34 protein-coding genes and 1 pseudogene (1 of these 35 running past the window's edge) are annotated in these 57,671 nt (G+C 34.5%); 16 read left to right on the top strand and 19 right to left on the bottom strand.

Features of this window, described 5'->3' with window-relative positions; all coding sequences use genetic code 11:
• Positions 1-1,501, bottom strand: partial view of a sulfatase family protein gene (locus ABD682_RS08835; RefSeq protein WP_344740869.1) — the 5' portion only. 68 nt of this gene lie to the left of the window's left edge; the window shows 1,501 of its 1,569 coding nt (coding positions 1-1,501); it begins with the start codon at positions 1,499-1,501; its stop codon lies beyond the left edge, outside the window.
• Positions 1,502-1,768: 267 nt separating this feature from the next.
• Here ABD682_RS08835 and ABD682_RS08830 point away from each other — a divergent pair, with 267 nt between their 5' ends.
• Positions 1,769-2,398, top strand: a complete 630-nt coding sequence (locus ABD682_RS08830; protein ID WP_344740868.1) for an SDR family oxidoreductase — start codon at positions 1,769-1,771, stop codon at positions 2,396-2,398.
• Between the two features lie 207 nt (positions 2,399-2,605).
• Here ABD682_RS08830 and ABD682_RS08825 read toward each other — a convergent pair whose 3' ends face one another.
• The 5 genes from ABD682_RS08825 to ABD682_RS08805 are packed head-to-tail and all read right to left on the bottom strand — an operon-like array spanning position 2,606 to position 8,489.
• Positions 2,606-3,004: a response regulator gene (locus tag ABD682_RS08825; protein ID WP_344740867.1), complete on the bottom strand. Its 399-nt coding sequence runs from the start codon at positions 3,002-3,004 to the stop codon at positions 2,606-2,608.
• 14 nt (positions 3,005-3,018) lie between these two features.
• Entirely contained in the window at positions 3,019-4,035 is a 1,017-nt protein-coding gene (locus ABD682_RS08820) for a response regulator (protein ID WP_344740866.1), read from the bottom strand.
• A 10-nt stretch (positions 4,036-4,045) separates the two neighbouring features.
• Positions 4,046-4,474, bottom strand: a complete 429-nt coding sequence (locus ABD682_RS08815; RefSeq protein WP_344740865.1) for a response regulator — start codon at positions 4,472-4,474, stop codon at positions 4,046-4,048.
• A 4-nt stretch (positions 4,475-4,478) separates the two neighbouring features.
• The gene (locus tag ABD682_RS08810) at positions 4,479-7,253 is read right to left on the bottom strand and encodes a PAS domain-containing sensor histidine kinase (protein ID WP_344740864.1); all 2,775 of its coding nucleotides are present in this window, start codon (positions 7,251-7,253) and stop codon (positions 4,479-4,481) included.
• A gap of 30 nt (positions 7,254-7,283) precedes the next feature.
• A complete protein-coding gene (locus tag ABD682_RS08805) occupies positions 7,284-8,489 on the bottom strand; it encodes a sensor histidine kinase (protein ID WP_344740863.1) in 1,206 nt (401 codons plus the stop codon).
• A gap of 397 nt (positions 8,490-8,886) precedes the next feature.
• Between ABD682_RS08805 and ABD682_RS08800 the strand changes: the two genes are divergently transcribed.
• Positions 8,887-11,589, top strand: a complete 2,703-nt coding sequence (locus ABD682_RS08800; RefSeq protein WP_344740861.1) for a PAS domain-containing protein — start codon at positions 8,887-8,889, stop codon at positions 11,587-11,589.
• A 242-nt stretch (positions 11,590-11,831) separates the two neighbouring features.
• The gene (locus ABD682_RS08795; protein ID WP_344740860.1) at positions 11,832-12,293 is read left to right on the top strand and encodes a response regulator; all 462 of its coding nucleotides are present in this window, start codon (positions 11,832-11,834) and stop codon (positions 12,291-12,293) included.
• A gap of 795 nt (positions 12,294-13,088) precedes the next feature.
• Here ABD682_RS08795 and ABD682_RS08790 read toward each other — a convergent pair.
• Positions 13,089-16,517, bottom strand: coding sequence for a DUF4450 domain-containing protein (locus tag ABD682_RS08790; protein ID WP_344740859.1), 3,429 nt, complete (start codon positions 16,515-16,517; stop codon positions 13,089-13,091).
• A gap of 11 nt (positions 16,518-16,528) precedes the next feature.
• Positions 16,529-18,001, bottom strand: coding sequence for a glycoside hydrolase family 28 protein (locus ABD682_RS08785; protein WP_344740858.1), 1,473 nt, complete (start codon positions 17,999-18,001; stop codon positions 16,529-16,531).
• Positions 18,002-18,213: 212 nt separating this feature from the next.
• Here ABD682_RS08785 and ABD682_RS08780 point away from each other — a divergent pair.
• Positions 18,214-18,482 (top strand): annotated as a pseudogene (locus ABD682_RS08780) (sugar isomerase); the annotation flags it as partial.
• Between the two features lie 41 nt (positions 18,483-18,523).
• On the opposite strand, the gene ABD682_RS08775 reads toward ABD682_RS08780, so the two are convergent.
• From ABD682_RS08775 to ABD682_RS08745, 7 genes are all read right to left on the bottom strand, one after another.
• A complete protein-coding gene (locus tag ABD682_RS08775; protein ID WP_344740857.1) occupies positions 18,524-19,600 on the bottom strand; it encodes a hypothetical protein in 1,077 nt (358 codons plus the stop codon).
• A gap of 81 nt (positions 19,601-19,681) precedes the next feature.
• A complete protein-coding gene (locus ABD682_RS08770; RefSeq protein WP_344740855.1) occupies positions 19,682-19,915 on the bottom strand; it encodes a hypothetical protein in 234 nt (77 codons plus the stop codon).
• Positions 19,916-20,344: 429 nt separating this feature from the next.
• Positions 20,345-21,835 carry a sulfatase family protein gene (locus tag ABD682_RS08765; RefSeq protein ID WP_344740852.1) on the bottom strand — a complete coding sequence of 497 codons (1,491 nt, stop codon included), beginning with the start codon at positions 21,833-21,835 and terminating at the stop codon, positions 20,345-20,347.
• A gap of 86 nt (positions 21,836-21,921) precedes the next feature.
• Positions 21,922-22,236 (bottom strand): L-rhamnose mutarotase, encoded by a 315-nt coding sequence (rhaM, locus tag ABD682_RS08760; protein ID WP_344740851.1) that lies wholly within the window; start codon positions 22,234-22,236, stop codon positions 21,922-21,924.
• Between the two features lie 8 nt (positions 22,237-22,244).
• Positions 22,245-24,020: an alpha-L-rhamnosidase-related protein gene (locus ABD682_RS08755; RefSeq protein ID WP_344740850.1), complete on the bottom strand. Its 1,776-nt coding sequence runs from the start codon at positions 24,018-24,020 to the stop codon at positions 22,245-22,247.
• Between the two features lie 78 nt (positions 24,021-24,098).
• Positions 24,099-27,368, bottom strand: coding sequence for a glycosyl hydrolase (locus tag ABD682_RS08750; RefSeq protein ID WP_344740849.1), 3,270 nt, complete (start codon positions 27,366-27,368; stop codon positions 24,099-24,101).
• Between the two features lie 25 nt (positions 27,369-27,393).
• Complete coding sequence (locus tag ABD682_RS08745; protein ID WP_344740848.1) at positions 27,394-28,791, bottom strand: sulfatase family protein; 1,398 nt, start codon at positions 28,789-28,791, stop codon at positions 27,394-27,396.
• A gap of 244 nt (positions 28,792-29,035) precedes the next feature.
• On the opposite strand from ABD682_RS08745, the gene ABD682_RS08740 reads away from it, so the two are divergent.
• From ABD682_RS08740 to ABD682_RS08730, 3 genes are all read left to right on the top strand, one after another.
• Positions 29,036-32,089: a SusC/RagA family TonB-linked outer membrane protein gene (locus ABD682_RS08740; RefSeq protein WP_344740846.1), complete on the top strand. Its 3,054-nt coding sequence runs from the start codon at positions 29,036-29,038 to the stop codon at positions 32,087-32,089.
• Positions 32,090-32,101: 12 nt separating this feature from the next.
• Positions 32,102-33,604 carry a RagB/SusD family nutrient uptake outer membrane protein gene (locus ABD682_RS08735; RefSeq protein WP_344740844.1) on the top strand — a complete coding sequence of 501 codons (1,503 nt, stop codon included), beginning with the start codon at positions 32,102-32,104 and terminating at the stop codon, positions 33,602-33,604.
• Between the two features lie 229 nt (positions 33,605-33,833).
• The gene (locus tag ABD682_RS08730) at positions 33,834-35,228 is read left to right on the top strand and encodes a sulfatase-like hydrolase/transferase (protein WP_344740842.1); all 1,395 of its coding nucleotides are present in this window, start codon (positions 33,834-33,836) and stop codon (positions 35,226-35,228) included.
• 148 nt (positions 35,229-35,376) lie between these two features.
• On the opposite strand, the gene ABD682_RS08725 is transcribed toward ABD682_RS08730, so the two are convergent.
• The 3 genes from ABD682_RS08725 to ABD682_RS08715 form a co-directional block, all read right to left on the bottom strand.
• Positions 35,377-37,095, bottom strand: coding sequence for a sulfatase (locus tag ABD682_RS08725; protein WP_344740840.1), 1,719 nt, complete (start codon positions 37,093-37,095; stop codon positions 35,377-35,379).
• A gap of 28 nt (positions 37,096-37,123) precedes the next feature.
• Positions 37,124-38,554 (bottom strand): sulfatase family protein, encoded by a 1,431-nt coding sequence (locus tag ABD682_RS08720; RefSeq protein ID WP_344740839.1) that lies wholly within the window; start codon positions 38,552-38,554, stop codon positions 37,124-37,126.
• Positions 38,555-38,757: 203 nt separating this feature from the next.
• The gene (locus ABD682_RS08715) at positions 38,758-42,612 is read right to left on the bottom strand and encodes a DUF5722 domain-containing protein (RefSeq protein ID WP_344740838.1); all 3,855 of its coding nucleotides are present in this window, start codon (positions 42,610-42,612) and stop codon (positions 38,758-38,760) included.
• 621 nt (positions 42,613-43,233) lie between these two features.
• Here ABD682_RS08715 and ABD682_RS08710 point away from each other — a divergent pair.
• Together ABD682_RS08710 and ABD682_RS08705 are read left to right on the top strand one after the other, a co-directional pair.
• Positions 43,234-43,419: a hypothetical protein gene (locus ABD682_RS08710; RefSeq protein ID WP_344740837.1), complete on the top strand. Its 186-nt coding sequence runs from the start codon at positions 43,234-43,236 to the stop codon at positions 43,417-43,419.
• 84 nt (positions 43,420-43,503) lie between these two features.
• Complete coding sequence (locus ABD682_RS08705) at positions 43,504-44,463, top strand: sialate O-acetylesterase (RefSeq protein ID WP_344740836.1); 960 nt, start codon at positions 43,504-43,506, stop codon at positions 44,461-44,463.
• A gap of 99 nt (positions 44,464-44,562) precedes the next feature.
• Here the strand turns inward: ABD682_RS08705 and ABD682_RS08700 are convergent, their stop codons facing one another.
• Positions 44,563-45,609 carry a GntR family transcriptional regulator gene (locus ABD682_RS08700; protein ID WP_344740835.1) on the bottom strand — a complete coding sequence of 349 codons (1,047 nt, stop codon included), beginning with the start codon at positions 45,607-45,609 and terminating at the stop codon, positions 44,563-44,565.
• Positions 45,610-45,738: 129 nt separating this feature from the next.
• Between ABD682_RS08700 and ABD682_RS08695 the strand changes: the two genes are divergently transcribed.
• From ABD682_RS08695 to ABD682_RS08665, 7 genes are all read left to right on the top strand, one after another.
• Positions 45,739-46,674, top strand: coding sequence for an AraC family transcriptional regulator (locus ABD682_RS08695; RefSeq protein ID WP_344740834.1), 936 nt, complete (start codon positions 45,739-45,741; stop codon positions 46,672-46,674).
• Positions 46,675-47,015: 341 nt separating this feature from the next.
• A complete protein-coding gene (locus tag ABD682_RS08690; protein WP_344740832.1) occupies positions 47,016-49,121 on the top strand; it encodes a bifunctional aldolase/short-chain dehydrogenase in 2,106 nt (701 codons plus the stop codon).
• Positions 49,122-49,207: 86 nt separating this feature from the next.
• Entirely contained in the window at positions 49,208-50,488 is a 1,281-nt protein-coding gene (locus ABD682_RS08685) for a sugar isomerase (RefSeq protein ID WP_344740831.1), read from the top strand.
• Positions 50,489-50,492: 4 nt separating this feature from the next.
• Positions 50,493-51,863: an FGGY-family carbohydrate kinase gene (locus ABD682_RS08680; RefSeq protein ID WP_344740829.1), complete on the top strand. Its 1,371-nt coding sequence runs from the start codon at positions 50,493-50,495 to the stop codon at positions 51,861-51,863.
• A 2-nt stretch (positions 51,864-51,865) separates the two neighbouring features.
• Positions 51,866-53,017: an alpha-hydroxy acid oxidase gene (locus tag ABD682_RS08675; RefSeq protein ID WP_344740827.1), complete on the top strand. Its 1,152-nt coding sequence runs from the start codon at positions 51,866-51,868 to the stop codon at positions 53,015-53,017.
• A 10-nt stretch (positions 53,018-53,027) separates the two neighbouring features.
• A complete protein-coding gene (locus ABD682_RS08670) occupies positions 53,028-54,443 on the top strand; it encodes a purine-cytosine permease family protein (RefSeq protein ID WP_344740826.1) in 1,416 nt (471 codons plus the stop codon).
• Between the two features lie 238 nt (positions 54,444-54,681).
• Complete coding sequence (locus ABD682_RS08665; protein ID WP_344740824.1) at positions 54,682-56,952, top strand: GH92 family glycosyl hydrolase; 2,271 nt, start codon at positions 54,682-54,684, stop codon at positions 56,950-56,952.
• The last annotated feature ends 719 nt before the right edge of the window (positions 56,953-57,671 follow it).

Raw genomic sequence — 57,671 nt, 5'->3', positions numbered from 1 at the left:
TGACGTTTAACGTATCCGGATAGGTTTCGGCTAAATTTTTCTGCTGACCGATGTCGTCATTCAAATTATAAAGTTGAAAATTTGCAGAATTTCCGGTTTCAATATTCACTTGTTTATTTAACGGGCTTCCTTTATAAGGTGGGATCATTACCCATTGCCCTTTTCTTAAGGCAGTTCTTGTAGTAGCTTCAAGTACCAGTTCACTCCTACCCTCATCACTTTCGCCTAGAAAAACATCCAGTAAATCTTGACTATCCGGACCTTCGTCGTTACTACCCACTAAATGTGCTAACGAGTTTAATAAATCCATTTGACACACCAAAGCATCCGATGTTTTAGGTTGAATTTTACCTTTCCAATAGGTCAGGAATGGAACACGTGTTCCGGCTTCAAACAAACTATATTTCCCGCCCCGTAAAGGACCTCCAGGTTTATGATCACCCAGTTTTTCAACAGCATCATCATAATAACCGTCATTTAATACAGGGCCATTATCACTAGAAAAAATAATTAAAGTATTTTCTAATATTCCTTCGTCTTCAAGGGTTTTCAAAATTTGTCCTACATTCCAGTCGGCTTCCAAAATAACATCGCCTCTCGGACCCATTCCTGATTTACCAACAAATCTAGGACTCGGTGTACGCGGTACATGAGGTTGTTGCAAAGCGTAATAAAGGAAAAATGGTTTATCCTTTTCGCGTTTGATAAAATCTTCAGTCTGCATTAAAAAGGTATCAGACATGGTTTCATCCGTCCATCTGGCAGTATGACCCCCTTTCATAAATCCGATACGCGGTATCCCATTTATGATGGTATTATTATGACCATGATGCCATTTTAATTTTAATAATTCAGGATTATCTTTACCTGTGGGCTGATGATCAAAATTATGGTCATAGTCTACTTCAATAGGATCATCCGGATTCAAATTAACCACATGACCATTCTTAATAAAAACCGTTGGCACCCGATCCTGAGTGGCTGCCATAATGTAACTATAATCAAAACCTACTTCATTGGGTCCCGGAGAAATTTGAGCATTCCAGTTCACTTGACCCGTTCCTAAACCTAAATGCCATTTACCAACAATACCTGTTTCATAACCTTTCGATTTTAACATTTTTGGAATGGTCATTTGCGTGGTATCGATTAAAAGTGGCGCCGTTCCCGGTAATATCTTAGCATTTTTGTTTCGCCAGGGATATCTACCTGTAAGAATTGCGTAGCGACTAGGCGTACAGGTTGCCGAAGTGGCATAACCGTTAGTAAATCTGACACCGCCTTCCGCTAATTTATCAATATTTGGTGTATTTAAATCGATCCCGCCATAAGCACTGAGGTCGCCGTAGCCCAGATCGTCAGCATAAATTATGATAATATTGGGTTTAAAAGGAGTTTTAATTTGTGTTTTTTCTGATGTTATTTCTGGTGTTTTTTCGGGTTGCTTACAAGACGAAATTACCAGAAGCAAACCAAAGATTAAGAAAATAAAACGTTTCATTACAGGTATTTTGAAGTTAAGTTTGTTATTCAAAGATAGCCTTAATCCAATGGATTGAGTGGTGTCAATTGATTCAAAAAGGAGTTGTGTTTAGGTCAAGCTTAAATTAAAAGCCAACATTAAACAACTGGATGGAAGTTGATTATTAAATTTCTTCAATTTAATATGAATTTATTGTACAAAAATCTTTTGAATTAGTAATTATAGCTATTGAGGCAAGGTCATGCTTTGTTATTCTTTAAATTCTTCAAAATAAAAAAAATGATTATGGAAAATATATTAGTAGCCGGTGCACACGGCAATGTTGGAAAACGCATTATTAACTTACTTAAAAACTCACAGTATTTTACGCCCATTGCTTTGGCGCGAAAAGACGAATATGTAGAAGACTTCAAGAAAGACCATGTTAAGGTTGTAAAAGGAGATATTACAAGTGATATCGATCATGCATTTCATGCTATAGATAAAGTAATTTTTGCAGCCGGATCTGGTGGAGAACGCCTTACTGAAGTAGATGAAAATGGAGCCAAAAATATGATTAAGGCAGCTTCAAAAGCTCAGGTGAAAAAATTCGTTATGTTAAGTTCCATGGGAGCCGAGCATCCTGAAAAAGCCGATCAACTGCAGGACTACCTTAAAGCAAAGCATAAGGCCGACGAATTTTTAAAAGAAAGTGGCCTAAAATACACTATTGTTAGACCGGGTCATTTAACCAATGAAAAAGGTACCGGAAAAATTAAACTAGACTTAAAACTGAATGAACACGGACACATTAGTAGAGATGACGTGGCACAAACCTTGGTGAGAGCGCTACAGGATGATGCCCCGAAAAATGTTACTTTCGAAATTCTGCAGGGTGAAACTTTAATTGGTAAGGCCCTTAGTGAAGTGCAGTAATTTATACCTCCTGAAGAAAGTTCGTTAAAACCTGTTTCTGAAAATTCAAACAAAAAAATTCCTATTTTTATCAAACAATAGGATTTTTTAGTGACCCTAAGCAGCAAAAGTTCAAACTTTTTACTTGATTTTTACCTCATACTTAAATTTTAAAAATTGCAGAACGTTTCTAAATCTTTAAATTCATTTCTTATCCGAAAATTTTTCCTATTTGAAAAAAGGCCTCAGCTCAGGACTTTTTTTCAGTAACTCAAAATCATTTTGTTTTAAAGGCTTAACATAATAATTGTAAACACTTTTATACTGGTAAGCTTTCACTTTATCTCTATCATCAACTGAAGAGGTAATGATATAAATGAAATATTTTGATTTAAAAGTGATGGATTCTAAATGCTCTATAAATTGCCAACCATTCATTTCGGGCATGTTAATGTCCAGAAATATGGCATAAGTAGTATCAGAATTTTGTTCCTTTTTAATTCGCTCTAAAGCATCACCACCAGACAAAAACCAAATTGGAGAAGGGAATCCGCTTAATTTTAAAAGTTTATTAATTAAAAAACAAAGGATATCATCATTATCAACTATTACCGGCTGTAAATTCATGGCTAGATACTTTTTTATTGGTCCACTATTAGCGAGGTTTTCTGACTTATTTCTTTTATTATGGTATCAAATTCATTGGAAGATTTTAGGATTTCCTCTAAATAAAATAGGATTTCCTCAGAAACTTCATCTTTATTGATTTTAATTAATTCTATTAAACCCATCATCCGGGCTAAGGGTGCCCTTAAAACATGTGATTGCATCCAGGCGATTTCCTTGAGTTTTTTGTTTTGATTTTCAATGGCTTTGGTATAATTTAGTTTATCAGTTACATCGATAACAACAGATATATTTTGATCGTTTATACCTAACCTAATGGTAAAGACCTCAACAAAAATCACTTCACCATTCTTTTTTATATGCCTGAATACACCTTTATAACCACGATTGGATTTTTCTTTTGTATTAAGCTTGTTTCCCGGTAGGCCAACAAAAGAACTCAGATCTTCTTCATAATAAAGGTCTATTTTTTTGAGGTTTAAAAACTCTTCTTTTGTATAACCATAAGTGACAAGTGCCGCATTATTAACCTCTTCAATAGCAAAGGTTTTACTGTTAAATACTATGATAGGTTGCGAGCTCAATTGAAAAAGGTTCGAATATCTTTTTGAGGATAATTGTAATTCCTCCCGAAAGTATCTACGGTCAATATTATGGAGAATACTCTTGTAAAGAGAAAATCCGGAAATTTCATCTTTCAATAAATAATCGTACACTCCTTTTTTTATAATCGACACCATAAAAGGAAGGTCGGTGTAGCCTGTTAACACAATAACCGGAGCATTTTTTGAAATTTCCAAAACTGCTTTTATCAATTCATCTCCTTCCTTATCAGGCAAATTTAAATCTAGTAATATGACGTCATAAGTACGGTTTGATAGTAATAAAAGTTCACTGGCCTTGGCAAAGGTCGTTACACCATCAATATGAGCCTTTTTGAAATACTCATCCAAATAATCCTGAATCAAAAGAATATCTCCGGGGTTATCTTCAACAAATAATATATTTAAAGGGGTTTTATCTTCAGTCATGTAAAAATTTTTATCTATTTGGAAGTCTAACAATTTTGATCCAAAAATCCTCTATTTTTGAGATGGCTTGTATAAAATCACTTATGTCAACAGGTTTTACGATGTAACAATTAGCATGACCTCTGTAGGAACCTGAAACATCATCGAATGAAGAGGAAGTCGTTAAAACTATAACAGGAATATGTTTTAGGCTATCCGAGGTTTTAATAAATTTTAAGACCTCAAGGCCATTTATTTTAGGAAGGTTGATATCCAACAAAATTAAATCAGGTTCTTCAACATCTTCAAAAGGTGTGTTTTTACTTAAAAAATCGATAGCTTCCTCCCCGTCCCTGGCAACACTTAATTTGTTTGCAAGTTTTATATCTTCCAGAGCTTCGGTAGTTAGAAGAATATCTCCTTCATTATCTTCAACCAATAATATATTTACAGCTTTCATAATATTATTTTTTAATAGTAAATTGAAAAATGGAACCTTGTTTTCCGGACTTTGTTATTTTAATATCACCTCCAAGAGAAGTAACTATTTTTTTTGTGATGGCTAAACCTATACCTGTACCTGAAAAAGCGTCTTTGGTATGAAGTCTTTTAAAGATTACAAAAACTTGTTCAAAATACTTAGGATTTATTCCTATTCCATTATCCTTTACCGAAAATTCCCAGTGGGAATTTAAATCTTTTGATGAGATGGTTACCTCAGGGATGTTACCAGGCTTTTGGTATTTTAAAGCGTTATTAATTAGGTTATTAAATACCTGGCTAAGTTCCGAGTAATAAGAGGTAATTGTTGGTAATTCTTCGATATGTATAATGGCTTTACTTTCTTTTATTTTGCGATTATTAAGAGATACAACATCCTCTACCAGATTAGTAACATTTACTTTTGTTAATTTTCGATCAAGTCGGCCGACCCTCGAATAATCTAAAAGGTCAAGGATAATAAGACGCATTCTCTTCGCTCCATCAACGGCAAAATGAATATAGGTTTTTGCTTTTTCATCTAATTTATCATTGTATTTTTTATCTAGAAGTGTCAAAAATCCGGTAATCATTCGTAAAGGTTCCTGTAGGTCGTGTGAGGCAACATAAGCAAATTGCTCCAGATCATTATTACTTAGCAATAATTCTTTGGATTTTAGATTTAAATTTTTGTTTAACTGTTTTAGTTTTCGATTTTGCTGCTTTATTTTCGTTATGTCATTCATGGCTCCTACCATACGCATAGGTTTTCCTTTTTTACTTCTAAGGATTAAGGCTTTGTCGTCTATGTTTAAGTAATTACCATGTTTTGATTTTACTCTGAATTCGCATTCCCAAAATTCGTCCTTACTTTCCAAAGTCCTTGACAAACTTGTCATCACACGTTTTCTGTCATTACCATGAATATATCTTTCAATAAACGTTTGACTTGAAATTATTTCATTGTTAAAATCCTCATCCAGTATTTCTTTAAAGTTTTCTCCAAAAACAACTTGGTCTTGGACAATGTCCCAATCCCAAATTATATCTGAAGTGGCTCTTGTAACAAGTTTGAAGCGTTCATTATATGCTTCAATTGAATTCAATAACCTTTTTTCTTTAGTGATATCCTGAATAACTCCTTCATTAATCCGATTACCATCATTATTAAATGTTTGAAAACCAAACGTAACTTTTAACCATTTGATTCTATTTCCCGAAAGTAAAATACGGAACTCTGAAGTAGATACTTCAGTTGAAACTAAATAACTTTCATCTTTAAATAAATGTTTGTCTTTTGAATGAACAAAACTCTTGAACAATTCAAAGGTCACCTCAGTAGTTGCCTGGTCTAATTCAAAGATATTATAGACCTCATCGGACCATAAAATAGTACTCTTATCAAGATTGTATTTCCAATATCCTATTTTGGCAATGTGTTGGGCGTGCACTAACCTTCTGTTGGTTAATTCCAGAGCTTGAGATGTTTTCTTTTCTTCAGTAATATCAAAAAGTGTAGTGTCCCATATGGTCATCGATTGATTCTTATGGCTTATGGTACCATAACTTCGCAGCCATTTGATTGCTCCATTATTACAAATGATTCGCCACTCCGCACGAAACTCTGACAATTCTTGTTTTGATTTTTGAATGGCCTGCTGAACAATAGATATATCATCCGGATGAATTTTTTCCCAAACTAAATTAATGTTGTCTCCTTCTAGAGAGAGATCTTCCGGTAAATCATAAATCTTATTAAGTTTTTTGGTGTAATACAAAAATTGGTCCCTACCATCTTCATAGGCCACGTATCTGAAAACTGCTGCAGGTAAATTTTCATTAATTCGATTTAAATGAATTTCAGTTATTTTTCTTTCGTGGATATCCTCAATAATACCAAAAGAAAGTAAAGGTTTTCCTTGCTTATCTTTCTGAATGACCTTTCCTCGTGATCTAATCCATTTATATTTGCCATCTTTTGTTTTGAGCCGAAACTCCTGATTCATATAAGTATTTTTTTTCTCAAGCTGGGTTAGAAGTTCAGCAGCTGAAGTTAAATCATCCGGATGTAAAAGGTCAACCCAGGTTTGAAACGTAGTAGGTTCCAGTTCAGACAAATCATAACCTAGCATTTCAGCCCATTTATTATTAAACCAGGCCTTATTTGTTTTCATATCCCAGCGCCAAGTTCCTAAATTACCAAGTTCGATTACATTATCGTAATCCGGTTTTTCAACTTTACTATCATGCCAAATACCTTTTTCTTCCTGATGAAACGTTTGCTTTCGAAGCTCGATAAAGTCTATAATTTGCTGTGCAATTAATTTGACAGATTCTATTTGATTGGAACTTAATTCCTTTTCTACAGCGTCCATTAAGCAAATACTACCCAAAATAATCCCATCTGAATTGGTAAGGGGGTAACTGGCGAAAAAATTTATATCATTGTCTATCAGAGACAATTTTTGCCTATTGGTTTTATTTAAATTAAAAGTTATTAATTCATCCGAATGTTCTTTTAAATTTTTTAGAAAAAAAGATATCAGAGGTTTGTCTAGTAAATCTGTTCCGTAGGCACCTTTAAAATATTGCGTTTCCGCATCTATAAAAGAGATCAAGGTAGTTGACACATCACAGGAAAGTGCCAGTAACTTCGCAAGGTTATTAAACTCCTCCCGAGGAGGCATATCAACAATGTCATATCCTAAAACCGTCTCAACCCGGTTCTTTTCATCGTTATTCTTTTCATTTTTTTCCATTTTTTGGTTGGTTTTATTTCTAAGAAAAAACTATTTTTTTAAAGTGAATCGGAAATGTGTTCCCTCACCGTATTTTGAATTAACAGAAATAGTACCGCCTAAACTTTCTACTAAAGACTTTACTGTTGTTAAACCTATTCCCGTTCCTTGAAAACCTTCTCTATCCGTATTTGAAGTAGTGGAAAATAAATTGAATATACCATGTAATTCATCCTCCTTTATTCCCAAACCATTATCAATTATGTTCACCACAACAAACTCAATATCCTCAGTTATGGTGATGGTGATTTCTGTAACTTCTTTGTCGTTATATTTAATGCTATTGTTAATTAAATTTGTCAGGATTTGATTAAAGGCCGTTTTATTCGTATAAATCTCAAGCTCATCAGAAATCTCAATATTAAAATTTACTTCCTCGAAAACATCCAAAACAGAAATGAGATTACCAACGTTTGTTTTCACCTGAATTTCTTCCTTATCCAAATGCGAATCGTCAATTTTTTTACTGTTTTTCAAAATGCCATCAACCAGGTCTGATAAATAAGTTCCTGATTGATTTATGTGGTCTACAATATTTTTCACTTCGCTATTCAAACTATCCCAGTATTCATCCTGTAAAGCATCTGCCAACATAACCAAACTTGAAAGTGGAGATTTTATATCATGTGCTGTGACTTTAACAAAATCATTAAGACGTTGGTTTTTTATATTCAAGTATTGGATGGTCTCATTCAAGGCGATATTTTTTCTTCTTAATTCAAGTAATTTTAATATTTGATTACTCAAAACTTTCAAGGCCATTATCTGGTCAGAATCTAGCTCTCTGGGTTCTTTATCCAAAACGCAAAGCGTTCCCAATGAGTGACCCTCTGGATTAACCAAAGGAAAACCAGCGTAAAATGCAAAATAAGGATCGCCTTTAACAAAAGGATTATCATGAAATCGAATATCTTTACTAGTGTCAGGAATAATAAGGGGTTCTATCTTATTCAAAATGGTATGGCCACAAAAAGTTAATTCTCTTTTTATGTCTTTTCCATCCATACCAAGGCATGATTTCGTCCATTGATTATCTGAATCCATAAACGAAATATGGGATGTAGGTGCGTTACAAATTAGGGATGCTAATTTGGTTATTTCGTCGTACTCCTTCTCCGGCGGAGTATGCAGTATACGATAAGAATTTAAAGCAACAAGACGCTCCCTTTCGTTCTCGCTTAATTTTGGTGTAATCATAGGGTTTAATGTAGTGCAGAATTATTCCAAAATTAAGCCCTATTTATAAGCTACTTTATGATATAAGTCATACTATATACAAGGAAAAGTAGTCAATTTATTCAAGAATTACAAAATTTATTTCTTTTACATAATAATTTTCTTATAATTGTTTGTTATTTTATTTGGATTGAACAAAATATTATATTATTCGATAACTTAATACGCTATTTACCTTATTTCTTAACAAAAAGTTGAGTTTTTAAAAGGATTTTGACTACATTTATTTTGCTATCAACTATCGAATACTTCATCATATTCAAATTCTATATTTTCAAGTTGTCTTTAGTTAAGTTCAAACGTAATGACATTCTTTAATCAGAATTTCACGTAAGACAGTAACATAAAACGAGCTAACTTGGAAAATCACCTCCAATTAATAGAAGAAATAATTAGTTTAATCCAAACCGTTCTTGATGTTCCTAAGAAGAGTATCAAATACACAAGTATACATGATTCTGAATCCAGCCAATTAGAATATTCTAGAATACCAACTATCTGTAAGGCGTTAATTAAACTGATTAAAAAAGAGAGAAATGTAGTTCTTTATGGAGATCTAAGTACAAAATCTAAATTACCTTCCGGCTACAAACCAAATGCTAAAGTACAAGCCTTTGTTGGTATGCCTTTAATAGGACAAAATAACGTAGCCGCAGTTATTTTCTATGTTTGCTTTGACAAAAAACAAAGCTTCACAGAAAAAACTGAAAGAGATTTAAACATAATTCTTGAAAAGTCTAGCCGATCATGGAACCGGGCTATGCGCTTAATATATCTTGAAAAGGAAATTAGCATTATTCAATTCGAAAATCGGGATATTAAAAATATAATTGAAGCCGCGAAAATAGGAAGTTGGTTTTGGGATATTGAAAACGAAGAATTGACAATATCTGAAAGATGGGCCGAAATTATTGGTTATACTGTAGCAGAATTAGAACCTGTAAATTATAACATGTGGGCGAATTTAGTATATCCTGATGATCTCGTTATTGCCGAAAAAGCTATTGAATCTTGCTTTTTAAAAGTAACGAAATTCTACAATGTTTCTTTCAGAATGATACATAAAAGAGGTCATTTTGTGTGGGTTAATTCTTCCGGATTCATTTTGAATTGGTCTGAAAATAATACCCCACTTTACATGGTGGGTTCTCATATTGATATTACAGCGCAGAAAAGATTTGAGGAAGTTTCAAAACGAAATAAATGGCATCTTGAAGAGGTCCAAAAAATTACCAATATAGGTAATTGGAGTTATGATGTAGCTTCTAAAAAATTCCAATATTCTGAGAGTTTATCAGATATTTATAAAGCCTCTGAAAAAAAATCTTTTGATACTATTTTGGACTCCATTGCTCCAGAAGACAAAGCCTTTGTACAACAAGCAAAAAAAGACTGCTTGGCCTTCGGTAATCCTTTTGAAATTATTTATCGAATTAAAAAAGGTGATGGTGATTTTCTCCATATCGAGGAACACGGTTTTGCTGTTACGGACGACATGGATAATGTAACCAATATTTATGGGACGCTACATGACGTCACAGAAAAGAAAAAAGGGCAACAGCATTTAAAACTCTTAGAAAGCGTTATTACCAATACCATGGATGCCGTTTTGATAACTGAGGCCGAACCTTTTGACAAATCCGGTCCTAAAATAGTGTATGTAAATCAGGCCTTTACTGAAATGACAGGTTATACCGCTGATGAAGTTATAGGAAAGACCCCAAGAATCCTCCAAGGTCCAAAATCTGACCGTAAGGCTTTGAATAAATTAGGAAAGGCGTTAAGAAATTGGGAGTCTTCTGAAATTACAATTATTAATTATAAAAAAAATGGAGATGAATTTTGGATAAACTTTACAGTTACACCTGTTGCTAATGAAAACGGCTGGTATACGCATTGGATTGCTATAGAAAGAGACGTAACTGAACAAATGAATACAATAAATTCCAGAATATTAATAAATACAATAAGTGAGATTTTCACCATAGAGGACACGCTTGAAAAATCATCCAGCCTTGCACTTCAAAAAATATTAGAATTCACAAAATACTCCTATGGCGAAATTTGGATTCCCAACTGGACTAACAAAGAAACAACGTTGATAGCCAGCGAATCAATTAATGCTTTTGGAAATTCCTTTAAATCATTACAAAAAAAAGAGATTTTCAAACTTTACGATGGTTTTCAAGGTCATATTTTAAAAGAAAATAAATATCATTATTTGAATAAGATTCAGGAAAATAAGCTATTTAAGCGTTCTGGAAAGGCTAAAACAGCTGAACTTAATACTGCATTAGGTTTCCCCCTGAAATCTCAAAATGAAATTGTTGGTGTTTTAATAATATGCTCAGAGAAAAATCTTCCGGAATCAACTGCTCCCAGAATATTATTAAGTGAATTGGAGATCTTTTTAGGTAAAGAGATAAAAAGAAAGAGTTTAGAAATTGAGTTTAATGAAGCCTTTAATTTTGCTCCTGATATCATTACTATTAGTGATAACAAGAATTACCTAACCAAAGTAAATCCGGCAACTACTAAAATTTTAGGTTATTCTGAGGAAGAACTATTGTCGAAACCTATCAATAAATTTATTCATCCTGATGACCAAAATAACCTAACAGAACAAAGAGAAATATTACTATCAGGTAAACCCATTTATAATGTTGAAAATAGATATATAACAAAATCAGGAAAAGTGATTTGGTTGAGTTGGACAGCAACGCCATCATTCAGAAATGGTTTAACTTACTCTGTGGCTAGAGATGTTACGGAAATCAAAAAAAATCAAATAGAATTAAATAAGTTAAATGCAGAATTAAAAAATCGCTCTGAAGAATTAGAGAAAAGAAATGAACAACTAAAAAAAATAGCCTGGGAGCAATCACATCAGGTAAGAGCACCTTTGGCAAGAATTATGAGCCTTATAGAAGCTATTGATATGTTAGAAGAGGACGAAATTGTGTCTAATGAAAAAGCTTTGCTCATTTCAAACCTAAAGAATTCAAGTTCAGAACTAGATCAAATCATCAGAAAATTAGTTAAAAAATCCACTATTAAATAGTGTTACTAATTATTTAACATTATCACAATCACATAATTTCTTGTTTTTGAGCTAAAAATGAATTTATGATGAATAAATAAATGGTGAGCAAGAATTTTTTGAGTTTGATATTAATTTTTTACTTACCTTTATCATAAATATTTCTAATTGCAATATAATTTTTAACTATAGAAATACTCTGCATCACAAAGTAGTTATATCGAAAGCTCTTGCTATAGTTCTTTTTATTTAAAACAAGACTAATGAATATAAAAGATAAAAATAGATGTTTACTTGTCGTAGATGATGACAATATTTGTAATCTGGTAACTAAAACTCTGATAAGAAAAACAGGTTTCACCGGGCATATTGAAATTGCAAAAAACGGAAATGATGGACTAGATTATCTTTCCAAAAGTCTAAGTCCAAACCAGAAAAATTTATCTCCTCTTCCCGACCTTATCCTTTTAGATATTAATATGCCTGAAATTAACGGTTGGCAATTTTTAGATGCTCTTGATAGTTTTGACCAAAAAATAATCAATGATGTTTCCGTTGTTATGGTCACCTCCAGTGTGAGTCCATTTGATACCAAAAGAGCGGAGGATTCAAAATATGTATATGAATTCGTTACGAAACCTCTTAATGAAGCTAAAGTAAAATATCTTCTTGACAAGTATTTTTGTCAAAATACTAAAGCAAGAACAAGAAAGATCCTTAGGTAATTTGATGTCTTCCAAATTACTTTAAATTTATTTTAAACGTTGCTTCCTTCGTTAACCTTCCAAATGAATTATCTAAAAGATAATTTCTGATTAGATTTAATAGTAAATAATGAACCCTCCAATTTTTTATAAAGAAGGGTTCTGCTATTAAGTCTACACTATAAGTTTTACTAACCTTACTTAAGTGTAGATGAGGAAATTAGAAATAATATCAATCTAAAAACAATAAAAACGTTGATAGTATAAACTAATTCGTTATATAGCAGAATAAAATAAGATCAAAATCGGAGGACTAATCAATTTTGATGATTTTTAAAAATTTTTTAAGGGACATATTTGATAACAAAAAATCCTAATGTTTATAAACATTAGGATTTTTCTTCGTGACCCCTGGTGGCAAAAGTTCAAACTTTTTGGAGGATATTAAACTAATAATTCATTTAATCAGAATTTAGTCTTTCAATTTTTCAAACAATGTCAATTTTATAAAAACCTCTTGACATATATTTAAAATCAATTTTTGCACATATCTAAAAAGTAAAGTTTATTAAAATTTTGTGTTTACGGCACTTATTTTAAATTTATCAAAACAGCCTTGACCAGGAATAACTCCTTTTCCTAATAAGTGACAATCATTTAATCCATATCAATATGAAAAACATACCATAAAATCTGTCGTGGTAAAAATTACTTTTCGGTATACTTTTAAATTCTATTTGCTTTTAGTGCTTATTCCAAACGCAGTAATAATGGCTCTCAAAGAGTAATATTCAATAATCTTTTTTATTCATTTTTTTAAGGTATTAAAGTACAACTCATTAGACCAATAATCACATCATTCGCAACAGCCCTAACTTCGAAAGATTTCAATATTTTGCTTGAGTCCAAAGGCATATCTAAAATTGTACCCGCACCACCATCAACACCATATTGAGTAAAACCTTTTATGGGTTTAAAATCTTTAAACTGTCTTGTGATGACTCCCGATTTTAAATAAACTCTGGGAGGTTTTGGGTCATCCGTTGTAAAAGCCAAACCGTCTACAAAATAATCTTGCTCTATCGGCCACCAATTTTCAGGATTTCTAAGATTGAGGATATCCTTAGTTCCATCATTATAGTTTATTACGATCTGACCATTTACTAGTCGACTTTGCATTGGATTGGTTGTACCTACCATCATAAAATATGCATGAGAAGCTTTGCCTGAAAGTGGTATTTCAACTTGATCGGGAAAATTATCCCACTGTGAAACAAATAAAACATTATTTTTCATTGCATCAGATGGTGTTCTAAAGGGAATTCCCTGAGGACTTAAAATGGTATTATTAGTTTTTCCAGCCTTATTCCTTAAACCAGAATCATCAATTGTTGGTTTTATAAAGGGATAACACCAGTTTCCAATACCTTGAACAGGCAATTGTAAAGTTGGGGTTTTTGGTCTTGGTTCCAAATAACGTTGATTAAATATATCCGTGACCTTACAATTGAATATTGAATCTAATGATACTTTTTCAAAATGAGTTGTCTCTGGTATTACTTTATCCCAATTTTGAAATTTTGAAAGCGAATCTTTATTAAACTTCACATTTAAATAAACAGGTTGCCACCAAGTTTGAGTATTTTGTTTTAATCGAACAAAAAATGTTTTATTTCCTGATTTAGCGAGTACTTTAAATTGAAAATTTCGGGCGGTCAATTTTAATTTGGAAATGGCTTTTTGAGGATCATAAACACTATCAATTATCGATTGAGTTGTTCTAAATGTGAATTCTTGATTGGCGCTTACCTTAAATTTATTTTTAGGTGTTTCTATCGAATTTCCTCCGAATTTGATGTCTATTCGGTAATTTTTTTGATAAGGACTCTTGATTATTATTTCAGGGTTTCCTATAGCATTAGTCATAGGTTGCCACTTAACGGGTTTATCATTGATGGTCACATATTCTATACCATCATTTAAAACATCCAGAGTAAATTGAAGACCCATTTTATCCCGAAAATTTGATTTTATATCATATGTTAACACCTCATTTATTCTTTGAAATGATAAGCTTATATCCGGAACTTGTAGAGAAGCATGGTTCCATTCCGATGGAAATCCTGGCTTAATAAATAAGGTGTCTTTGATGGCGTTTGGTTGAATACCAAACAAGCCTTCAACCAAAGACCTGGCAGCCATTCCAATGGGATCAGCAAAATCACGATATGATTCCCCACGCATTGCATCGTAGTAAGATAGCATTTCAAAACCTCCCGGTGAGGCACCTAAATACATACTTTCAATCAAAGAACTTTGCCATAATTTGAAAGCCTCCTCAGGACGTCCACCCTCCCAGTAAGCTAAAGCGGTATTTAAATTTTCAGCCAATGCCACATTATTTACTGACCAGGTATATGGTTGCCAATTAGAAGTTGACAAAAGATATAAATTAGATTCTGATAGCCCTTTTGCCTTTACAGGAATATGAGGTATTTCTGTATCAATGTATCTTAGGCTTTGCCAAGCTTGAAAAGAGTTAGCAATTCCCTCATCAATACTATGATAAATGGTCCAAAGCCCCGGTTGATCATGCACCAATTGCCTTCCTAATTTGTCTTTATATTCAGAAAAAACGCCTTTCTCAGAAATCCATAAATTGTTTTCGACAGCCGATTTTATCTGTTTTGCTTCGTGCAAATATGGGTCTGGATTTTCATTTAATAATTGAGCGATGCTGGCCGCGAAAAGATTGCAACTATAATTATAGGCAGATGCATAGGTTACGCCACCACCACTATACTCTAACGCATCACTGGCCCAAATGTTGGCATAGGCATCATATAGGCCATCACTGTCGGCATCAAAATTCCGTTTTTCCCAATCTATATGACGCTTAACAACAGGCCATAATTCTTTTATAAACTCTAAATCACCAGTCCATTGATAATGCTGTAACAACTGATTTATGAAAACTGGATTCATGTCATAGAGATTAACTTTGGTATTGTCATTGGGACTACTACTAATATAACCTCTGCTATATAAGGTGGTACCCAAAACCTCCTTTTGCCTTGCTAAATTCCTAAATGTATCGAAAACGACCGGACCTGATTCAGGTTCCATGACTTGAGATTTTCCATAGCTTTTGAAATGGGCTTCTGCGCGATCATGCCAGCCCAAAGGATCAGCCACATAGGCACCACGCCATCCATTTAAATGCATTCGCCATGCCACAGCACCATGTAAATAAGCAGGATATTCCCATATGGCATCACCGGCAATAGCTAATGCACCACCTAGCGTATTTACATAGGAATCCGGTGTTTTAAGGAGAACTCTTTGAGTCAGATGATTGATTTTTTTAATACCCTCCTGGAATTCGGATGCTATATTTTTCTGATTCTTTTGTGATTCAGATTTCCCATATTCAATTTCCCAGAATAACTTTTGACTTGAATTTAAATCAATTTTTCCAAGGATAGCAGGATGGTCCTCTGCAACTGATTGAAACAATTCTAATGGATTACTCAGGTTATTTATTTCAACTTGCCTTATTAAGGACTTCGGAAATCGTCCAGTTATAATGTTCTTGTTTTGTGCTTTTTGTTTTTTGTTCTCAACCCCAAAATTTAAAACAAAGTGATTATTTTTAATTGTATATTTATTATTAACACAATACTCAGGTTTTAAATAAAATACAGATTCCGGATCTGCTCCTATATCACCATCCCTATTGAATTTCTTACCATTGACACCACCATATAACCAAAATAAACTAATCCCTTTTGGGATATTTTCGGTTTCAATTTGAGCAATCATGGCTTCTTTTTCTGGGTGAGCTACAAGATGAATTTTAATAATGCCATTATCTATTAAACTATCCCTAATCTCATAAATCATTTCGCCAGGATTGTACCTAGTGGAAATCGAATCACCTTCCGTAATCCATTTAGAGGTTGATTTATCGGCAATTCCAAATTGAAAATTACCACCCATACCCGGTAGATAAAGAGCGAATTCAGGTAAATCACCCGCTTCTATCCGAAAACCTGTATTTGTCCCATATAGGGCTCTATTAAATTTTCGAGACCCATTTTTTAGAACAAAACCATAACCGTCCGGCATATAATGTACTTTCCTTGATCCAGCTTTGGGTGTTTTGTCTTCCTGCGCTCTGGTTGGTATTGAAATAGCAGCCATTAGAACCCACACCAAAACGTTTATTTTCCTGGAATAGCACATAGGGTTGTATTTTAGTTGTAGACTGATTCTGGAATTTCTATATAAGTGGTATTTTTTAACTTAACCCTGGATTCATCGGCAGTTTGAATTTCTACATTATGAAGTTTCCAATTCGCACTGTAATTTATTTGGCCTGCAGTTTTTGCTTTAATTGATACCTTATTCAAGGTTACATTTTTGATAATAGAATTCTTTAAACCATTTACATTTATAACTTTTCCAGCGCCTTTGATATCAATGTTATAAAGTGTTATATTCTTAAAGGTGGGAATCCCTTTAGATAGGGGTACTTTATGAAGCATTTTCTTCCAATGCTCAGGAATAGAATCCTTATTAAATTCCTTTGGTAATTTGGAATAACTGTAGCTTGGATTCCAGTTCATTGAAACCTCCATAAACGTTCTAACGCTGTCCATCTTAATATTTTCCATATAAATATCTTCAACCGTTCCTCCTCTGGTGGTTGCAGATTTTATATTCAATCCATTTTTCGTTCCGAATCCTTGAATATTGTAAACATACACATTACGAATACTACCTGCCGTTTCACTGCCTAAAGTAAATAATCCTGACCCTTGACGAGCAATACAATCTTTGATAACAACATATTCTGTCGGTTTATTTACCCTTTGTCCATCCCAGTCACGACCGGCTTTTAAACAATAATTATCATCATTGCAGTCCACATCACAGTTCTTTACCAAAATCCATTTTGAAGAATCGATATCGATACCATCCGTACTTGGACCATGGCCTTCTATATTATTTCTTATGGTAATCCCATCTACGGTAATATGCTGAGAATATAGAACCTGAACTGTCCAGAATCCAGCGCGTTGAATATTTAAATTTTTCAGAAATACATCTTGAGAATTTGAAATGAGAATAGTTCTTGGGCGTTTGGCATCATAATCAACAATCCAGCGGAGTCCACGAGGTTCGTAATCATTTTTCCGTAAATCCCAGTAATAATCCCAAAATACTTTACCCTGGCCATCTATTAGACCATCTCCTTCAATTATTACATTTTTTTGGCTTCTAACATTGATTAAGGCTGCCGGCCAGGTTAATTCAATTCCTGCAATGCGCGTAAAAATTTCTTCATAATCATTAATATCCTCACTACCCTTTAGCACAACCCCTTTAGGAACAATAAATCGGATATTTTCTTTTATAAAAACAGAGCCCGTTAAATAATCCCCGGGTTTAAAGGTTACAATTCCCCCTCCGCTTTTGTAGCATGCATCTATAGTTTTTTGGATCGCTTCGGTATTTAAAGTTTTACCGTCATTTACCGCTCCAAAATCATTCACATAAAAGGTGTGATCAGATATTTCAAATTCCTTTGATCCAACATCATTGATCCAGTTCGGTTGAAAATTGTGCTCTTTTGAATGTATTTCCTCATTGGTTTGCCGCGGTCCTTTACAAGAACTAATTATTAGAAGCAAGACAGAAACCAATGTCAATTTAACTTTTATCATAAATAAAGATTTTCTAACTAAGACCATAAATTTAAAACAAACCACAAAGTAAAGTATCCTGTGCTTTCAGGCTCTTTGCGATAATCGATATAAAAGCTTAGCCAAATATTCGGTTTCGCGCATCATAGTACAGGATAGTTATTTTCTTTGGACCTATTATTTTAGTCCAAATTAAAGTATGATGACCCTTAGAAGATTCTTATTCTTTATGACCCTATGCCCTCTTCCTCATTTTCAAGAAATTGGTTTATGGGATGCAAAATAACAAAAACAATCCTGACCTGGCCTGGATGATCGATGCCAGTCATAACGTAAGGATCCCATTGAAGATTTACTTCAATCGCTTGAGGCTATTTCAAAAGCCTACGCTAAAGCACTTCTGGTTGATCAAAACCAATTGAAGCAAGCATAATTAAATAATGACGTGGTGAAATGTCAGGAGATTTTGCAAGATGTCTTAAGAACCGACGTCCTGTCACTACGTCAACTAAAATTGGACTATATTGAATAATAATTATTTTTTTAATACCCATTTAAATAAAGTGTTCGCATCGCTACTCTAACATTATCAAGTGTTCCTACGATTACATAACTTTTATAAGTATGATTACCACTTGTTATAGTTCCATATCTACCTGCAGACCATTTACTAGTATTTTCAAATTTCCAGTTTCTGAAATAATAATTTGAACCAACATCCTGGCTTTCTACCATGTTAACATTAATATAAATCCCCATCGCATAATTTAAATTATTAGTCGCTATAGCTATACCCCCAGCTAAGGGTTTTGGTGACTGTTTTGATTCATTTACATTTAAAAATACTTCGGTCAAACCATCATTTAAATTTGACTTAGACGCATCTATTTCGAAAAAACGACTAAATTCTGTGGGTAAATATGTCGTTGGAACTTCAATATGCACATTTGTAAGATCTGTAGGTGTATAAAAGTTAGTCTCATATGTTATTATTTGACTATTTAAATAATTATAATTTCCCAGATTAAGAGCTTGGTCTAACTTAAGTTTTTTTCCCAATTTAAAATCTTTATATATTACCAATTCATGTTGGTTTCCCGAAGTATTGAAACTATCATTAAACCATTCTAAAGGAACTGCTGAAGTTATCTGTGTCGCCCCATTATTATAAGCCTCTATTATCGGAGAACCATGCATATAAAATGGGTTACTATCACTCCATTTATCTCCTCCTTCGGTCGGCAACGCACCATTTCCTAAATTCAATGAGGATTGCATTTCTCGACCATAATCTTTGTGGTCAATAAATTGCTTTCCATTCCACCAAAGCTCCCAAACTGTTCCACCGGCTACTAAATTTGATTTTACTTGGATTGCACTTCCTTGAAGAGTTAATAACTCTTCAGCTTTATTGAAACGTGGATAAGCGTAATTGGAAAATATCTCCTGATTATAACCACTAATTAGATAATTTGGATTCATCAAGGCATGATCTCCAATGGATGGGTTTACTCCTCGAAGCATTTTAACCGTACCCGAGGGTGCAGCACTTGACAACCATGCATGACCTAAGATCCCTTCTGTAGTATAACCGCCTTCACCCGAGACGAATGAAGTCATGTGGTCACCGCTTCCATTATTAAGACGGTAAAAGGGAGCTGTTTGACCACTAATCTCAGAAGTTGGTAAATAATAAGCTTGTCAATCAATAGTAAAATTACTAGCCTCAATGGCATTTTTTGTAGCCATAAAATCACTTCCTCCAACCTTAACATTAAATAATACATTTAAGGATGTTTGTAAAGATTGAATATTTGACAGACTAACCGCTTGAATCGAACTAACAGGTTGTTCCTGAATATTTTTAACTTCGCTATTTTTGCTACAACTAAAACAAAGTAGGACAGCCATTAAAAAAGTAATACAATTTCTCATAAAAATATGGTTTTTAAAAGTTGTTTTTTATTCAAGGTTATGTAGTCCGAAAAAATTATTAGGTAAAATTTTATACAAAGAAACCTCAATTTTAAGATGAACCCTTTGATAAAATGTCCAACGCTTCTGCCAATTACCAAACCGCAATATTTTAAAAATCCAAACTTTTTTTGAAGTTTTTATCCTGTACTATCCTGTTTTTAATTTCTTAGTTTAATTAAAACAACTCCACGAAGACTTAAATTAAAAAATAAAAAATTGTTAATTTGATGATAAAAGGAAATTATGAGAATTAAAGGAGTAACAGCCGCCCTTATGTCTAATCAAAATAATAAAACCTTTTCGAATAGGTTGTTCAAAAAATAAAGGAGTATAACATAAATGATAAAAAGGAGTGAAAGGTTTCACTCCTTTTTATTAGAAGTTAAATTATTGTTTCATAGATTTCAAAAAATCTAGAAGGTCATTTTTAAAGGCTTTTTGAATGTCAGAAAATTTATCGGTATTGTAAAGGTCATACCATTCATTTGGGTCGTTTTTTAGATCATAAAATTCACCGGTAATAATGTCATCTTTACTATAATCATTGACATTGTTTTTTCTTTTTAGAACTAAAATTAGTTTATAATCTTTAGTTCGCCACATAAAAGCAGCCTGACCTTTTCGCTCATGCAATTCCGAAAAATTTGCATTCCTTTGAATTGGTGTTACTAAACTTTTTCCTGGTAATTCCCTATCTGGTTTTATGCCTGCAACGCTTAACAAAGTTGGCAAAACATCAATGTTTTCAACCAATTCAGGATTTTTGGTGTTTCGCTTGACACTCTTTGGCAAGGCAGTGCCTGCTAAGATCATTGGCACCCTGACGCTCGGATCATAAAGGCAGTACTTATTAAATCTGTAATAGCGTGCGCCCAACATTTCGCCGTGGTCCGAAGTAAAAATAATGATACTGTTTTCCAGCAAACCCTTTTTTCTTAGTTCAGCTAAAACTCTACCCATCATATCATCGATCCAGGAAACATTAGCATAATAACGCATGGTCATTAGTTTCCACTGCTTTTCAGAGGCATTCTTCCAGAAATTTATATACATATCATTTCTGTTATCACCAGCGGCATGAGGTGAATAATCTTGGCTCCATTGTGGTTGTTTTACATAAGTAATACTATCCAAATTGTAGAGGTCTTCATAACCTTTAGGAATATTATTTCCAGCATGAGGTTTCATGTACGAGAGATAAAAGAATAAGGGTCTTTCATCGTTTCTTTTTTTCAAATAATTGATGGCTTGTTTTGTGATCCATCCATCTCTATGGTCCTTCTCCGGTAATTTACTTGTAAAACCTAAATATCCAATGTTATTTTCTTCTCCAGGTCCCATTGGGGCGACTTCTGCATCGTATTTGGCTTTGGCTTCTGGATTTACTTCAGCCATACTAATTGCTCCTTTTTCAGGAATCTCAGATACATATCGAGTTTCAAAGCCCCTTGTATTAGTTTTAAATTTACCCCAATGTGCTTTTCCAAAACCAGCTGTTTCATAACCTGCATCTTTGAAATATTGCGCCATAGTTTTTCCAGGCATTAAAGAATCAGGAACACCACCACCAGCATTTCTGTAGACTCCAGTTTGATTTGGTAACAATCCAAACATTAATGAATTCCGACTGGGAACACACATTGGAACCTGACATACAGCCTGAGTAAATAAAACACCATTTCTTGCTAAACTATCTAGAGTTGGTGTTTTTATCTCAGAATTTAAAACTCCGAGGGCATTGTAGCGATGTTGATCATCCATTAGAAAAATAATGTTTGGTCGATTATCCTTCTTGCCACAAATTTTTACTTCTTTTTTACAACCCACTAAGAATACGACCATGATAATTAAAACCAACCTTTTTGAAATCCAATTCATAATTTTAAGTTTGAAATTTTTATTTATAGAATAAATTTTTATGCGATTCAATATGCTAAACTAGAATAAGTAAAATTGCTTTGACATTAATCTAAGTGAAAAACCTCTTTTAAGTCCTTTGATACAGGGCTATTATCGGAATTGGTATCCATAATATCTGCCATATGATCCCACCATTTTCTGCATATATCAGTATCTGAAATAGCCTCCCAGGCCGTTTCAGATTCAATTTCCGCATAACCAAATAAAATGTTGGTTTCCTCATCTAAAAAAATACTATAATTTTTAACTCCATTTTTCCTGAGTGTATCTTCTAATGATTTCCAAATAGGGTTGTGCCTTTTAAAATATTCTTCGGTTTCGTTGGGATAAACCCTCATTTTAAAAGCTTTTCTTATCATCTTATATTTTATTTTAAAATATTCAAGCCTTCAGGCGCTTCTATTGTAGTTTTTACTTCACCTGCTAATCCTTTTTCATGATAAACCTTAAGTATACCATATTTTGTTGGAAATGTTCCTTTTACCCATTTTAGATCTCCTAAATGAGGCGCAATCTTAATAGTATTTCCTCCATCTGACACTTGAATCCCCAGAACATAATGTGTCAGCCATGGGGTGGGGCCACTTGCCCAACCATGACATAGACTACCCCTATACCCAACATAACAGTATTTACCGAAATCTCCGTGAATATCAAACTTATTTGAAGATGGTAATTGATCAATTCTTTCAGAATTAGGTACATTAGATATATCGAAATCTTCCCAAAAAGTAGTAGCACCCAAATCAAGCATACCTCCCCAATATTTGCGGATAACATCTAAAGCCTCTTCATAATCACCGGCCTTTGCCAAGGCTTGTAAAATATAATAACCATAAAAGGTTGACATATGGTGCACTCCATCTTTAAGTAATACTTCTGAGCTTACTTGTTTTGGGTCCTTTAATCCAGCCAAAGCCATAAGGGCCGAGGCTTGCTTTGAAGTATTTCCTTTTGGAACATGTCTTTTTAATTTTTTGGAAATTTTATAATATTTGATTTGAAGATCTTCGTGACCTAGTATGCCCATCATATCACTCCCGGCTTCGAAAGTCAAAACCATTAATGCCTGAAGTCCAGCATGAATTGCAATGGGATCTTCACTCGTAGGCCAATCTAAAAACCTATTTCCATTTAACGTCTCTTCACTTTCTTTATTAATAAAAGTGCTTAATTGATTTAAAAGACCAATCATATAGGACTCTTGTTCCTTTAAATATGATAAATCACCATGATAATCGTACCAGCTTTTTTGGATAAGCAGCCACCACATAGAATATGAACTAATTCCGTTCATCCAATTTGGCAAAGGGTATTGGTCACGAGCAAGATCAAGACTTTTCTTAACAACATCATTTTCTCCAAAAACAGTATTAATGGTCATTACCTCAGGATGCATATCACCAACCCAAACCAGACGATCTCTTTTTATGCCATCCCATAAATAGTTTTGCATATTTAAGTGAACTGTGTAGGCACCAGTTCTCCATATATCATTAAGTCGATCATCATTACTCTCAAAAGAACCTAAATATGGTATATCCCGGTAAACAAAAGCGGCATCAATAGATTTAATTGGTGCATTTTCTCCATCCTCTACAACATCAATTCGTAAAAAGCGAAATCCCGTTTCTCCGACCTCAATACTCCCCAGCCAAGGAACTTCAACCACAAAGTCTCGCAAGGAATGCTCATTTGTAGCATTTTTTTTGTCACCAACATCAGACATAGTTTCACCGACTGATTCACCAAACCTTAAACGCAATTTCAAAGGAGATTTATCCGGCCTTATTCCCATTTGAATCTTCACCCCTCCATTTATTTCCTTACCATAGTCCAAAATTATGCTTGGCTTGTGTTCGTCTTTACTGATTAATCGGCATAAATTCTTATCGTTAACCCCCACTTGTCCATTACCTTTTTTTAACAGCGATTGAACATTTTGGATGTAATTTCCTGTAGAATCCGACATCCAAATTATTTTTTGCGGAGTCAAATATGTTTTAACCATTTGAGATTGGTTAAATTTTCCAATATACGAATTACCGAAAACTGGCGGTAACTGAGCATTAGCTGAGAAATTCGTAATAACTATGAATACTAGAACTTTTAGGTTTTTGAGCATATAATGATTAAAATTCATTTTCAACGATTTCATTTTCATCTAATATTAATTTATCTAACTAAATCTTTTAATTATGGTAACAATAATTTTAACCCTCTATTTGATCGATTCAATGGTTACCGGCCCCAATAAGCCAGATGAAATCAAAGCCTCGCCCGGAGTAATATTATCCAAATTTACCCAGGTTGTTCGTTCATTTTCGGGCAGTGTTTTATCCCCTGTTAATCGGTTTCTCCAGACATTTACAACCTCGACCTCAATTTCGTTTTCTCCATCTTTGATCTCTTGGGTAGCTTTTAATCGAAATGGTGCTATCCAGGTCGTACCAATGTCTTGACCATTTATTTTGACTGAAGCCATAACGCCTACCTTTCCCAGATCAATGAAAACATCCTTATCATTATTTTCTTTGTGGAAATAAAACTTTGATTTATAAATTGCGGTTCCGGAGTAATATTTAATACTATCATTTTCATTTTTTATCCAATCTGTTAATTCCGGAAATTCTACTGATTTTTTAGGTCCTAATGATTTATTCTTGAAATTAACCAGCCAAGACTCATTAAGTGTTTTAACTACCGTTGTTTTCGGGAAATTCTTTTTATACGAAGTTGTTTTAGTTTTAGAATTTGTGAATACTATAAACCAACTTTGATAAGGCTCCATAGTTAAAGGAACTGTAGTACGATCATTCTTTTCTGTAAACTCATTTAGGGCTCTTATCTCCCCGGTAACAGCATCCCATAATTGAGGTTTTAAACCACTTACCCTAAAAGATGGTGTAAAGAAAATTTTTTGATCCGTTTGATTTGTAATAAAATAAATCTCCATTCCGGGCATTGTACGGTGTGTCCAAAGTACATCGGCATCAGTATTTAATTCTACATCTTTGTACACATGTAATTCCTTTAAAGCATCTTGTAGTTCTAAACCGTTAACAATAAAGCCATCTCCAAATTTCTTGATTTTACCATCGGTATTACTCCACATTTTATCAGCTAATTCTTTAACTGTTTCATCACATTCCGGATAATTCTTCAGACTCGGAGATCTTTCTGGCGCCTGACCATAAATCTTACCACCAGCCTTTACTAATTCTCCAATTTTAGTAAGCAATTCAGGTCGCATAGTTTTCAATGGAGGTAATACCATTAAACTGTAGGTCATTCCATCAGGCAAAACAAATTTTCCGTCCTTAACACTTAATCGCTTTAAAATCACCTCGGCATTAATATAATCGTACGAATAGCCTTTGGGTAATTCCGGATTCCTTACACCAGTCATAATGGGCGCATTTTCTCCTATGAAATAACAAACATCTGCAGCGTAATTTCCTTGCTGTAATAAATGTTGACATCGTCTTAAATAATCAAAATAGGCTTTCCCTTTTTTAAACCAGGTGTTGTGCCGATTAAACTCAGTGCTAAACCAGGCATTAACTCCCGGCATACGATTATCATCAGGTTGATGTATATATAAGTGTAAGACAAAATGGTTTATTCCTTCTGTATAAGACCAATCCCCTCTCTTTTTAAGCAGGGCTGGATATCTAACATAGGTACGATTTGCCGCAGTGAAAGCCTCTGCTGAAACTTGAGGTTTCCCATAGATATGAGCTGCTGATGAAGCTGATTTACATTCAATATTCCCCAATGTTCCCTCATTCCAAAATTCACCACTTACGTAATCAGATTGTCCTCCGTACATCAAAAACTCTGATGGAAATCCCCAGTGCCCATAGTTCTCTAACCATAATTTCAAATGATCTTTATTGCTAGCTTCTCGAAGTCCACCAACATAATCGTACGCGACTGCATCAGCAATTGACCTGCGTAAATCCCATAAAAAGCGATTTGATTCTTCAACACTACCTACAATTCTTCCAGATAATACAGGTAAATATTTTTTTGGATCGTAACCAAACTGTGATCTAAATCTTTTTTCATAGTCATCAGTCCAATTTTCTGAACCCATTTCGTAACTGTCGGCCACAACATATTTAAAGGCACTTTTATTTTCTTCAGGTATTCGTTTTAATAATTCACCAATGAAGTGTTTATAATGATACTTTACAAATTCCTTATTTGCTTTATCGACTTCATAACCTTTCCCTTGAGGTGCTGCGGGTGCGTTTTTAGTACCCGTTGGCGTCATTCCAAAACGTTGTACTGTCCAATTTCCATTTGGAGCCTCCCAATTCAAATTCCCCTGAGAATCCATTTTATCACTAATATCAATAACTTGATCTACCGGTATTTTTTGGTTCGCCGAAACCTTAGGTTGTTCAGGCCATAAATAGCTATCCCATTTTGGAAAAGGAGTCGGGTGCATTTTACCTAAATCTTTATTAGCATAATCTTCTAGTCCTGCTGCCTCAGATAGCGTGATTTCAGCTAAATGCCATTTTGAAACTTTGCTATCCGGATAAGTTTCTGATTGAAATACACCTGGTATTACGGTTATTTTAAGTCTAAATTGACGCGCTTGAGTTTTGGGAAGCGACTCTAATATTGGAGCATATTTATCCGGACCCACATTTGCAGTTAATTTGCTTCGATCTACATCAAATTGTTTAATGAATTTAAATTCCCCTTTAATCTTTGCGAAAACCTCACAACTAAATTTTATAGGATCAATTGAAGGTTTAATCCGCAAGCTCCTCACTGTAAAATACTTGCCTGCAGTAATGTCTATTTGATAATTTTTAATGTTTGAAGGAAATCCCGCTACAGTTGTTGTATCGTGGTCAATTAATAAATTTGCGTCGGTTATTTCTGGTGATATTTTAATTTCAGCATTTTTATCAGACAGAATATTTTTTTCTTCGGCTATGGTTGGAAAGGCTAAAACATAAACATCTTGAAAAATAGCTGTTGGCTTTTTAAGATTAAGATTAATTTTTTTTCCACCTGCTACCTTAATTTCAGAATAAACTAAATGTCTCATTGCCATATCTGCTTTTATCCAGGGACCTCCAGATTGACTCCACCCCGGGCAATTAAAAACCCCGATGTTAACCCCAAGACGTTTTCCCTCATTAACAGCGTGCACCATATGACCCCACCAATCCTCACTCAACATTGGTACTCTTCCATCTTTTTCCTCAGGATTAATATTACCTATAAAAGCACTACCAATTCCGGCTTTTTTCATAGCCTCGAGATCTTTTGTAATACCTTCTTTTGATATATCATCACCTATCCAATACCAATAGCACCAAAGAGTATTATCGGGCTTTGGAGTAACAAAACCTGATTTTACAGCTCCGTAATCCACCTGTTGCTGTTCTTCGGATGTACAATTAATTAAGAGACTACATATAAAAGTTAAAGGGATTATAAAAGGGATTGATCTTAATGGTTTCATATTTACATTTAGTATTATTCAATATTTATTTTACCTGCTCTTTTAAAGCACTGTAACGTTTTCTTTCGAGCAACAAGGTATCACGATACTGCGGATCATTAACCAAATTAGTTGTTTCATTAGGATCTTTTTTTAGATCAAAAAGCTCCTCATAATTGTGTTCAATGTAGTTAAGGTATTTAAAATTTTCACTTACTACCCCTTCAGAGTTAGGAATGGCAGGTGAATGCAGAAATGTATGCTCATAAAAGAAATCAGGTCTACCCTGATCCTTTTTAATATATTCCATCAAATTGACACCTTGAATACTGTCAGGAATTGGCATATTGGCAAGGCCCAATATTGTAGGAGCAATGTCAATGTTTAAAGCTATCTTATTTATTACTTTACCTCTCTGGGAAATTCTGGGGTCATAAATAATTAAGGGAACTCTGATGGATTCTTCATACCCATACCATTTCCCGGCCAAACCATGCTCACCCAAAAACATACCATTATCTCCTAATAGGATAATCACCGTATTTTTATCAATTTGTTTTGCCTTGAGCTCGGATAGAAGATTCCCAATAACGTCATCCACACCAGTTATTAATCTGTAATAATTTTTCACACTCTTCTTAAAAGCACTGTAAGAATTAAAACGTTTTTTCCATCTTATTCTGCCTATATTTTTATTGGTTTTAAAAAATGCTGGAAACGCATCCCAATATTTCTCCTTGACAGTTTCGGGTAACGAAATTGAATCCGTTTTATATAAATCTGAATACTCTTTCTTGGGAATAAATTGCCGAGGATCATTATCTTGAACATGTGGAGCTTTAAAACTTACAGAAAGACAAAATGGCTTTTTTGTGTTGATAGAATTTAAAAAACTATTTATGTCGTTTCCAACAATATCTGTGTAATGAATGTAATTTCCTTTTCGAGTTACGTTATCATAATCGGGTTGATGTTTATTTGTACAGGCCCAATAATCAAAAAAATCCTTGGGTTGATTATACGGTGCTCCAACACCATATTTTCCGATAAAACCAACAGTATATCCCTCATTCTTTAATAAAGCAGGATATGTTTTTAAAAATGCCTTTTTTGAAAAGCTCGTATTAAAATCATTAATTCCATGTCTTGACTCATATTGTCCACTCAAAATACTTGCTCTACTTACACAACAAATCGACGTTGTAACGTAAGCATTTTTAAAAAGAAATCCATGGTGAGCCAAACTATCTAAATGAGGTGTGCTAATTATGGTATTACCCATAGCACCCAACGCATCCCATCTTTGGTCATCTGTTAGAAGAAATATAATATTAGGGCGCTTGGATTCATTATTATTTTTTGAATTTTTATTTTTGGATTGGCAAGAAAATATTAATGCTACCAAAATACTAAAAACTAAGACAATTTTATTCCAGGGTTTCATCTTTCAAGTTACATCTATAAATGAGTTCAAGATTCAAATTAAATTAAAATGTTGCAAACCATCATCCTGTACAATACTGCATTATGGAAATTGTTCTTGAAAAATGAAAATTAATCAACAAACCATCAGGACTAATCATCACGGTGCAGTATTGTACAGGATGCACTCTTTCATTCCTTTATTTAATATTGTTTCACAAATACCAATTAAACGAATCATTTTTAAAAAATTTAACTAACTAATTATGAAACATCAAAAATTTAATATTGTCCTTAAAAAGGCATTATTTTTAATCGTCCTTCTGCTGGCCCTAGGCGCTCAAGCACAGGGAGAAAAGGTAAAAGGAACCGTTAAATCCTCGGATGGCTCTCCCTTACCCGGGGTAACAATTATACAAAAGGGAACAAATAATGGTACAACCACCGATTTTGATGGGAATTTTGAAATCGTCCTGACTTCTGGAGCCAAAGTTTTAGTTTTTTCTTATGTGGGATTTTCTAAATTAGAGAAGCCTGTTACAGGTGGTGCAACTGTAAATGTTGTGATGAAAGAGGACACACAGAGTCTTGATGAGGTTGTTGTGGTAGGTTATGGTTCTCAAAAGAAGACGGATATCACTGGGTCCGTAAGTTCCGTTTCCGGAAAGGAATTAGAAAAAGCTGTTTATAATACAGTAGATCAATTATTACAAGGACGTTCTAGTGGGGTCGTTGTTACCTCAGCATCTGGTGAACCAGGGTCAAACGCTTCCATAAGAATTAGGGGTAATAATTCCATTTCTGGAAATAACGCTCCACTATATGTTGTTGATGGAATACCAATAAATGGAACGCCTGCTTTTAACCCAACAGAAATTTCTAATATAGAAATTTTAAAAGACGCCTCCGCAACTTCTATCTATGGATCTCGAGGTTCAAATGGGGTTATAATGATAACAACGAAAAAAGGACAAATAGGAAAAACCAAGATAGAGGTTAATTTTAACTCCAGCATTTCGAATATTACAAAAAAAATTGACATGCTAAATGGTGTGCAGTATGCTGAATATCGAAATGAGGCCAATGAATTACTAAATAATCCTTTGCCATTCCCAAATCCATCGCAATATGCGGGTCAAGGATTTAATTGGCAAGATGAAATTTTAAGAACTGGTGTCAGAACTGATGCTACAGTTAATGTTTCCGGTGGTTCTGACAATTTTCGCTATTTTGTTTCTACTAATTTTTTAGACGATCAAGGTATTATTATAGATTCGCGTTATAATCGAGGAACAGTACGTGCGAATTTAAGTGCCGAGGCATTGGATGATAAATTAAAAATCGATTTTGGTATTTCAATGGCAAGTTCTAAAGGAAATCAAGCAGTTTCTGCAACAAGAGGATTCCCCAGTTCCCTCGGACCTGTAACTAACGCATTATTATCCGAACCATTGGTTCCTTCACGCGATTATAGTGGTCTAACTAATGAAGGATATCAATTTTATAATCCCTATTTGGAGGTAACTCAAAAGGAGCACCGTAATTTCCAAACCAATTTTCTTTTTAATACAAAAGTGGATTACGCTATTACAAAAAATTTATCCTACACCCTTAACGCTGGTGTTAATTTAAGAAATAATTTAACTGAAATATTTTATCCTTCAACTGTTGGGCCTGGTATCAATACTGTAGGTATTGCAACTTCTGGTGCGGGACGTGCTTACGATTATACAGTAAGTAATTATTTTAATTATGAAAATATCTTTGGTAAAAACCACAAAGTATCACTTACAGCTGGTTTAGAGTATAGCGAATTCAACAACTATTCGTTTAGCACTAATGTTTCCAATTTTGAAGTCGAAACATTAGGACTTGATAATGTTGGTGTAGGAACTAGTTTAAACGCCATTAATTCAGGTAGAAGTTTGTCGGTTTTACAGTCAGGGTTTTTAAGAGGACAGTATAATTTTAAAGACAAATATTTGCTTACTGCAACAGTGAGAGCTGACGGATCTTCAAGATTTGCGAAAAATGAAAAATGGGGATATTTTCCCTCTGCAGCAGTTGGATGGAGATTATCTAAGGAAAATTTTTTAAAGGACAGTGAATTAATCTCGAATTTAAAATTACGAGCTTCATATGGAGAAGTAGGAAGTCAATCTATTGCGCCTTATCAATCATTAGCCCGTTATGGAACAACCCAATATCCTGTCGGAAATTCCCCTTCATTAGGATATTACCCTGCTAGTGTAGAAAATCCTAATTTAAAATGGGAGACTACCCAGCAAACTAATTTTGGTATTGACTTAGGATTATTGCACAATAGAATTACATTTTCTGCAGACTATTATAAAAAAACAACCCGAGATTTACTACAATCTATTCGGTTACCAGCCCAATCAGGATTTGGAGCAGCGCTTGTAAATTTTGGAAGTATTGAAAATAAAGGTTTCGAATTTAATTTAAGTGCGTTGGCTATCGAAAAGAAAAATTTTGTTTGGAATAGCTCTTTTAATATTTCTTTTAATAAGAATAAGGTTCTTGAATTAGGAGGAGATGAGGAAATATTTGGTCCCGGCATCGGTGCTAATTTTATTGGAGGAGCCAACATTTATAAACCAGGAGAAGAATTTGGATTATTTTGGGGATATATTGCTACAGGGCTTATTCAACAAAGCGATTTGGATGAAGCCGCAGCCTCAGGAACTCCATTACCAGCAAGAAACAATGATCGACAGTTGGGTCACTGGAAACTTCAAGACAGAGATGGTAACGGGGTTATAAATGGTGAGGATAAAACGGTTATCGGAAATCCCAATCCCGATTACGTTTTTGGTTGGAATAACGATTTTACTATTAAAAACTTTTCTATCAATATGTTCATTCAGGGATCTGTAGGAAATGATATCCTTAATTGCTTAAGAACTATAACGAATATCGGTTTTTTGAATAATGAATCCTATAAAAATCAAACCGTAGATTGGTACAATAATAGGTGGACTCCAGAGAATCCTCATAACAACATTCTTTATCCTTCAATTAATACACCATCTCCTGATGCCGGTAATTATATGATTGAAGATGGGAGTTACCTACGCTTGAAAAGTTTATCTATACGTTATAACATTCCATCAAATAATTTAGGATTTTCCTCTATTCAGGTATATGTAACAGGAACGAACTTGTTGACCATTACTAATTATTCAGGGTATGATCCTGAGGTTAGCTCTTTAGGAGCAAATACCTTAGCGCCAGGTGTTGACCTGGGAGTATATCCAAGACAACAATCCTATACGTTAGGAATAAATTTAAAATTTTAAAGTAATCTAATCATGAAAAATATATACAAAATTATAGCATTCATAGCCCTTTACCTGGTGTCTGGATGTCAGCCGCTCGATGAAGTTCCTTACTCATTTCTTAGTGAAAGTAATCTCTATAAAAATGAGGCAGATGTTGACAAAGCTCTTTTAGGAGCTTATCAACCGATTTTTCAGGATGGTGTTAATGATTTATGGCTATTTTTAGCCCTATCTGGTCCTTCTGAAAATGTTACTGCAAGGGTAAAAGCTGGAGCTCAGGGGCGGTTCGCTTCAGTTGATTTTAGAGACTCTGATCCACAATCAGCGGTGTGGAATAATTATTATCGAGGTATCAACAGAGCAAATACCGCAATAGAGAATATTCCTCGTGCCGGATTAGAGCCTGCATTAGAAGAGCAAAAAATTGCAGAGGCAAAATTTTTACGAGCTTATTACTATTTTAATCTGGGCCATATGTTTGGAGGCGTTCCTTTACATTTAGAGGCAACTGCTAACTTTGATGATAATTCCATAAAAAAACCAAGAGCCACGCTTGAAGAAGTTTATAAAGTCGTTGAAGAAGATTTAATTTATGCAGAAAGTAGATTAAAAGATCAGTGGGACGCATCAAACAAGGGACGGGCTACTTCTGGTGCTGCTAAAGCATTTTTAGGAAAACTTTATTTGACCATGGCGGGCAAACCGCTCGAAATGCAGGCCATGTATGCTAAGGCAGCGAGTAAATTATCTGAGATCTATGGAAAGTATAGTTTGGTACCTAACTACGCAGATATTTTCGACATAAATAATGAATTCAATTCTGAGATTATATTTGCTAGACCAAACATAACCAATGTTCCAGGTAGTGGTACTGTGTTGACATTTTTCGCCGGAGCACCTAACTCACCTTACGCCTTCAACGGTGGACAGTACCAAATTGCTTTTAATGAGCAGTATTATGATTCATTTGATCCAGCAGATACCAGACGAGATGCCACCATGCTTTATTCCTATACCAATAGAAATGGTGTAGATGTAACCTACAATAGAACTGGAACTCCTACCCCGGGATTACAATTTGGTGGACCTAGAAAACCTTTTGGCATTCCCTATAACAAACTAAAAGATGCTTCGTGTTCTACATCTCCATTCGACCATGGTAATGATATTATTTTTATGCGATACGCAGATGTTTTATTAATGCTAGCTGAAGCCAATAATGAATCAGGTAGTTCTGCTGCAGCTCTTCCCTATTTAAATGAAGTAAGAAATCGCGCAGGTTTAGCTGATATTACGGAAACAAATCAAGATCTTTTGAGAGACATTATCAAACAGGAGCGAAAATGGGAATTAGGTGGTGAATATACTGAATATTATGATTTACAACGATGGGGAGATCTGGAAAAATCTATGGCTATTAACCCGGATTGTTCACAGTTAGGAGTTTCCTATGATCCAAAACTTGAATTATTACCCATACCTTTAAGTCAACTTCAGGCAAATGAAAATTTAGTACAGAATCCGGGGTATTAAATAATTTCATTTTCTATAGAACTAACACGGGGCAGAATAACCATAATTTTGCCCTGTGTTTAATTATTTACCAAATCATTAATTTTAAATAATTTGTTTTAGGCTGTCTAAAACAAGAACCAACTCTTGAATACCTTAAATGCTTAGAAAATTTCACCTCGTTATATTTTTATGCTTTTTCGCTTGTAAAACACCTGAAAATGAACAATTCCAAGAGAAACCTAATTTGTTGATTGTTTTATCAGATCAACACTCTTATGACATGATAGGTGCTTATGGGAATGAACAAATAATAACTCCAAATTTAGATAAACTAGCCTCAGAAGGGCTGCGTTTAACCAATGCATTTTCAAACCAACCAGTTTGCACACCTTTTAGAGGAATGTTAATGAGTGGCATGCAACCTTTAAAAAATGGAGCTTTTGTTAATGACGTACCCTTGTTACCAAATAAATCAAAATTACTTGGCCAGATTTTAAAAGAAAATGGATACCAAACCGCATATATTGGTAAATGGCATCTATTGGGCGGAAATAGGGATAGACCAATCCCAAAAGGAGAATTACGTTACGGTTTTGATAAAGTATTAACTAATAATTGCCACGTAGATTTTAGACCCGGAAAATGCTTTTTTTGGAATGATAACGGGGAAAAAGAATATTTTGACGATTGGGAGGTTTATGGACAAACAAATCAAGCTTTGGAATATTTAGATACGATAGACAAAAATAGACCATTTGCACTTATTGTATCTTGGCACCCCCCACATGATTGGGGAAAATTCAAAGGAAAAGATGGGAAAATGCATTACAGGTATGATACCATGGAAGAGCTCATGGCAATGTACAATAGAGACTCAATAAAACTCAGACCTGGCTTGAAATCCACTCCTGACAGAAAAAGAATGTATCACGGTTATATGGCAATGGTTTCTGGCGTAGACAAGGCTTTTGGATTGTTGATGGATAAACTTAAGGCTCTTGGTATAGAAAAAAATACTTTAGTGATGTTTTCAGCTGATCATGGGGATATGCTCGAATCCGATAACGCCATTTTACCAAAGCAATATCCTCAAGATTATTCAGATAGAATACCATTCATTTTAAAATACCCCTCAAAACTTAAGAAGGGTCAAGTTTCAAACGAACTTTTCGGATCTTTAGACATTATGCCCACTCTTTTAGGATTATTGAATATTAAATCCAACCAAAATTATGATGGCCTGGATATGTCCAAAACTTTTATTTCAAACAATGGTAGTAAACAAGATTTCATTCCTATTTGGGTATACCGAAGAGGCGTAGCTAAAAACAATAATTGGAGGGGTGTTATAACAAAAAAGTACACTTTTGCCATGGGCAAGGATAAAGACTCCATACCTCTTGTTAACGTGCTTTATGACAGAATAAATGATCCAAATCAACTAAATAATTTATTTAATAATCCAAATTACTCTGACATCCGGGAAAAATTAAAAAAACAAACCTTAAAATGGATGTCTAAATACCATGATGATTTTTATGGAGAAAAGGACTTTTTACGTGTTAGGCCTAAGGAAACTTGGATGTATAATTACACCAATAGCCCATACGAGCTTTTTGAAAAGGAAAGAAATAAAAAATAAAAATTCCTTTATCAGCTTATGACAAAAGTTCATTTGAAATTATCGCTAGATGATTTCAAAAAGTTAAAAACTTTTTACAAAAAGATCAATAGACCTCACTCAAAAAAATTCTTGATAACGGTTGGCTTGAATAATTCCATTAAAATATTTAGCGCCCCTCAATTAAATACCGACTAAACATATCCTTAAATTGAATTTTCCTTGACTCTTTATCAGGGTTATAATTTTTATTAATCGAAGGCCAATATCGTTTATCAACATTTTGATCTAACCAAGTCATTAATTTCAGAAATAATTTATCTCTCAATTTCGGTAAAGATTCAGATAAATTGTGATCTTCATATGGGTCATTTTTTATATTGAATAAATAAAACCTTCCATACCAATCATAAATCAATTTATAATCCCCTTCTCTTATGGCAGAACAAGGAGTTAAAGGAAGGCCGTCAAAAGGGCTGTTATAAATTACATTAAAGGGATAATGCCAATATCGTGTTGTTTTTGTATATAAATGTTGTTTATTCTCTCTATCGAAAAGTAAGGGATAAATACTCCTGCCATCGAGTGAAAGTGAATCAATAAAAGATTGTGGATTATTTCCTGAGGCTTCTAAAAGAGTCGGAAATAAATCCGTGTAATCAACAGGAATATCTACCCATTTTCCTGACTCTAAATGACCTTTCCAACTAAAAATTAATGGTACCCGAATACCCCCTTCAGTAAGGCAGGCTTTACCTCCTAAAAAGGGGCTATTATCAGTTCCTTCATGATGAGGAGTTAACTTCGAATCGATGCCTCCATTATCAGAAATAAAAACAATTAGTGTATTTTCTTCAATCCCTTCCTCTTTCAATTTATTTAAAATTTGACCGACTGAACGATCCATACTTTTTATCATGGAGGCATAAACAGGATCTTTATGATTATTCCAACCTCGCGTACTTTTATTTTCAAAATGTTCAATCTCACCTGGTTTTCCTTGATAGGGCGAATGAACAGCAAAATGAGAAAAATATAAAAAGAATGGTTTTTCCTTGTTTTTAGCATTATTTTCAATAAAATCCAATGCTTTTTTGGTGAGGTCATCCGTGAGATATTTTTCTCCGGAATCATTGCCAGCATTTCCAACTTCCCATTTTTTTTGAGGAATATTGGGAAAAACTTTTTTGGTTGTATCATTCCAAACTTTTCTCCAATTATAATATACCGAGGCTCCAGCATCAAACCAGGCCAAAGAATTAAATCCCTGATCTTCGGGTTGATAACCTTTAGCTCCAAAACCACCTATGTGCCACTTTCCGATAAAAGCAGCGTTATAATCTTTTAGGGCCTCAGCTATAGTGACAGCGTTTTTACCCTGATCTATTGAAGTACCGGCAGGCAAGGCAGAATTTGAGATTCCATTTATTAAAGCCTGTTCAATTTTTATATCGTCCTTGTGTTCCAAAACATCGTGAGGATAATAGCCCTTTGGTACGGACAAATTTTGATTGTAATAAGTTGGCCGAAATGGCATCGCCGTAGTAAACCCCATCTTACTCGAATAAATACCTGTTAAAATTCCTGCTCGAGTTGGAGAACATAACTGATTAACATAGGCTTCAGAAAAAGAAACACCTTGAGCCATAAGCCTATTGATATTAGGAGTTTCATAAAACATTCTGGTAGTATCCACTTGAGTAAAATGATGGGCATATGATTGGATATCCATAATCCCAAAATCATCAGCTAGAATAAAAATAATATTAGGAGCCTTATTATTGGAATTATTTTGATTTCTTTTAAATTTTTCTTCTTTACAGGATCCAACCAATAAACATATCAGAGTTGGAATGATCCATTTTTTAATTATTCCACAATTGAACATTTCAAGAACATTTAAATTAAAACATTTTTTAATATTTAGCAGTACTCATCATTTCTTTATCATTCGTTTTCTTGATCCAGGAATTCATTTCATTTCTCATCCTAAGAATAACACTTGTAAACTCTGGGTTCTTAGAAATATCATGCAAGGTCCATGGGTCTGAGTATAGGTCAAAAAGTTCTTCCAGAGGTGGATTGTTTTCAAACGTTTCTAACAAGTCGTATTGTAGCGGGAAATTTTTTTTGCCTTTCAAAGTGGCCTTATAACTCAAATTTCGCCATACTTTTTCATCGTAATTATCCTCTGGTTTACCTCTCATGCGTGGTTTTTTATTTCTACGGATGTACCAAAACCTACCATCACTCATTCCTCTTGCTTGAAAATTTGTTTCTCCTTTCCGTGGAAAAGAAACCTCCGTATAAATGTAGTTGTTAACGGATGAAAAATCTTTACCGGTCACAATATTGATAAGTGACCTTCCTTGAGCAGTTTTTGGTTTTTTTATCTTCAAATAATCCAATATTGTTGGCATCAAATCGATTAGGCTAACTAAAGAATTACTTTTCATATTTTTCACAATGTCGGGGCCAGAAAAAATAACTGGTACTTGCGATCCAAATGGATAGGCAGAATATTTTCCTCGATGGGTAGAGGGTCCGTGATCACTGATATAAATAATTAAGGTATTTTTATCTAGTCCCTTCTCCCTTAAAGACCTAAGCAATTTACCTAATGTATAATCTGTTGCCTCAACAGCTCCCAAATAGTTTTTCCAATCTTCTTGCATAATTTTATTATTAGGTAAGAACCTCGGGATGTCTAATGTATTTAAATCCATCTTCTTCTGACTGTAAGGACTTTTTGCATATGGCCGATGAGGTGTATGCATATTAAAATCAAGAAAGAAAGGTTTTCCTGATGCCATAGCTTTATTGAGAAATTCCTTTGCATCTACTTCTTTACCCCAATAATCGAACGGAAATTTATATTGAGGACTCATATGGAATTTTCCCGTTAAACCTGTATAATAACCAGCAGATTGCAAGGATTCTATCAGGCTAACTATGTTATCCTTTACTTTAAAAGTTGTGTTTAGACTGTCTCCTTTAGCAAAAAAAGATTTAGGGGGATTTGCGCCTATATACTCCCAAACATTGGTTGTTACGCCATTAACATGAGGAAATGTACTTGTTAGGAAACTTGCTCTAGAAGGTGAACAAGATGAAAAGGTTGCATAAGCTTTTTGAAATAAAATTCCATTTTTGGCCAATGAATCCATAGTTGGGGTCAAAACGCCAGGTGTACACAAATTTCCCATTTGCATACCTTGATCATCTGCCACTATTAAAATGACATTCTTTGGAGAAATATTTAACTCTTTTTGATTTGTTTTGCTATTACAAGAAAACAAGCACATAAAAAAAAGTGCAAGATAACAATGGTTGAATGGTTCAATCATAATATTATTTTTAGCTATTTTGGGGAAATTGATTCTTTTTCTGTGCAATAATCTCAATTAATCGTTAAAGGGTTTGGGAAATAAATTTTAGAGAAAATATTTTTCGCCCTGACGAATTTAAAAATTAAGAACTAGCTATCCATCCTGTAGAATGCTGATCATTTATGTAGGTATAATCAACCGCTTTATTATCTAAAACATCTTTAATATCTGTAATTTGACCTCCTGCTCGGGGCGTTATCTCCCGCCCATATAAGGTCATCAATTGAATTTAATTTCGACGGATTATCCAACCAATGAAAATCAAAATTCAACCCATTGTTAGTTTCCAAAAGCTTTTTGGGTATTGATAACATTAATTGCTTTCCATCTATCTTAAACGGAATTGTTTTAGACAAAACCCAACCCTTTTCAGGAGAATAAGTTTTTATTGTTGTTAAAGAATCTGAAATAATTGTTTCATTCACCAATAAATCATACCCATTCCAACCCGTCGACGGATTTTGGTCTTTATCTATCAACAACAGCATCCAATTGTTATCCTTGTAAGAGGTTATAGTATCCCTGGTTGAAATGTAGAAATATACATTTTTGTCATCATTGGCTACTTTTGCTGATACGAAATCGTTTCGCCCCTTGGTATTAATATATGGCCCTGCATTTCCTTGTTTCTGGCTTGATCGGTGAGTAGTGTCATAAATATGGTCGAAATAATTCGATTTCACAGAATTCCATTGATCAAAATTCCTAGAAAAATCAATACCTAAATAAGTCTTTTTTACTGGTTCATTAACTCCTTTATATTTTCTTACATTTGAAATCAACTGGTAATAATAGTTATCATTGTGCCCTCCTTTCATTGGTTCAATATCTCTGCTGTATTCTTGATTATATTCATCAATAAAATAGGTATCTCCTTCTTTAAGTTCAGCACCAACTTTTCCTAAATGAGCTCCTGGGTAGAACTTCCATTTTAATAATTCCGCTTGTATATCTTTTCCCATTATGCGTTTACCAGATGACCATTCATTCCAACCGGTTACAAAAACAAACTCAGGATCAACTTTCAAAGCCCAATCCCATTGTTCTTGAAAATAAAGACCTTGACCTGTCCAAGGAGTAATATCATACTCATTTAATTTGGGTTGATGAAAATTATGAAAGCTACGACCGATATTTGATAGAGGATGTTGAGCTACCGAAACTGGAACCATTTCTTTTTCAGTTGGATCATCATGCCAGGAAACAGCTTGTGGAAAATGATCTATCCAAGGCCATTCATCCTGGCCATTATCATACCAGGGAAGTGATGTCCAGGCCCAACTCTGCTTTAAATTAAAAAAATCTAAAATTTCCTTTGAAAACTTAATATCATTCATTTTATTTCTGGAAGGTATTTCATGCTGACCATATAAGAGTAATGGTTTTCCTTTCCAAATGAACCACAAATTTTTATATAAATTCTTTGAATAAAACTCTTTCCATAGGATGTTTATTGATTTTTCACTTCCTAAAAATGTAATTTGAGGCGTCTGATTACCTTCATTTCTCATCTTTTGAAAAACATTACATATTGTTATATACGTATCAAAATAAGTCTTATCGTTAGTAACATCAAAAATAATAACATCGACACCTGCATCAACTAATTGAAATGCGTGTTTGCGAATGGCCCACTCTTCGTTATTTAGATAATATCCAATCTCTGGTTCACCCCAATAGTGACTGCCATCACCCCATTTCGGATTGTTTACATTATCTCGTAGTATTTGAGTGACGTTAAAAGGACCTGACGTATTTGAATTATTATGGGTGATAAAGTAAAAAATTCCGACATACCGATTATCTTTTACAGGACCACATTCTTCATATGTTGGCAAAGATCGACCTAAAGCATCAGTTGCCACCCAGGTATCCGCCTGAATATTCAATTCTTTTAAGACTTTTTTTTTTTGCAAACTAACCTTGTGCATGATGTTGCCCCAATCATTAATCCCAATTAATCCCTTGTATTGGTCAAAAATTTCATCTTCTTTATCCGTCCCAAATGCTTTATAAACGAACCAGGCAGGTTTGGGACCACTAGGATCATTTTTATCATCAGCAAATTTTCTTAAACCAATTCGCAGACCACCTTCTCGTCGATTATCAATCCAATTATGATACTGAATACCATCAATTCCGTCCAAATTTTTTATTTTTTTTAAAGCATATGCCAAACCAGCAGCTTGTTCTTTTAAATCTTTTTCATCGTATGTTGGTGAATTTGTACCATTTTCAGATAGATAAACCGTCCGTTTTACTTTACTTCTGTAAAGGACTTCGGGTTGCTTAACCCAAGCATCCAACACCTCTAAATTTTTAAAAGTTATTAATGGAGTGTCAAAATTATAATTGACCTTTTTATCCAGCCAGGTCTTAGGTTCTCGTAAGGATTCTGGATAAGGATGTTGGGCAATTGCCCATTCAAAATCTCCCTCAGCCTTAGAATATTTTAGAAGATCCTCGAGCAATTCTTTTGAATGATAAAAATGAGGGTTTGAGGTCCAATTCCAGTAATGAGTCAATGAAATAAAAACTTTAGAATTGGCATTATATTTCCTCGCAATATTATATGAAATTCTCATGGATTTGTGATAGAGGTCCATAAAGGTTAAAGCAGTTTTTTCTCCGGCATTGGTCCACACCCATCCCGCATCTACTTCGTTATGTATTATCCAATTATGTATACGACCATATTTTTTGTCCGGTCTACTATACCTATCTGACAAAAAATCGAGAATAGCCGAATAATATTGAATACCCTCTGGAGAAACCATGTTTGGCATGGCATAAATACCAGATGGATCTGTATCCGGATGTTGCAAAATTTTCCCTATGACCTTATCTTTTGAATCAGAAGCCTTTGCAACCAATAAAATTGCAGAAACTTCAATATTTCTTGAGGCTGTTGAACGCATTGTTTGATCATATTTTTCAATCTCCTTCTTATTGACATAGTATGTTTTTCCCATATATTTAAATGGCATATTTTCTTCTGACGGTTTTGATCTTAATAAACCATTAACCCAAATGTTTACAGTAACACTTGTAATTCCTAAATCATCTAAATCGGACACAGGAGCTTTCCCATTAGCCGTAAAACCACCAAGTCCTTTTTTATTTGAAGGTTTAACAAAGGAATAGTTGTATTTTGGCACAATTGAATCGGCGTAACGGGCGTGAGAAACTATTTTGTAGTCTTTATTTTCTTTCTTTAATAAAACCCATTTAGAAAGTACCCTATCCTGATAAAAACCATGACGTTTTACTTTCCTGTCGATTTTTATTTGAAATTTTTGGTTTTTTATTTTCAGGGGAGTAATGAATTCAAAAGATTTGATTTCAGTAATATTCTCATAAGGACTTATTTCTGCTAAAAAATAATTTTCTGAATTAGACACGTTTCCTGAAATTTCCACCTTTTTATTATTAACTAAAACATATTTTAATTGATTGGGGAAATCTTTTGATAAATAGTCTTTCAAATGATTCTCCAAAATTAAATCCTGCTTTTTTTTAGCTGCTTTAGTACTATTTATTTTTTTTTCATCATATGTAAGAGGTCTCAATTTTAAATTTCTTATCTGTATTTTCAAATCCGGGTTATTTCCTAAATCGATGCGCATATAATCGCCTTTACTTCCCCAACTATCCAGATTTTCTCCAATATCAGTCTTGAATTCAACCCATCCCTCAGTCGAACCTATATCTCTTATGATAATAGGGTTTCCAGTCTTTTTCTGTTCAGAAAAAAAAGTTAATCTAATGAAATCAATTCCAGCCGGACAAAAATATTCGAATGAAAAAATAGTATTTTCCTTATTGAGAGCAGATTCAAACATAGACGTAAACAAATAAGGATTTTTACCACTAGCCGAAATATCATAAATATTTCCATCTTGTTTTAGAAATTTTATATCACCAAAATTCTTTTCACTGATTGCAATTTTAGTTGATTCTTGAGCTAAGATCGTTAATGGGAATAAAAAAAGAATTACAACATATTTTATATTCATAGGGATCACTTTAAAAGATTGTTTTTGAATAGTATTATTTCGAAATTATTTATTTGACCTCAAAAAAAAGTTTAAAATTTAAAAAAGGCAATTTTAACTCTAGTTATCATGGATTTTGAATAAACCTTTACTTAAAACACAATGATAAGATGGTTTGTTTTTAATTGCATCCTGTTCTATGCTGTTTAGTACAATACAGAACCGGATTGAAATATTACAAAAGAGGTATAATTTTAAAAATTGAAAGCCAAGGATTTATTTGAGGATAGTTCAGGTTAATTGACTGTGAACTTTAATCTTTATAGTCTTAATTAAGTTGGCAGTCATTATTAGTAGAACCTGAGACATTAATTATGAACATGTTTTGAATTTTAATTTAGATAAAATGAAATTAGTAAAATATAATTGCCTTCTTATTCTATTTATATTTTTATCTAAAAAAGTTACAGTCGAGGTTCATTTGGCAGATGTCTTTTCAGACAGCATGGTACGTCAAGCCAACAAACCAATAACTATATGGGTACAGCAGATATTGCTGAAATTGTAAAAGTTGAGATTCAGGGTCAATCAAAATCTATTAGAACAAATTTTGACGGAACCTGGACCTAAGAATTACCAGCCATGTCTTATGGTGGCCCCTATATTTTAATTGTGTCCGGTGAAGATTCAAAAATCACCCTTAGTAATATTATGCTTGGTGAGGTTTGGCTTTGCGCCGGACAATCGAATATGCGGTTTCAGGAGGCTAAAGTCCGTAATGCGGAAACTGAAATTAAGGATGCAACCCATAAGAATATTCGCTTTTAGACAATACCACCTAGAGGCGCTAGGGAGCCATTGAATTCCTTTGATGGAAAATGGGAAGTTTGTTCATTAGAGACTATTTCGAAATTGACTGGGGCAGACTATTTTTTTGGAAAAAAATTGAATGAAAAATTGAATGTACCTATTGGACTCATAGACATTTCATATGTCTTGGCCACAATAGCAACCTTTTTAGATAAAACAACTGTTTTGCACACTAAAGATACTTCTGCAATTTTTTCATTCAAAAGACAAAGACATAAGGAATTTTTAAAACAAAATATAAATTGGGAAGAAAATGGCTATCAAGGAAAGAGACCGGCATACAACCCTCAACATTTTCCGACACTTTGTTTTAATGGTATGGTTAACCCAATCATTCCTTTTTCTTGTAAGATTATTGTCTGGTACCAAGATGAATCAGAGGCTCTTAGTCAAATTTCCGAACAATATGTGACTTGGTTTGGTGATTATATTTCAATGATGAGGAAAAAGTTTAAAAATCCCGAGCTACCAATTTATTACGTGCAACTAGCTGGTTTCGAATTTCCACAGGACACCACCTCAATTTCCTGGGCAAAATTTAGAATTAGTCAGGAGGAATGTTTAAAATATAAAAATATTGGGATGGCAACAGCTGTAGATATAGGAATAAATAATAATATTCATCCTGTAAACAAGCAAGAGATAGGAAGACGTTTGGCTCTTATCACCCTAAATAAAACCTATGGGTTTTCCGATATTATCTATCAGGGACCTCACATATCATCTATAGAAACAAAGTCGAAAAAACTTATATTAACTTTTGATCATACGTACGGTGGACTTGTAAGCAAATCAAAGGGAAATACTGTAACTGGTTTTTCAGCAGAATTAAATAATGGAGAAATATTACAATTAACCGGAAAAATCACCTCCAAAAATACGATCCAAATCAGTGTTTCAAACTTAAAAAGCATCCGTTATGCTTACGCCAATTACCCTGATTGTAATCTTTACAACAACGCTAATTTACCAGCATTACCTTTTACAAAATCCATCTATTAATTGATTATTAGAATTTTTTCTAAAATTTATTTTCAACCAAATTTAATTGTAAAGTAATTAGTTTAAGGTAATCAACAATAAAAGTACTAGAATAGCATTTTAAAGTGAGTCTCTATCAATAAAGTTAAACGGATTTTTAATAATTCCTTTTTCTTTATTTAAAATCATTTTAGCAGTAGTTTCACCCATCAGCTTAAAATCGGTTGATATTACTGTTATCCCTAATAATTCTTTTAATGGGGTATCATTATAGGAAATAATTCCGATATCAGAACCAAGTTTGAAGCTACACTCTCTGGCTTGTTTGACTAAATTTACTAAATCCGACTCTTCTATGGTTATATAAAGACTCCCTTCCTTTATTTTAATATTTTCATTTATCTCATTTAATATTTCGAAATCCAGATTATGTTCGACACAAAATTTTCTGAAACCATGTAAAATTCTACGAGGGTAAGGGTAAAGGGCTTTCTCAGGATAACTCAAAAATATTTTATTATACTTCTTTATTTTTGATAGGCCTTCATTTAAGGCATTATAAATATCATTTTCAAAGTCTTGATAAATTTCAACAATATCATTACCTAAATTAGGTTTACTGTTGTCAAGTATTACTAATTTTTCCTTTGGAATACCCTCCAATTCCTTTAAAACGCTTTCTGTAAAACTTACATGATTAGAATCTTTGGATTTAAAGTGAGGCATTATAACATAATAATCGTATGCGTTTTTATTTTTTTCAAGAAGGTTTAGAAAAATACTCTCATCACAATGGTAAACATGTAAATCAATATGAGAATTTTGTCCCATAGCATTGATAAAGTGGTTATAGGTTTTAAGTTTATAGGAACTTAATTTATTTACCAAGAAGAGAATATTTGTTTTGGAGATTAATGAAGTTCTGGAAATATAATAACCCTTTCCTCTAATCGACGTAATTATTTTTCTTTCTTTAAGAATACTATAGGCTTTTTCAACCGTGTCGCGAGATAAGTAGTATTCTTCACTGAACATATTAATCGAGGGTATTTTTTGATCAAATTTCAAATTCCCTTCTGAAATATTCTGGATAATAGAATCAACAATTTGTCGATATTTAGGTTTGCTTGAAGTATTTTCAATGCTTATTTCTTGAAAAATTTCCATAATTAGTTTGAGTTAGTAGTTGGTACTTTTTTTACAAAATTCTCTGGTTAGTTAGAATTTTAATTACTTATAATGCACTATTTGATAATTACTTATTATTTTTATTGAACCAATAAACAACATTAAAAGATGAGTTCAAATACAGAAAATGATAAAAAAGTTGCACAAATTGATATCAATCTAAATGTTGATTTTAAGAAATATTTTGTTCTATCCGAAATAGACCATAAATGGGGATTTGTCATTAGCGATGTCGGACACTGTAAAGTGTTGCCCTATTCAAATTATCCACCGGATGGTCATCCAACTTCACATATGTTTTCTTGGGATAAGGGTAGGGTATTGAATGAGTATCAACTTGTTTTGATTATGGACGGTCAGGGAATATACGAAGGCGCCTCTACAGGTGCCAAAAACTTAAATTCAGGAGACGCGATTATTTTATTTCCGGGGGAATGGCATCGGTATAAACCTTTAAAAAAAATGGGTTGGACAGAAATATGGATTGGCTTTTATGGGGAGATGGCCGATATTGTTATGCAAAACTCCTTTTTTCAAAAAGAAAATCCTATAGTCAATAATTGTTCTAATATTTTGATTAGGAATTTATACTCCTCTATTTTTCAACTAGCGATGGACGAACCTTTTGGATATCAAAAAACATCTTCAGGCCTCTGTCTGCAATTAATTGCAGAAATTCATAATCTTCAAAATAAAAAAAACTCAATAGTTGGAGATGACTCAAATATTTCAAAAGTGAAATATTTAATGAATAAAAACATAGATAGATCTATTAATTTGAAAAACTTTTGCCTTAATAACGGGATAAGTTATTCGAAATTTAGAGCTGACTTTAAATATCAAACAGGTCTTGCTCCCTTACAATATTTCATTCTTCTGAAAATAGAAAAAGCAAAATATTTATTTAAAACCACCGATCTAAAAGCAAAACAAATAGCTTATCAACTTGGTTTTAGCTCCGAACACTATTTTTGCAGATTATTTAAATCAAAAACCGGTATGACAACCAAAGAATTTAAGGAAAATTCCTCGGTCATAAATTAAGAATTTTAGTCGGTATATATTTTATCCAAACTCCTCTGATTCTTACAGAATTTGCTCAAATATTTGTTTTTAAGGCTAATAGGTCTTTTGATTCTAACAGTTTACAAGACTGGGAAGTTATGTGATAGTCCATTAAAATTATTTAAATATGAAAGCTTATTAAGGTCGACCAAAAATACTCTCCAGATTAATCATGATTTATGTGAGTTGACCTAAAGCAATTTTATTTTTGTTTAATAGTATTCGACAAGTTCATTTTTTGGAGCTTATTACAGTATAGTACAGGATGCAAAAAAATAATTTGAAATATATTTTTGACTAAAATTATTTAATACCGAACAATGAAGGAAATTACCAAAAGCTTTAAGTACGTTGATTATTTATGGGACGACGCAAAAGCTTCCGCTTTAGGAAACAATCAGGTCGATTTATTTTTATATCGATCAAATATTTTAGGAGCTGACCTACGAATTACAAATTATGGTGGTGGAAATACAAGTTGTAAAACCATGGAGCGTGATCCTCTGACCAATAAAGAAGTTGAGATAATGTGGGTGAAGGGTTCCGGTGGTGATATAGGCACTTTAACAAGATCTGGAATTGCTGGATTATACACCGAAAGATTAAGAAGCCTCAAAAATGTATATAAAGGTTTAGATGACGAGGATCGTATGGTTGGTTTATTTAATCATTGTATTTATGATTTGGATAGTAAAGCGCCTTCAATTGACACGCCTCTTCATGGCTTACTTCCTTTCAAGCATATCGATCATTTGCATCCCGATGCCCTAATTGCAGTTGCTGCCGCAAAAGACAGCAAAAAAATAACTCATGAAATTTGGGGAGATACCATGGGATGGGTGCCGTGGCAGCGTCCGGGTTTTGATCTGGGTCTCCAACTTGAAAAATGTTTGAATGATAACCCGGGGATTAGAGGTATTGTTTTAGGAAGTCATGGTTTGTTTACCTGGGGTGACACGTCTTATGACTGTTATATGAATAGCCTGGAGGTTATTGAAATGGCTTCAGAGTACATTGCAAATAAAATTAAAGAGAATGGATCTGTTTTTGGTGGTCAGAAAATAGAAAGTCTACCAACAGAACAGCGTAAGGATAGAGCAGCACAATTGATGCCATTACTTCGTGGATTATGTTCTTCAGAAAACCGGATGATCGGACATTTTACAGATGCCGATGTCGTAATGGAATATATAAACAGTAACGATTTGGAGCGTCTAGCTCCAATGGGGACATCATGTCCTGATCATTTTTTAAGAACAAAAATTCAACCACTGGTTTTAGATTTAGATAAAAATGAGGACTTATCCAATACCAATGTTATTTTAAAGAAGCTAGAACCCGCTTTTGAAAAATACAGGCAGGAATATGCTGATTATTATAACACATGTAAACGAGATAATAGCCCTGCTATGAGAGATGCTAATCCGGTAATCATAATATATCCTGGAGTAGGAATGTTCAGTTTTGCAAAAAACAAGCAAACTACGCGTGTGGCAAGTGAATTTTACATAAATGCTATTAATGTTATGCGCGGCGCAGAGGCAATTTCTGAATACACGTCTTTACCCAGACAAGAAGCATTTGATATTGAATATTGGTTGTTGGAAGAGGCTAAATTACAACGGATGCCTAAGGAAAAACCATTATCCCGGAAAGTGGCATTAATCACCGGTGCAGGAGGCGGCATTGGAAAAGCGATAGCCGATAAATTGGCGGAAGAGGGTGCTAATATTATCCTTACTGATATTAATGAGGAAAGTTTGGCAGAAGCACATGCATCTTACAAAAGAGATGTGTCTACTTATGCTCTGTGTGATGTTACCAAAACAGAATCGATAGCTGAAGCTTACAAACAAGCTTGTCTGGCTTTTGGAGGAGTAGATATAATTGTCCACAGTGCAGGACTTGCCATTTCAAAGCCTCTGGAAGACACCACAGACAAAGACTGGAACATTCTTCAAGACATTCTCGTTAAAGGTCAGTTTGATCTGGCAAAACAAGGAGTCGCCATTTTACGCCAGCAAGGTTTAGGAGGTGATTACATTTCAATAGCGAGTAAAAATGGTTTAGTTAGTGGACCGAACAATGTAGCATACGGCACGGCAAAAGCAGCACAACAACACATGGCGAGATTACTAGCAGCTGAATTAGGACCTGACCAGATTCGAATTAATACTGTAAATCCTGACGGTGTTATTGTTGGTAGTAAAATTTGGGAAGGCGATTGGGCAGAAGGAAGAGCAAAGGCATACGGCATTACAGTAGAAGAGTTACCTGCCCATTATGCTAAAAGAAATTTATTAAATCAAATTATTTATCCTCAAGATATAGCGAACGGGGTTTTTGCTCTTGTCGGTATATTGGATAAATCCACAGGTAATATAATAAATGTAGATGGCGGTATGGCCAACGCATTTGTAAGATAAAATTTAATATTTGAGTTTAGTTTAGTTTAGTGGAACTTCCATAAATTCTATGGTTTGTGGAAGTTCTTTACTTTAAGAATTAGAATATGATCATAAATAAAGAACATTTATTTGAGGACAATAAAAAGGATCTCAAGTCCCACAAAGAATCCTTTGATTTTTTAGGTTTAAAATTGGATAATGAAGGTCACGATGTGGCCAAAATTATAACCAAATTAAAAGATTTTCAGGTGGCAATTCCTAGCTGGGCTCTTGGTGCCGGTGGTACCCGATTTGGTCGGTACTCCTTTTACGGTGAACCCTCAAGTCTCGATCAGAAAATAGAAGATATAGGAATAATTCATACTCTAACGCAAACATCTGGAGCTGTTTCGCTGCATATTCCATGGGATATCCCCGAAGATTTTAAATCGATTAAAGAACTGGCTTGTTCTTTGAATATTAAGTTCGACGCTGTAAATTCAAATACATTTCAGGATCAGAAAGGCGCCAAAGAAAGTTATAAATTCGGATCTTTGAGCAACACGAGTAAAGCTGCAAGAGAGCAGGCTATTCAACATAATCTTGATGTTATAAACATCGGGAATAAGCTGGGGTCTAAAAGTTTAACCGTGTGGCTAGCCGATGGTTCAAATTTCCCCGGACAAAGCAATTTTCAAACCGCACTTCAACATACTGAGAGTAGTTTAAAGTCTATTTATAAAGGATTACCTGACGATTGGAGTATGCTCATAGAATATAAACCTTACGAGCCAAATTTTTACAGTACCGTTATTCAGGACTGGGGAACTTCTTTCATGCTTGCTAATGCTTGCGGAGAAAAAGCCTATTCTCTGGTAGACCTGGGACATCATTTACCGAATACGAATATTGAACAAATTGTTTCTATTTTAATGATGAAAGGTAAATTAGGCGGATTTCATTTTAACGACAGCAAATATGGTGATGATGATTTAACAGTAGGAAGTATTAAGCCTTATTCACTATTTCTTATTTTTAATGAACTGGTTTATGGCATGCGAAATAATCCTCAAAATCCTAATCTGGCATGGATGATTGATGCCAGTCATAATATTAAAGACCCTCTTGAAGATTTAATTCAGTCTCTTGAGTCGATTCAAGAGGCCTATGCTAAAGCGCTTTTGGTTGATCAGGACGCTTTGAAAGATGCACAAATGAATCATGATGTGGTGACTTGTCAGGAAATTTTGCAGGCGGCTTACAGAACTGATGTTCGGCCTTTGATTGAAAAGGCCAGACTCGATCTGGGAGGAGCAATTCACCCGATAAAAGCATTTAGAAACTTGAAAGTTCGTGAGACCTTGATCAAGGAGAGAGGTAAAAATACGGTAGCAACAGGATTGTAGTTTTATGACAGACGTAACCGCGATTTTTGATATTGGAAAAACCAACAAAAAATTTTTTCTCTTTGATGAAAATTTTAAAGAGGTTCACAAGGAGTATATACATTTCGATGAAATAAAGGACGAGGACGGACATCCAACGGAAAATTTGGAGGCTCTGCAAGATTGGTTGAAATGTGTTTTTGAAAAGATTTTAAAAACATCCGAATATCGGGTAAAAGCCATTAATTTTTCCACCTATGGCGCTAGTTTTGTGCATTTGGATGACAACGGTCAACCGCTTACTCGGCTTTATAATTATACCAAACCTTTGGATCAGGAAATTTTAAATTCTTTCTTAGAAAAATATGGTTCCAAAACTGAATTTTTGAATCGGACGGGTTGTTTCGATCTGAGTTTTTTGAATTCAGGGATGCAACTGTATTGGTTAAAATATGCAAAGCCCGAGGTTTTTAAGAAAATAAAATACTCATTACACTTACCACAATATCTCAGTTATATTTTTACCGGAATCCCGGTAAGTGAATACACGAGCATTGGTTGTCATACAGCCCTTTGGGATTATGAGAAAAAAGATTATCACCAATGGGTTTATGATGAAGAAATCCATAAAATTCTGCCGCCAATTGTTTCTACTGAGACAAGTATTAACATGAACTACAACGGAAAACGCATCAAAATTGGTGTGGGTATCCACGATAGTTCAGCAGCGCTATTGCCTTATGTTCGGAGTATTAAAAAGAAATTCGTTTTGGTTTCAACAGGAACCTGGAGTATAGCATTAAATCCCTTTGCGAAGTTTTCGTTATCGGATAATAAAGCAAGTTCGGATTTTATTAACTACATGCGCATCAATGGCAAACCGGTAAGAGCCGCGCGTTTGTTTTTAGGAAATGAATATAAATTACAGGTCAGGAAATTGAATGAATACTACGGGAAGTCAGAAGATTTTCATCGTTCTGTAAAATTTGATTACGATACTTATTTCGAAATCATTCAGGATTTTAGCCACATATTTAAGTGGGAAAGTATACAGGCTAAAAATATGCCTTCCAAAACCAAATTACCTTATGAAAAATTTGAACATGCCTATCATCAACTGATGACCGAGTTGGTTTTGTTACAAATTGAAAGCATTAAAAAGCTTATAGGTGATGATGAAATCAAAAGACTTTATGTTGATGGCGGCTTCAGTGGTAATGACCTCTATATTAAATTAATGTCACATTATTTTAGGGATAAAAAACTTCGGACAACGGATGCCTCATTAGGCTCAGCGCTAGGAGCGGCGATTTCAATATCTGATAAAAAGTTAAACTCCAAGTTTCTGAAGAAAAATTATGCCTTAAAGAAACATGTTCCATTTATAATTAAGTAGCTATGCAATCAGAAATAAATTCGAATTATCCATCCATTGAAGATTTACGTCTAAAGGCAAAAAAAAGAGTTCCTCTATTTGCATTTGAGTATTTGGATGGGGGATGTAATGAGGATGTGAGTATTATCAGAAATACGTCTGATATTCGAAAGGTCCAGCTACAACCGCGTTATCTTCATAATTACGGGGAGAGTTCCACGAAGACCAAGATTATGGGCCTTGAATACGATGCACCGTTCGGTATTGCTCCGGTAGGATTACAAGGTCTGATGTGGCCGAATTCTCCTGAAATTTTAGCCAGGGCGGCACACAAACATAACATTCCTTTTGTTTTGAGTACTGTGACCACCATGGACATTGAAAGAGCGTCCGAGCTCACTGAAGGAAAGGCCTGGTTCCAGTTATATAATCCGGTCGAAGATGAGCTGCGTGATCAAATTTTAAATCGGGCGGAAGCAGCACATTGTCCGGTATTAGTGCTTCTGTGCGACGTGCCAACTTTTGGTTACCGACCACGTGACATTCGAAATGGTTTGGCTTTACCGCCAAAAATGTCTGTTCAGAATATTTTACAGATTTTAGGAAAACCGACCTGGGCTTTTAACACCTTGAAATACGGACAACCTACCTTTGAAACCTTGCGACAACATATCCCTGAAGGGCTTAATTTAAAACAATTGGGCTATTTCATGGATAAAACGTTTTCCGGTAAACTGAATGAGGAACGTATAAAACCTATTCGTGATAAATGGAAAGGCAAACTGGTGTTGAAGGGCGTTGCCTCAGAGCAAGATACTTTGGAAGCTATAAAAATGGGTTTTGATGGCATTATCGTTTCTAATCATGGCGGGCGACAACTGGATGCAGCACAATCTACAATCAGTTCACTCAAATCAATTACGAAACATGGTGATAAAATAGAAATAATGATGGATAGTGGTTTACGATCCGGACCTGATATCGCCAGAGCTATTGCCAGCGGAGCAAAATTCACCTTCATGGGGCGTTCCTTTATGTATGGTGTGGCAGCATTAGGCAATAAAGGTGGAAATCATACCATAGCGATCACTAAACGACAATTCCAACAGGTGATGGACCAACTATGTTGTAAACGCGTTGAAGATCTACCAAAACATTTACTAACAACTAACTAAACTAATATTTATGGCATTAAATCATCATGAAGAAGAAATTGTAGAGGAAATTTCAGGAGGTGAATTTGAAAGAACCCCTGTTCCTAAATCCAAATTAAAAAGTTGGAAAAGTTTTCTTGGTATGTATGCAGGAGAACATGCAGCAGGAACTGAATTCATTATTGGCCCCTTATTTTTAACAGCTGGGGTTAGTGCATTTGATCTCATTGTGGGTTTATTACTCGGAAATTTATTAGCCGTTTTAAGCTGGCGATTTTTAACCGCTGAAATTGCTGTTAAAAACAGATTGACCTTATATTATCAGCTTGAAAAAATATGTGGTAAAAATCTGGTCACGTTTTATAATTTGGCAAATGGTATATTATTTTGCTTCCTGGCAGGAGCTATGATCACGGTTTCCGCTACGGCTGTTGGTATTCCTTTTGATATGCCCATGCCAAAACTAACTGATACAATGCCCAACGGTGTCACTTGGGTAATAATTGTCCTTGTAATCGGTGCTATAATTTCAATTATTGCTGCACGAGGCTACGACACTGTTTCCAGAGCGGCCAATTGGATGTCTCCCGTTATTGTCATTGCATTTGTTGCTTGTGGAATTGTGGCATTAAAACAACTTGGTGTATCCAGCTTTTCACAGTTTTGGGATATCTGGGGAACAGGTTCAGACCCATTCCCCGGACAAATAAAATACACCTTTTGGCATGTGGTCATCTGGTCGTGGTTTGCCAATGCCGCCATGCATATAGGCATGTCTGATTTGTCCGTATTTCGTTATGCGAAAAAAGCGAGTTCCGGTTGGACCACCGCTGCCGGAATGTATGTTGGCCATTACATGGCATGGATAGCTGCAGCACTTTTATATGCCGTATATTTAAAATCGCCAGAAGCCCAAGCCTTTTTGAGTCAAGGGGAAGCTCCACCGGTGGCTCCAGGACCATTAGCGAATAATGCCATTGGAATTTTTGGTATAATTACCGTAGTTTTAGCAGGCTGGACCACTGCAAATCCAACTATTTATAGAGCTGGTCTTGCCTTTCAGGCTATCATGCCGAAAACATCCACCTTTTGGGTAACAATTATTGCCGGAACTGTTGCAACTGTAGCGGGAATATTCCCTGCATTTGCGATGCAATTATTGGGCTTTGTTGCCTTATATGGATTTATATTAGCACCGTTTGGGGCTGTTATTGTGTTTGAGCACTTTTTCTATAAAAAAGCGGGAATCATCAAGAACTATGCAGAGGAAGCTAAAATTAAATTCAATAAAGCAGTTATGATTTCCTGGGCTATTAGCTTCGGTTTATTCTACTTTATTTCAATTCACTTTCATGTGTTTCTGTCTTTTGTGACACTTCCAGCCTGGCTACTTTGTGGCGTGTTATTTTTAATTTTAAGTAAAGTTTATCAGCGGAAATTTAAATAGAATAACAAAGATTTTTTTTAATTTGCTAAATAATCCTCTCTTTTGTTCTTTCTGGTTTGTGATTCTAATTTATTGGAAATCAAACTTAAGACGTGTAAAATTAATTGCTAGTTCAAGCTTACTTACGAAAATCCTCGCGGATTTTCTATTCGGTTTGTATTTACTAAATTAGGTGCTTAAAACACGCAACTAATCTTACACAAACACGTTAACTCTTATTAAAAAATAAAAATTAGTAATGCGAAATACTTATTTAGTCATTATTTTAGTAATGCTATTAATTAGTTGCACTAACAAATTATCAAAAGTCAATTACATCAAACCAGTTATTGGCGCTGTAACTTATGGCGAAAGGTCGAAAAGCATGCAAGGGTTAGGGAAAACCTTTCCCGGCACTGCAACTCCGTTTGGGCTGGTACAGCTTAGTCCTGATACCCGAACAGGTGGAGATAACGGTCCCGGATATTCATACAACCATACTACTATTGAGGGGTTTAGTTTTACCCATATGAGCGGAATTGGCTGGTATGGTGACTTAGGAAACTTTCTGGTAATGCCAACTACAGGTAAAATGCACACCAATAAAGGGGAAGATGATAAACCCGAAGACGGGTATCGTTCGCGTTATTCGCATGATAATGAAACCATAGAAGCCGGATATTACAGTGTACTTCTTACCGATTATAATATTAAAGCTGAATTAACTGCAGCTACCCGAGCTGGGATACTCCGGTTTACTTTTCCAGAGAACGATAGTTCCAGAATTCAGATTGATCTAGCGAGAAGAATCGGTGGTACTTCTACCGAACAATACATTAAATTAGAAAATGAGAATACCATTTCAGGCTGGATGAAGTGTCCTCCCGAAGGCGGTGGCTGGGGTAACGGAGAAGGAAAAGCCGACTACACGGTATATTTCTATTGCCAGTTTAGTAAACCATTTAAAGACTACGGCGTCTGGTCAGCCAATATTCCGGAGAGTTGGATTAGAAAACGTGAAGAAGTTAACGGAAAACCCTATCAGGACATCATAGCCAAAGCAACTATCCATAAAGGAATTAAGGAATTCCAGGGAAAGCATTTAGGTTTTTTCACCAACTTCAAAACGCAAAAAGATGAACAAATTCTGGTGAAGAGTGGAATTTCATTTGTAAGTATTGACGGTGCAAGGTTAAATCTTCAGACTGATATTCCGCACTGGGATTTTGAAAAAGTGGAAAAGAACAACAAATCTCTCTGGAATAAAGCCATAAGTTCTGTAACAGTTGAAGGAGCTACAGAAAAAGATCGCGAAATTTTTTATACCGCGCTTTTTCATACGATGATCGACCCCAGGGCATTTTCCGATAATGATGGTAAATACATCGGCGCCGATAAAAAGATTCACAAAACAGACAATTTCGTATATCGGACCATCTTTAGTGGATGGGATGTCTTCCGGTCCCAGTTCCCATTACAAACCATAATCAATCCTGCGATGGTAAATGACGAAATAAATTCGCTGATCCAAATGGCAGACCTTAGTGGGAAAAAATATTATCCACGGTGGGAGTTCCTCAATTCATACTCAGGCTGTATGATCGGCAATCCGGCAGTTTCGGTAATTGTTGATGCCTACGAAAAAGGAATCCGGAATTTTGATGTTGTCAAAGCCTTTCAATATTGCAAAAACAGTGTAGATACCTTTGGAAACAATCCCCTTGGATATACGCCAAATTCGATTTCCCAAACCCTGGAATATGCCTATACCGACTGGTGTGTTGGTCGGTTTGCTGAATCTCTTAACAAACCTAGTATAGCGAATGAATACTATCAACGAAGCTTGAATTATAAAAATATCTGGAACAAGGAAGTAAACTGGTTTCGTGCCAAAGATGAGGAAGGCAACTGGAACGAGTGGAAAGGTAAAACCATACAAGGACAAGGTTGTGTGGAAAGCGATCCTTACCAGCAAGGTTGGTTTGTCCCTCATGATATCACAGGGTTGACTGCTTTAATGGGTGGAAAAGATTCAATTCAAAAACAACTTGTTCATTTTTTTGAGATGGCGCCTGACGATTTCTCGTGGAATGATTATTACAATCACGCGAATGAACCTGTACATCATGTGCCTTTCATCTTTAATGAAATTGGCTTACCCAGACAGACGCAAAAATGGACCAGGCGCATCTGCGAAGCTGCTTACGGAACCGATGCATATGGCTTATGCGGCAATGAAGATGTCGGACAAATGTCGGCATGGTATGTATTGGCATCAATAGGCATTCATCCCATAAATCCGGGAGATAATAAATATCAGATTACAAGTCCTGTGTTTAACCGGATTGAACTGAAACTGGACAAAAAATATTATCATGGCAATACGTTCACCATTATTGCCAACAACAACTCGAAAAAGAATATTTATATCAAATCCATAAAGCTAAATGGGAAAAAACTGGATCGATACTGGATTACACACAACGAAATTGTAAATGGAGGAGTACTTGAGTTGGAAATGGAAAAATAAACAAGAGTTAACATTTTGTATAAGTAATGGCAGGCAAAGTATTAAATTTTAAGGTTTGTAGCTCGCTCAAACTGCGTAGCGGTTTGACAGGAAAGTAGACCGCAATCTGCCACTACTCATAGAATTTACCGTTAGCGTTCATAAGGTACGGTAAAGGCACATCGTTTACAAGGTTAAAGGGACATAGCTTACACTTTTTTAGGTTGTAATTTGAGATAAAAATCAAGCTTTGCAAGTTACTCAACAAATTCAACTCGAAGAATTGGAATCTTTTATTGTAGCCTTCCATAAAAGAAAAGGCTACAATTTCACTTAAAATTTTACCTCTAAAAGTTCACTATTTGCTGAAGTCAAATACGCTATTACGTCAANAATAAAAAAAACTTCCAAGGAAGCTTCATTAACAATATTAGTTTATAAGGATTAAGGAACTTAATCCACAATGGAATTTATTTTTTTATACCTACCTTGATTTGGCCAGGCTCTTTAAAAAATTAAAGATTAAAAATATTTTAGAATAAGCTCCCGAAGGTTCCGTATTCGAATTAGATCTTAAACTTTTTCCTCCTTTGATTTTCTGTTTTTTATATTCTCCTTAGCACTATCAATTAAAGCTACCAATATTACTACACTTATTACAATAGCGCCACCAGCAAGGATATATTTTAGATAGGTGTTTTGAACATTTCGTTTTTCAGTAGTGAACTTTTCTTCCATGA

The sequence above is a fragment of the Gaetbulibacter aestuarii genome (genome assembly GCF_039537665.1).
GTDB classification, from domain to species: Bacteria; Bacteroidota; Bacteroidia; order Flavobacteriales; family Flavobacteriaceae; genus Gaetbulibacter_A; species Gaetbulibacter_A aestuarii.
This window is presented reverse-complemented; position numbering and strand designations above follow the sequence as displayed.

What these genes read in the sequence shown, in the direction of transcription:
- ABD682_RS08830 (WP_344740868.1), top strand. Translation starts at nt 1,769, where the DNA reads ATGGAAAATATATTAGTAGCCGGTGCACACGGCAATGTTGGAAAACGC.
- ABD682_RS08825 (WP_344740867.1), bottom strand. Translation starts at nt 3,004, where the DNA reads ATGAATTTACAGCCGGTAATAGTTGATAATGATGATATCCTTTGTTTT.
- ABD682_RS08820 (WP_344740866.1), bottom strand. Translation starts at nt 4,035, where the DNA reads ATGACTGAAGATAAAACCCCTTTAAATATATTATTTGTTGAAGATAAC.
- ABD682_RS08815 (WP_344740865.1), bottom strand. Translation starts at nt 4,474, where the DNA reads ATGAAAGCTGTAAATATATTATTGGTTGAAGATAATGAAGGAGATATT.
- ABD682_RS08810 (WP_344740864.1), bottom strand. Translation starts at nt 7,253, where the DNA reads ATGGAAAAAAATGAAAAGAATAACGATGAAAAGAACCGGGTTGAGACG.
- ABD682_RS08805 (WP_344740863.1), bottom strand. Translation starts at nt 8,489, where the DNA reads ATGATTACACCAAAATTAAGCGAGAACGAAAGGGAGCGTCTTGTTGCT.
- ABD682_RS08795 (WP_344740860.1), top strand. Translation starts at nt 11,832, where the DNA reads ATGAATATAAAAGATAAAAATAGATGTTTACTTGTCGTAGATGATGAC.
- ABD682_RS08790 (WP_344740859.1), bottom strand. Translation starts at nt 16,517, where the DNA reads ATGTGCTATTCCAGGAAAATAAACGTTTTGGTGTGGGTTCTAATGGCT.
- ABD682_RS08785 (WP_344740858.1), bottom strand. Translation starts at nt 18,001, where the DNA reads ATGATAAAAGTTAAATTGACATTGGTTTCTGTCTTGCTTCTAATAATT.
- ABD682_RS08775 (WP_344740857.1), bottom strand. Translation starts at nt 19,600, where the DNA reads ATGACTTCATTCGTCTCGGGTGAAGGCGGTTATACTACAGAAGGGATC.
- ABD682_RS08770 (WP_344740855.1), bottom strand. Translation starts at nt 19,915, where the DNA reads ATGAGAAATTGTATTACTTTTTTAATGGCTGTCCTACTTTGTTTTAGT.
- ABD682_RS08765 (WP_344740852.1), bottom strand. Translation starts at nt 21,835, where the DNA reads ATGAATTGGATTTCAAAAAGGTTGGTTTTAATTATCATGGTCGTATTC.
- rhaM (WP_344740851.1), bottom strand. Translation starts at nt 22,236, where the DNA reads ATGATAAGAAAAGCTTTTAAAATGAGGGTTTATCCCAACGAAACCGAA.
- ABD682_RS08755 (WP_344740850.1), bottom strand. Translation starts at nt 24,020, where the DNA reads ATGAATTTTAATCATTATATGCTCAAAAACCTAAAAGTTCTAGTATTC.
- ABD682_RS08750 (WP_344740849.1), bottom strand. Translation starts at nt 27,368, where the DNA reads ATGAAACCATTAAGATCAATCCCTTTTATAATCCCTTTAACTTTTATA.
- ABD682_RS08745 (WP_344740848.1), bottom strand. Translation starts at nt 28,791, where the DNA reads ATGAAACCCTGGAATAAAATTGTCTTAGTTTTTAGTATTTTGGTAGCA.
- ABD682_RS08740 (WP_344740846.1), top strand. Translation starts at nt 29,036, where the DNA reads ATGAAACATCAAAAATTTAATATTGTCCTTAAAAAGGCATTATTTTTA.
- ABD682_RS08735 (WP_344740844.1), top strand. Translation starts at nt 32,102, where the DNA reads ATGAAAAATATATACAAAATTATAGCATTCATAGCCCTTTACCTGGTG.
- ABD682_RS08725 (WP_344740840.1), bottom strand. Translation starts at nt 37,095, where the DNA reads ATGTTCAATTGTGGAATAATTAAAAAATGGATCATTCCAACTCTGATA.
- ABD682_RS08720 (WP_344740839.1), bottom strand. Translation starts at nt 38,554, where the DNA reads ATGATTGAACCATTCAACCATTGTTATCTTGCACTTTTTTTTATGTGC.
- ABD682_RS08715 (WP_344740838.1), bottom strand. Translation starts at nt 42,612, where the DNA reads ATGAATATAAAATATGTTGTAATTCTTTTTTTATTCCCATTAACGATC.
- ABD682_RS08710 (WP_344740837.1), top strand. Translation starts at nt 43,234, where the DNA reads ATGTCTTATGGTGGCCCCTATATTTTAATTGTGTCCGGTGAAGATTCA.
- ABD682_RS08700 (WP_344740835.1), bottom strand. Translation starts at nt 45,609, where the DNA reads ATGGAAATTTTTCAAGAAATAAGCATTGAAAATACTTCAAGCAAACCT.
- ABD682_RS08695 (WP_344740834.1), top strand. Translation starts at nt 45,739, where the DNA reads ATGAGTTCAAATACAGAAAATGATAAAAAAGTTGCACAAATTGATATC.
- ABD682_RS08690 (WP_344740832.1), top strand. Translation starts at nt 47,016, where the DNA reads ATGAAGGAAATTACCAAAAGCTTTAAGTACGTTGATTATTTATGGGAC.
- ABD682_RS08685 (WP_344740831.1), top strand. Translation starts at nt 49,208, where the DNA reads ATGATCATAAATAAAGAACATTTATTTGAGGACAATAAAAAGGATCTC.
- ABD682_RS08680 (WP_344740829.1), top strand. Translation starts at nt 50,493, where the DNA reads ATGACAGACGTAACCGCGATTTTTGATATTGGAAAAACCAACAAAAAA.
- ABD682_RS08675 (WP_344740827.1), top strand. Translation starts at nt 51,866, where the DNA reads ATGCAATCAGAAATAAATTCGAATTATCCATCCATTGAAGATTTACGT.
- ABD682_RS08670 (WP_344740826.1), top strand. Translation starts at nt 53,028, where the DNA reads ATGGCATTAAATCATCATGAAGAAGAAATTGTAGAGGAAATTTCAGGA.
- ABD682_RS08665 (WP_344740824.1), top strand. Translation starts at nt 54,682, where the DNA reads ATGCGAAATACTTATTTAGTCATTATTTTAGTAATGCTATTAATTAGT.